57 protein-coding genes, 1 riboswitch and 1 other annotated feature (1 of these 59 running past the window's edge) are annotated in these 57671 nt (G+C 37.2%); of the genes, 14 read left to right on the top strand and 43 right to left on the bottom strand.

Annotated features, from left to right (window positions below; translation table 11 throughout):
* Together ACY9Z2_RS15800 and ACY9Z2_RS15795 are read right to left on the bottom strand one after the other, a co-directional pair.
* Positions 1 to 846: the 5' portion of a HAMP domain-containing sensor histidine kinase gene (locus ACY9Z2_RS15800; protein ID WP_463610625.1), read on the bottom strand. Its footprint begins 504 nt before the window's first position; 846 of the gene's 1350 nt are visible here — the first part of the coding sequence; its start codon is at positions 844 to 846; the stop codon falls past the left edge of the window.
* Positions 843 to 1523 carry a response regulator transcription factor gene (locus tag ACY9Z2_RS15795; RefSeq protein WP_463610624.1) on the bottom strand — a complete coding sequence of 227 codons (681 nt, stop codon included), beginning with the start codon at positions 1521 to 1523 and terminating at the stop codon, positions 843 to 845. The genes ACY9Z2_RS15800 and ACY9Z2_RS15795 overlap by 4 nt, the downstream gene beginning before the upstream one ends.
* Before the next feature lie 712 nt (positions 1524 to 2235).
* Here ACY9Z2_RS15795 and ACY9Z2_RS15790 point away from each other — a divergent pair.
* Positions 2236 to 2883 carry a VOC family protein gene (locus ACY9Z2_RS15790; RefSeq protein WP_463610623.1) on the top strand — a complete coding sequence of 216 codons (648 nt, stop codon included), beginning with the start codon at positions 2236 to 2238 and terminating at the stop codon, positions 2881 to 2883.
* A 304-nt stretch (positions 2884 to 3187) separates the two neighbouring features.
* On the opposite strand, the gene ACY9Z2_RS15785 is transcribed toward ACY9Z2_RS15790, so the two are convergent.
* The 11 genes from ACY9Z2_RS15785 to ACY9Z2_RS15735 all read right to left on the bottom strand — a co-directional run bounded on the left by ACY9Z2_RS15785 (position 3188) and on the right by ACY9Z2_RS15735 (position 14462).
* Entirely contained in the window at positions 3188 to 3508 is a 321-nt protein-coding gene (locus ACY9Z2_RS15785) for a thioredoxin family protein (RefSeq protein WP_463610622.1), read from the bottom strand.
* A 61-nt stretch (positions 3509 to 3569) separates the two neighbouring features.
* The gene (locus ACY9Z2_RS15780) at positions 3570 to 4385 is read right to left on the bottom strand and encodes a DUF368 domain-containing protein (protein WP_463610621.1); all 816 of its coding nucleotides are present in this window, start codon (positions 4383 to 4385) and stop codon (positions 3570 to 3572) included.
* Between the two features lie 28 nt (positions 4386 to 4413).
* A complete protein-coding gene (locus ACY9Z2_RS15775; protein ID WP_463610620.1) occupies positions 4414 to 5577 on the bottom strand; it encodes a CapA family protein in 1164 nt (387 codons plus the stop codon).
* A gap of 67 nt (positions 5578 to 5644) precedes the next feature.
* Positions 5645 to 6934, bottom strand: a complete 1290-nt coding sequence (locus ACY9Z2_RS15770; protein WP_463610619.1) for a DUF2254 domain-containing protein — start codon at positions 6932 to 6934, stop codon at positions 5645 to 5647.
* Between the two features lie 95 nt (positions 6935 to 7029).
* On the bottom strand, positions 7030 to 8178 hold the full coding sequence (locus ACY9Z2_RS15765; protein WP_463610618.1) for an acyl-CoA dehydrogenase family protein: 1149 nt from the start codon (positions 8176 to 8178) through the stop codon (positions 7030 to 7032).
* An 11-nt stretch (positions 8179 to 8189) separates the two neighbouring features.
* Positions 8190 to 8960, bottom strand: a complete 771-nt coding sequence (locus ACY9Z2_RS15760) for an SDR family NAD(P)-dependent oxidoreductase (protein WP_463610617.1) — start codon at positions 8958 to 8960, stop codon at positions 8190 to 8192.
* A gap of 15 nt (positions 8961 to 8975) precedes the next feature.
* Positions 8976 to 10124, bottom strand: a complete 1149-nt coding sequence (locus ACY9Z2_RS15755) for a thiolase family protein (protein ID WP_463610616.1) — start codon at positions 10122 to 10124, stop codon at positions 8976 to 8978.
* 544 nt (positions 10125 to 10668) lie between these two features.
* Positions 10669 to 11340, bottom strand: coding sequence for a class F sortase (locus tag ACY9Z2_RS15750; RefSeq protein ID WP_463610615.1), 672 nt, complete (start codon positions 11338 to 11340; stop codon positions 10669 to 10671).
* 28 nt (positions 11341 to 11368) lie between these two features.
* Positions 11369 to 12724: a copper amine oxidase gene (locus tag ACY9Z2_RS15745; RefSeq protein WP_463610614.1), complete on the bottom strand. Its 1356-nt coding sequence runs from the start codon at positions 12722 to 12724 to the stop codon at positions 11369 to 11371.
* A gap of 396 nt (positions 12725 to 13120) precedes the next feature.
* The gene (locus tag ACY9Z2_RS15740; protein ID WP_463610613.1) at positions 13121 to 13903 is read right to left on the bottom strand and encodes an anti-sigma factor; all 783 of its coding nucleotides are present in this window, start codon (positions 13901 to 13903) and stop codon (positions 13121 to 13123) included.
* Positions 13896 to 14462, bottom strand: coding sequence for an RNA polymerase sigma factor (locus ACY9Z2_RS15735; protein WP_463610612.1), 567 nt, complete (start codon positions 14460 to 14462; stop codon positions 13896 to 13898). Before ACY9Z2_RS15735 ends, ACY9Z2_RS15740 begins: the two co-directional genes overlap by 8 nt.
* A gap of 236 nt (positions 14463 to 14698) precedes the next feature.
* On the opposite strand from ACY9Z2_RS15735, the gene ACY9Z2_RS15730 reads away from it, so the two are divergent.
* The 4 genes from ACY9Z2_RS15730 (at position 14699) to ACY9Z2_RS15715 (ending at position 17256) form a co-directional block, all read left to right on the top strand.
* Positions 14699 to 14842, top strand: coding sequence for a YfhE family protein (locus ACY9Z2_RS15730; RefSeq protein WP_463610611.1), 144 nt, complete (start codon positions 14699 to 14701; stop codon positions 14840 to 14842).
* Positions 14843 to 15061: 219 nt separating this feature from the next.
* Positions 15062 to 15982 (top strand): ABC transporter ATP-binding protein, encoded by a 921-nt coding sequence (locus ACY9Z2_RS15725; RefSeq protein ID WP_463610610.1) that lies wholly within the window; start codon positions 15062 to 15064, stop codon positions 15980 to 15982.
* On the top strand, positions 15975 to 16949 hold the full coding sequence (locus tag ACY9Z2_RS15720) for an ABC transporter permease (protein WP_463610609.1): 975 nt from the start codon (positions 15975 to 15977) through the stop codon (positions 16947 to 16949). The genes ACY9Z2_RS15725 and ACY9Z2_RS15720 overlap by 8 nt, the downstream gene beginning before the upstream one ends.
* Positions 16950 to 17064: 115 nt before the next feature.
* A complete protein-coding gene (locus ACY9Z2_RS15715; RefSeq protein WP_463610608.1) occupies positions 17065 to 17256 on the top strand; it encodes a hypothetical protein in 192 nt (63 codons plus the stop codon).
* A 56-nt stretch (positions 17257 to 17312) separates the two neighbouring features.
* On the opposite strand, the gene treR is transcribed toward ACY9Z2_RS15715, so the two are convergent.
* The 10 genes from treR to ACY9Z2_RS15665 all read right to left on the bottom strand — a co-directional run bounded on the left by treR (position 17313) and on the right by ACY9Z2_RS15665 (position 29549).
* Positions 17313 to 18029, bottom strand: coding sequence for a trehalose operon repressor (gene treR / locus ACY9Z2_RS15710; RefSeq protein WP_463610607.1), 717 nt, complete (start codon positions 18027 to 18029; stop codon positions 17313 to 17315).
* Positions 18030 to 18031: 2 nt separating this feature from the next.
* Positions 18032 to 19690 carry an alpha,alpha-phosphotrehalase gene (gene treC, locus ACY9Z2_RS15705; RefSeq protein WP_463610606.1) on the bottom strand — a complete coding sequence of 553 codons (1659 nt, stop codon included), beginning with the start codon at positions 19688 to 19690 and terminating at the stop codon, positions 18032 to 18034.
* Positions 19691 to 19708: 18 nt separating this feature from the next.
* Positions 19709 to 21616 (bottom strand): PTS system trehalose-specific EIIBC component, encoded by a 1908-nt coding sequence (gene treP, locus ACY9Z2_RS15700; RefSeq protein ID WP_463610605.1) that lies wholly within the window; start codon positions 21614 to 21616, stop codon positions 19709 to 19711.
* 284 nt (positions 21617 to 21900) lie between these two features.
* Positions 21901 to 22980, bottom strand: coding sequence for a PQQ-dependent sugar dehydrogenase (locus tag ACY9Z2_RS15695; RefSeq protein ID WP_463610604.1), 1080 nt, complete (start codon positions 22978 to 22980; stop codon positions 21901 to 21903).
* 90 nt (positions 22981 to 23070) lie between these two features.
* On the bottom strand, positions 23071 to 24900 hold the full coding sequence (typA, locus tag ACY9Z2_RS15690; protein ID WP_463610603.1) for a translational GTPase TypA: 1830 nt from the start codon (positions 24898 to 24900) through the stop codon (positions 23071 to 23073).
* Between the two features lie 96 nt (positions 24901 to 24996).
* Positions 24997 to 25569: a hypothetical protein gene (locus tag ACY9Z2_RS15685; RefSeq protein WP_463610602.1), complete on the bottom strand. Its 573-nt coding sequence runs from the start codon at positions 25567 to 25569 to the stop codon at positions 24997 to 24999.
* Between the two features lie 263 nt (positions 25570 to 25832).
* Positions 25833 to 26393 (bottom strand): hypothetical protein, encoded by a 561-nt coding sequence (locus tag ACY9Z2_RS15680; protein WP_463610601.1) that lies wholly within the window; start codon positions 26391 to 26393, stop codon positions 25833 to 25835.
* 28 nt (positions 26394 to 26421) lie between these two features.
* The gene (locus ACY9Z2_RS15675; RefSeq protein WP_463610600.1) at positions 26422 to 27003 is read right to left on the bottom strand and encodes a matrixin family metalloprotease; all 582 of its coding nucleotides are present in this window, start codon (positions 27001 to 27003) and stop codon (positions 26422 to 26424) included.
* Positions 27004 to 27528: 525 nt separating this feature from the next.
* Positions 27529 to 28860 (bottom strand): sensor histidine kinase, encoded by a 1332-nt coding sequence (locus ACY9Z2_RS15670; protein WP_463610599.1) that lies wholly within the window; start codon positions 28858 to 28860, stop codon positions 27529 to 27531.
* Between the two features lie 2 nt (positions 28861 to 28862).
* Positions 28863 to 29549, bottom strand: coding sequence for a response regulator transcription factor (locus ACY9Z2_RS15665; protein WP_463610598.1), 687 nt, complete (start codon positions 29547 to 29549; stop codon positions 28863 to 28865).
* 183 nt (positions 29550 to 29732) lie between these two features.
* Between ACY9Z2_RS15665 and ACY9Z2_RS15660 the strand changes: the two genes are divergently transcribed.
* Both ACY9Z2_RS15660 and ACY9Z2_RS15655 read left to right on the top strand, forming a co-directional pair.
* Positions 29733 to 31040: a S1C family serine protease gene (locus ACY9Z2_RS15660; RefSeq protein WP_463610597.1), complete on the top strand. Its 1308-nt coding sequence runs from the start codon at positions 29733 to 29735 to the stop codon at positions 31038 to 31040.
* A 119-nt stretch (positions 31041 to 31159) separates the two neighbouring features.
* Positions 31160 to 31933, top strand: a complete 774-nt coding sequence (locus ACY9Z2_RS15655) for a zinc ribbon domain-containing protein (RefSeq protein WP_463610596.1) — start codon at positions 31160 to 31162, stop codon at positions 31931 to 31933.
* 527 nt (positions 31934 to 32460) lie between these two features.
* Here the strand turns inward: ACY9Z2_RS15655 and ACY9Z2_RS15650 are convergent.
* Positions 32461 to 32667, bottom strand: a complete 207-nt coding sequence (locus ACY9Z2_RS15650) for a zinc ribbon domain-containing protein (protein ID WP_463610595.1) — start codon at positions 32665 to 32667, stop codon at positions 32461 to 32463.
* Between the two features lie 41 nt (positions 32668 to 32708).
* On the bottom strand, positions 32709 to 33305 hold the full coding sequence (locus ACY9Z2_RS15645; RefSeq protein ID WP_463610594.1) for a TetR/AcrR family transcriptional regulator: 597 nt from the start codon (positions 33303 to 33305) through the stop codon (positions 32709 to 32711).
* Between the two features lie 148 nt (positions 33306 to 33453).
* Here ACY9Z2_RS15645 and ACY9Z2_RS15640 point away from each other — a divergent pair, with 148 nt between their 5' ends.
* Positions 33454 to 34344 (top strand): ABC transporter ATP-binding protein, encoded by an 891-nt coding sequence (locus ACY9Z2_RS15640; RefSeq protein ID WP_463610593.1) that lies wholly within the window; start codon positions 33454 to 33456, stop codon positions 34342 to 34344.
* Positions 34341 to 35147: an ABC transporter permease subunit gene (locus ACY9Z2_RS15635; RefSeq protein WP_463610592.1), complete on the top strand. Its 807-nt coding sequence runs from the start codon at positions 34341 to 34343 to the stop codon at positions 35145 to 35147. Before ACY9Z2_RS15640 ends, ACY9Z2_RS15635 begins: the two co-directional genes overlap by 4 nt.
* 361 nt (positions 35148 to 35508) lie before the next feature.
* On the opposite strand, the gene ACY9Z2_RS15630 is transcribed toward ACY9Z2_RS15635, so the two are convergent.
* The 4 genes from ACY9Z2_RS15630 to ACY9Z2_RS15615 all read right to left on the bottom strand — a co-directional run bounded on the left by ACY9Z2_RS15630 (position 35509) and on the right by ACY9Z2_RS15615 (position 39949).
* Positions 35509 to 36129, bottom strand: coding sequence for a TraR/DksA C4-type zinc finger protein (locus ACY9Z2_RS15630; RefSeq protein ID WP_463610591.1), 621 nt, complete (start codon positions 36127 to 36129; stop codon positions 35509 to 35511).
* A 71-nt stretch (positions 36130 to 36200) separates the two neighbouring features.
* On the bottom strand, positions 36201 to 36650 hold the full coding sequence (locus tag ACY9Z2_RS15625; RefSeq protein ID WP_463610590.1) for a GNAT family N-acetyltransferase: 450 nt from the start codon (positions 36648 to 36650) through the stop codon (positions 36201 to 36203).
* Positions 36651 to 36731: 81 nt separating this feature from the next.
* A complete protein-coding gene (locus ACY9Z2_RS15620) occupies positions 36732 to 37775 on the bottom strand; it encodes a ribonucleotide-diphosphate reductase subunit beta (protein ID WP_463610589.1) in 1044 nt (347 codons plus the stop codon).
* Between the two features lie 14 nt (positions 37776 to 37789).
* Entirely contained in the window at positions 37790 to 39949 is a 2160-nt protein-coding gene (locus ACY9Z2_RS15615) for a ribonucleoside-diphosphate reductase subunit alpha (protein ID WP_463610664.1), read from the bottom strand.
* Between the two features lie 192 nt (positions 39950 to 40141).
* A riboswitch (cobalamin riboswitch) is annotated at positions 40142 to 40342 on the bottom strand.
* Between the two features lie 176 nt (positions 40343 to 40518).
* Between ACY9Z2_RS15615 and ACY9Z2_RS15610 the strand changes: the two genes are divergently transcribed.
* Positions 40519 to 41391, top strand: a complete 873-nt coding sequence (locus ACY9Z2_RS15610) for an NAD(P)-dependent oxidoreductase (RefSeq protein WP_463610588.1) — start codon at positions 40519 to 40521, stop codon at positions 41389 to 41391.
* A 3-nt stretch (positions 41392 to 41394) separates the two neighbouring features.
* Here the strand turns inward: ACY9Z2_RS15610 and yxiS are convergent, their stop codons facing one another.
* From yxiS to ACY9Z2_RS15595, 3 genes are all read right to left on the bottom strand, one after another.
* On the bottom strand, positions 41395 to 41694 hold the full coding sequence (gene yxiS / locus ACY9Z2_RS15605; RefSeq protein ID WP_463610587.1) for a protein YxiS: 300 nt from the start codon (positions 41692 to 41694) through the stop codon (positions 41395 to 41397).
* Complete coding sequence (locus ACY9Z2_RS15600) at positions 41694 to 42380, bottom strand: class I SAM-dependent methyltransferase (protein WP_463610586.1); 687 nt, start codon at positions 42378 to 42380, stop codon at positions 41694 to 41696. Before ACY9Z2_RS15600 ends, yxiS begins: the two co-directional genes overlap by 1 nt.
* A 157-nt stretch (positions 42381 to 42537) precedes the next feature.
* Complete coding sequence (locus ACY9Z2_RS15595) at positions 42538 to 42735, bottom strand: cold shock domain-containing protein (protein WP_021288643.1); 198 nt, start codon at positions 42733 to 42735, stop codon at positions 42538 to 42540.
* 358 nt (positions 42736 to 43093) lie between these two features.
* On the opposite strand from ACY9Z2_RS15595, the gene trhO reads away from it, so the two are divergent.
* Positions 43094 to 44065 carry an oxygen-dependent tRNA uridine(34) hydroxylase TrhO gene (trhO, locus tag ACY9Z2_RS15590; RefSeq protein WP_463610585.1) on the top strand — a complete coding sequence of 324 codons (972 nt, stop codon included), beginning with the start codon at positions 43094 to 43096 and terminating at the stop codon, positions 44063 to 44065.
* Positions 44066 to 44207: 142 nt separating this feature from the next.
* Here the strand turns inward: trhO and ACY9Z2_RS15585 are convergent, their stop codons facing one another.
* Both ACY9Z2_RS15585 and ACY9Z2_RS15580 read right to left on the bottom strand, forming a co-directional pair.
* Positions 44208 to 46121 carry a TRAP transporter permease gene (locus ACY9Z2_RS15585; RefSeq protein ID WP_463610663.1) on the bottom strand — a complete coding sequence of 638 codons (1914 nt, stop codon included), beginning with the start codon at positions 46119 to 46121 and terminating at the stop codon, positions 44208 to 44210.
* Between the two features lie 116 nt (positions 46122 to 46237).
* The gene (locus ACY9Z2_RS15580; protein ID WP_463610584.1) at positions 46238 to 47239 is read right to left on the bottom strand and encodes a TAXI family TRAP transporter solute-binding subunit; all 1002 of its coding nucleotides are present in this window, start codon (positions 47237 to 47239) and stop codon (positions 46238 to 46240) included.
* Between the two features lie 270 nt (positions 47240 to 47509).
* Here ACY9Z2_RS15580 and ACY9Z2_RS15575 point away from each other — a divergent pair, with 270 nt between their 5' ends.
* A complete protein-coding gene (locus tag ACY9Z2_RS15575) occupies positions 47510 to 47989 on the top strand; it encodes a glutathione peroxidase (RefSeq protein ID WP_463610583.1) in 480 nt (159 codons plus the stop codon).
* Between the two features lie 283 nt (positions 47990 to 48272).
* On the opposite strand, the gene proS is transcribed toward ACY9Z2_RS15575, so the two are convergent.
* From proS to ACY9Z2_RS15545, 6 genes are all read right to left on the bottom strand, one after another.
* Positions 48273 to 49712 carry a proline--tRNA ligase gene (gene proS / locus ACY9Z2_RS15570; RefSeq protein WP_463610582.1) on the bottom strand — a complete coding sequence of 480 codons (1440 nt, stop codon included), beginning with the start codon at positions 49710 to 49712 and terminating at the stop codon, positions 48273 to 48275.
* Between the two features lie 48 nt (positions 49713 to 49760).
* Positions 49761 to 49980, bottom strand: a binding site (T-box leader).
* A 55-nt stretch (positions 49981 to 50035) separates the two neighbouring features.
* Complete coding sequence (locus ACY9Z2_RS15565; RefSeq protein WP_463610581.1) at positions 50036 to 50551, bottom strand: GNAT family N-acetyltransferase; 516 nt, start codon at positions 50549 to 50551, stop codon at positions 50036 to 50038.
* Positions 50552 to 51015: 464 nt separating this feature from the next.
* The gene (locus ACY9Z2_RS15560) at positions 51016 to 51564 is read right to left on the bottom strand and encodes a cysteine hydrolase family protein (RefSeq protein WP_463610580.1); all 549 of its coding nucleotides are present in this window, start codon (positions 51562 to 51564) and stop codon (positions 51016 to 51018) included.
* A gap of 2 nt (positions 51565 to 51566) precedes the next feature.
* On the bottom strand, positions 51567 to 52295 hold the full coding sequence (gene thiD, locus ACY9Z2_RS15555; protein ID WP_463610579.1) for a bifunctional hydroxymethylpyrimidine kinase/phosphomethylpyrimidine kinase: 729 nt from the start codon (positions 52293 to 52295) through the stop codon (positions 51567 to 51569).
* Between the two features lie 127 nt (positions 52296 to 52422).
* Positions 52423 to 52908, bottom strand: coding sequence for a DUF456 domain-containing protein (locus tag ACY9Z2_RS15550; protein WP_463610578.1), 486 nt, complete (start codon positions 52906 to 52908; stop codon positions 52423 to 52425).
* Between the two features lie 12 nt (positions 52909 to 52920).
* Positions 52921 to 53544, bottom strand: coding sequence for a glycerol-3-phosphate acyltransferase (locus ACY9Z2_RS15545; protein WP_463610577.1), 624 nt, complete (start codon positions 53542 to 53544; stop codon positions 52921 to 52923).
* 305 nt (positions 53545 to 53849) lie between these two features.
* On the opposite strand from ACY9Z2_RS15545, the gene ACY9Z2_RS15540 reads away from it, so the two are divergent.
* Complete coding sequence (locus tag ACY9Z2_RS15540) at positions 53850 to 54419, top strand: M15 family metallopeptidase (protein ID WP_463610576.1); 570 nt, start codon at positions 53850 to 53852, stop codon at positions 54417 to 54419.
* A gap of 141 nt (positions 54420 to 54560) precedes the next feature.
* Here the strand turns inward: ACY9Z2_RS15540 and ytzI are convergent, their stop codons facing one another.
* From ytzI to ACY9Z2_RS15525, 3 genes are read right to left on the bottom strand one after another with little or no spacing between them, the layout of a single operon-like run.
* Complete coding sequence (gene ytzI / locus ACY9Z2_RS15535; RefSeq protein ID WP_463610575.1) at positions 54561 to 54722, bottom strand: YtzI protein; 162 nt, start codon at positions 54720 to 54722, stop codon at positions 54561 to 54563.
* A gap of 14 nt (positions 54723 to 54736) precedes the next feature.
* Positions 54737 to 55165 (bottom strand): GNAT family N-acetyltransferase, encoded by a 429-nt coding sequence (locus tag ACY9Z2_RS15530; protein ID WP_463610574.1) that lies wholly within the window; start codon positions 55163 to 55165, stop codon positions 54737 to 54739.
* A 14-nt stretch (positions 55166 to 55179) separates the two neighbouring features.
* Complete coding sequence (locus ACY9Z2_RS15525; RefSeq protein WP_463610573.1) at positions 55180 to 56094, bottom strand: ketopantoate reductase family protein; 915 nt, start codon at positions 56092 to 56094, stop codon at positions 55180 to 55182.
* Positions 56095 to 56501: 407 nt separating this feature from the next.
* Here ACY9Z2_RS15525 and ehuB point away from each other — a divergent pair, with 407 nt between their 5' ends.
* Entirely contained in the window at positions 56502 to 57389 is an 888-nt protein-coding gene (gene ehuB / locus ACY9Z2_RS15520) for an ectoine/hydroxyectoine ABC transporter substrate-binding protein EhuB (protein WP_463610572.1), read from the top strand.
* The last annotated feature ends 282 nt before the right edge of the window (positions 57390 to 57671 follow it).

Here is a 57671-nt window from a genome sequence, read left to right as displayed (position 1 = left end):
TTGCATCCTGTCCGCTTCCGTTTCAATTGCATGAATGGACTCCTGATAAATTTCCGGACGTTCCCTGCCTCGTCTTTCCAATAGTTGTGCATAGCTTTTAACAATTGCAATTGGAGTTTTTAATTCATGCGAAGCATCTGAAACAAATTGTTCTTGTTTCGCAAAACTCACACGCAGATGATCAATCATTTCGTTGAAGGTTCGCTCCATTTGGTACAGTTCATCTTTTGAATGGCTACGCACAGGTATTTTATACCACTCATCATTTTTCTTATTCGTTTCCATCGTTTGAATTAGTGCTTGGATAGGCTTTAAAATAAACCGACTTAAAATCCTTCCAGCCAAAAGCGTTGGTAAAAGCATAATGATGGATGCGGCAATTACCACATAAAGTAACGTTTGCATGGTATTTTCTAAACCAGTTAAATATTTTGCTACCTGCAAAGTGACGACATTTCCGTTACCCCATATCACAGGTTGAGCGACAACTGCTGCATCTGCTTGTTTTTCAATAGATTCGATTGTATGAATTTCCTCATTCGTGAATTCAATCGGAAGCTTTGTGTATTCACTATGTTTTGTTACTGTAATTAGGATATTGTTACTACTATCGATTACTCGAATCATTCCGTCATTCGGTACATATGCCCGCAATAATTTATTCTTTGCAATGTCTGGATTAGCATTTATAGTACTAATAATTGTTTCCATTTGGGAATCTAGTTGTTCTAATTCATTTTCAGCTGATGTTTTATAGAAAAAATAGTAAATAGAGGCATTAATAAGTAATATAAACACCAACATGATTACACTTGAAAACAATTGAATTTTTGTTCGTAACTTCATTTGACTTGGTCCTTTATCATATAGCCTACCCCGCGAACTGTTTGGATGTACTTCGTTTCAAATGGTTTGTCGATCTTTTGACGAAGATAGCGAACATACACATCAATTACATTGGTGTCTCCTAAATAATCGTAGCCCCATACTTTATCAATTAATTGTTCTCGGGTGAGAACAATGTTTTTGTTTTGTAAAAGATAAATTAGTAAATCATATTCTCGTGGAGTCAATTCAATATCCATAGTATCTCGTTTAATCTGTCTTGTATTTAGATCAACTGTTAAATCTCCAACTAGTAATTCATTCCGATCGAGTTGCTGCCTTAAATGAACCCGAATTCGTGCTAGAAGCTCTTCAATTTGGAATGGCTTCGTCACATAGTCATTAGCTCCTAAGTCCAGGCCACTCACTTTATCATGAATTTGATCACGTGCAGTCAATAGAATGATTGGCGTTTCTTGGTCGGTCCGTCTAACTTTACGCAATAATTCTAAACCACTCATTTCAGGTAGCATAATATCCAGCAGTACAAGATCCCAATGTTTGGTTTCTAGTAATCTTAATGCTTCTTTTCCGTTCATTGCGATTTGTGTTTGATAATTTTCATACTCCAATTCCAACTGTAAAACCCGACACAGCTTTTGCTCATCTTCCACAATCAAAATAGCTGGTTGATTCAATCTGTTCACCTACTTTTTCATCTAATTTAATTGTACTATACCACTGAAAACACTGTTAGACGAATAGGACACTGAAAAAGTGGTGGATTTTAAAATTTTTACCTTTCATCTTAACTTAGCATCTTGAATATACGGAGACTCCTTGAAAAAGAAAATCGCTTTTTCTGCGTGCGATGTCTTTTCAGGGAAGCATTCCTTGTCCTGCGGGAAGTAAGAGATCGGTGAGACCCCGCAGGACGACAGTCCGCGGAGGCTCGACACTCGCCCGCGGAAAGCGCAGTATATTCAAGATGCGATGATAGATTCGCATATTTTGTGATATATCTAACTTTTTCAGTGGCCTTAGACGAATAGGACACTCTTTTTAAACTGATAGGGAAGTATACGTTTTAAGGGTATCGGCATACGATAAAGGGAAATTTTTACCATTAAGACCTGGCGATAAACTGGGTTTTCTAATAACGTCAGAAAGCATAAATTAGGCTAGACCTTGCAAGGAATACTTCAGTATTTTCTATTAAGGACGAGGTGAATGCCGAGCAATTCTAAAAACAGATGTGTTGCATATTTTGTGCCAGCAAACGATAATATATAGAAACGTATCTGGATTATAATTTTTCAGGACGGGTATGGTATAAAATTAGTGGATTGATAAACGCCTTACATCCAATGATTTTGGCTAAATGAGTTTACATTTAAGGAGTGATGCGTAATGTTAGCACTTGATCATGTGGTGGTTGCTGCTACTAACGCTGAAGAATTGAGTGCCGTTTATGGAAATCAATTCACAATAAAATCGGTTAAGGGTGGCCAACACAACGATTGGGGTACCTATAATTATTTGTCTTATTTTTCAAATGATAGTTATATAGAATGGCTAGGGAGCTTTGATAACGATAAATCAAATAAAGCAGATAATCTATTAGTCAAACATCTCATGCATGTTTTAAATAAGAAGGATGTCGGTCCATTTCAGTTTGCACTTAGGACCAATCAAATGGACAAATTTATTGCACATTTTGAAGAAAACAACATACCTTTTAATGGTCCAATTTCTGCAAAGCGTGAGAAGCCGGATGGATCTGTGTTGAAGTGGAGAATGCTTTTTCCAACATATAATTACGAAACTGAGGTTCTACCATTTTTGATCGAATGGGAGAATCCTAGAGAGGCATATCCAGACACTAGCTTATTGAATACACAAACAATCAGACAAATAAACGTTGGTGGAATAGATAAAGAGACTTTCACGAAAATCTATCAATTAAAGCCCAGAAAACTAAATAAAAATCAATTTCCATTACAAAATAGTAAAATAACCTTTACGAATGATAATAAACTGGAGTTTGATTTGATTTAAAGAGGCTAGAATAAAAGTAATTTTATCAAAGAGAATCTGAACTATAATTTAAAATGGTGTAAAAAACCGCTCCGGAAATATACTTCGCGCACCTTAGGGTGGCTGGTGAGCCTCCTTGCCCCGGCAAGGGGTATGCCGACGTTGTCCGCAAAGGACGGTTTTAGTCGGCCTTCCTTACTAGACGCACTCCGGGGTCTCACCGATGCCATTCCTCCCGCAGGAGTCTACGTATATTTCCGGAGCTATTATAGATCATTGTTCGTTATTTAAATTGATAGGACTAGTTATGTCCCAATCTCTCGTATTAATCCAACTTTTCATGTAAAAATTCGCTTACTGATTCTGGTGATTTTGTATATGCACTATGTTGATGCGCAATCTTTTCACCGTTTTGGAAAAGTAAAATGCTCGGAATCCCCATAACCTCATATTTCTCTGCTAGACCTTTAACTTCATCACTGTTTAGTTGATACCAATCATGACCCGAAAATTCATCCATCACGTCACCGATAAACATGTCCATACGCTTGCAGTCTGGACACCAGTCAGCAAAAAACTTTACAATAACAGGTTTTTCACTCTGGATAACTTCGTAAAACTTATCTTCTGTATTTAGTTGTTCCATTAAAATCACTCCTTCATTGTATCTGTCCTAATTGTATCGATTTTTGATCAACTTGTCTTATTTACTGCTTATACTCAAATCGACCAAGTACATAAGCAACAAATAATCCTATCGCAAAAGTCACGACACTAAGGATAAGCAGAGAAGAAGTTAAAGGAAATCCCGGATATACAACAAAAATGGAACCGATAACTAATCCAATAATAAGCGCGAAGGTTGCATATCGATAATTGTGTAGAAAAAAGTGAATGATTTTACTCATTACAAGAATACCAATAATGATACCAACTCCAGTCACAGCGATAACATCTAGTTGCAGATTACTAATAGCACTAATAATTGTTGGATATATACCAATGAGTAAAAGCATAAATGAACCGCTAATACCTGGTAAAATCATTGCACTGCTTGCCAACATACCAGAAAAAAATAATACGATATACGTGGTCATTGTATAGTTTTCAATAACACTAGGTTCTCCAGTTCGAATGAATGCCATTGAACCAACGATTATAGCACCGATAATTAGTAATAGATAATGCTTTCCTTCAAAGGTCCGTTTAGCATCCGCTTCATGAAATAGATATGGCAAGATACCAATTATTAATCCTAGAAAGAAAAATTGAGTTGGGCCTGGATAATGCTCAAACAACCACTCAATTAATCGACTCAATAAAAGAATTGCAGCACCAACACCGATTCCTAGTGGTATTAGAAAGCCGAAATGTTTTTTCCAATCCTTACTGAAGATTCCATTAATCGCTTCAATTAATCGGTCATAAATTCCTAATAATACCGCGATTGTGCCACCGCTGACACCGGGGATTACATCGCTTGCCCCCATTAGCATGCCTCGATAAATATTTTTCCACTCCATTTATTGAACTCCCTCGTTATCTATCTTTTTATTTCTCAATAAACTCTAGTTCTGGCACCCATTGAGACAGGTGTGTCTTCATTTCGTTGTAATGTTTGTTTGCATTCGGAAGTTGTTTCGTTGTTAGTTGAAACATTGGTACTACCTCAAAATTCGTTTCATCCGTATAATTTACAAAGGTAGGAAGAAATTTTGGGTTTATCACATCAATCTTTGTTCCTTCATTTTCTACAACCGTTTTTCGAATTGTTATGTTGAGCATCCCACCTATTCGACGGTAAAACTCATCCTGTCCCGATAAAAAATTTCCAAGTGAATACGCAACAAACGTTTTATTTCCATTCTTTCCTTCAACATAGTCTACAGGTTGTAAAACGTGCGGATGATGTCCTATTACAACCTGTACCCCTAGGTCTGCCACAAATTGCACAAGATCCTTTTGCTCTTCAGAAGGCATACGCTCATACTCATTTCCAAAGTGGAGGCTTAAGACAATAACATCAGATTGTTTCTTTGCTTTTTTAATATCAGAGGCTATTTTTTCTCGATCAATCAAATTAACTAGATATTCTTTTCCTTCCGGGACTGGAATTCCATTCGTTCCGTACGTATAGGCAAGGAAAGCAACATCTATATTTTCATCCGTTTTCATAACACGAATATCTTGCTGGTCCTCTTGACTTTTATATGCGCCAGTATACATCATACCGATTTTTTCCCAATAAGAAATAGCGTTCTGGATGGCGACTTCTCCACGATCTAACGTATGATTATTCGCGATTGTGACGAGATCTATCCCAGCCTCCTTCAATGCGTCACCCATTTGCTGTGGCGTGTTGAATGCAGGATAAGTCGATAATCCTAGCGCGACACCACCTATCATTGTTTCTTGATTAGCCATCGAAATGGTAGGTCTTTGCAAAAAAGGTTTTACCTTATCAAGCATCGGATTGAAGTTATATTGTGTACCATTAAATGCATCCTGATAAACTGTTTCATGTATTAATAAATCTCCAATAGCAGAGAGCGAGATTTCGTGTGTTTTGATAGTTAAAAATTTCGTATCAATTTGCTTATCTTGAATAATCGTTTGATCCGTTGGGTTGTCCGTTGCTTCGTATATATCCTCATTACAGGCAACTAGTAATGTAACATGTATATATAAAAGAAATAGAATTATGTAGCGTAACATGATAAGTCACCCCTTTGTTCCTATCATATCACATTCCAAACACGCTTCGACAAAATTCACACACCGATTATTCTGGTGAACATAATGCTTCGAAATCTTTATACATTTTATTCAAATGTATACGGTCCAATTCAGATAAATTATCCCAAACAATAACATCCATGATATAATAGTGAAACTTCCAAACCTTTTTCTTTATAGGGCTCCTGCTCACAACGGCAATCTTATACAATACCTCAATCATCGCATAAAGTATGGAAACATCCTCTTTCCCATAATGACGGATTTGATAGAAAGATTTATACAAATATTCATCAAATACTTTCGGCTCACAAATAACCCGTAATTGTTTATCTTTATCTACTAAATATTTATTCTCGGCATATACTTCCCCAATCTCACTAAGTAGTGCGCCAATCCGATTGAGACAATTGATCGCCGTATGCGGGTCATTAATTGCTGGTGATATGGCACGCAAAGCAATCTCTACAAGTTTTTGCAACATAAACTCTACATCCTGAAGATCTGTACGTTCGTTTCCTATAATAAGAAACTGTTTAAATGCATAATTATCCTCACATTCTTCCGTTTCAATTACACTCATAATTGGCAAATCCTTCGTTACAAAGTCACCAATTTGGACATGGACATGCAGCATACATCCCTGATTTGTTGCCTGCTTGACAAGCTCTTCCCATTCCACTTTTTGAATATATCCAGAAGCATAGGCTTTTATTACTCGTCTGTTATTAGACCTTATTTTCGTAAGTTCTTCTTCGTCCCATTTTTCAAAACCGGAATATTCCTTCTGGCTATACGTGTTTCTGATTACTTGTGTTGCATCATTACGTATTTTGCCAATCAAATTATTCACTTGAATCCATCTTGCTGAGTGATGAATGAAATATACAAAAAAAGCAAGCGTTATCATAGCAACAATCACCATGAAAATCGGTCCAATGACTGAAGACTCTTTTCCAGCAGTTAACAAATGGCCAAGAGCAAAGATAAAACCTAGACAATAGACTCCTAAAACGTGTTGGGTTGTTTGACTTCTCATGAAATCCTGCAAGGTACGCGGTGAAAATTGCGTCGAATATGTAGTCAACACTACCATGATTACAGAAAAGCTGATTGTGGTCATAGTTAATATACCTGTTACAAGTGATGCATATAAATCAATTGCAACTTTGTTTGTTGTGAGCAATATTTTCGGTAGTTCATTTTTATAACTTGAAATTAACCAGCCATCCGTTATCGTAATAAGAATAACCAACAAGATAGATATTACACCGTAAACTGCCGGAATGAACCAAAAGCTTTCCCTAATTTTTATGTCTATTTTCGTTTGATTCATTAGCGTACTCCTTTTTTTGTTATAACGTCAAAAAAATGGTAGACCATAGAGAAATACTTCAGCATTTGCTATAAGCGAATGCATAGTTCCTCTAATTACAGCCCCATATTTTTAGCAATAATTGATTTCATAATCTCATTTGAACCAGCGTAAATGGCTGCAACAGGCGTGTCACGATACCTTCTTGCAATCTTATAATCTTCCATGTAACCGTAGCCTCCATGAAGCTGCATACAAGTCGCTGAAATCTCCTTTGCTGTTTCCGTTAACCAATATTTTGCCATCGAAACCTTTGTTACAATATCTTTTCCAGCTACATGATCTTCTATGAGTGATTCAAGGAATGTTTTGCCTAACTCTACTTTAGTTGACATTTCAGCTAGTTGAAACTGTGTGTTTTGAAAAGCACTAATTGGCTTGCCAAAAGCATGGCGTGTTTTCACGTAATTCACCGTCATGTCGAGCATATCTTCTGAAGCAGTTTGGCCAGCAATTGCAACTACTAGACGCTCTTGCTGTAATTTATCCATTAAATAACGGAAGCCCTTCCCCTCTTCACCAATTAGATTTTCAATGGGTACGATGCAATCATCAAAAAAGAGTTCGGCTGTATCCTGAGCATGCATGCCAACTTTATTTAATTTTTGACCACGGAAAAATCCTTTCATCCCTTCTTCAATGATTACTAAACTGATTCCTTTGTGTTTAGGTTCTGCGTTCGGATCGGTTTTAACCACAGCTAATACTACATCAGCGTGGATTCCATTGGTAATAAATGTTTTTTGGCCGTTTACAATATAGTGATCGCCTTTTCGAATTGCAGTAGTTTGTATATTTGCAAGATCAGAACCAGCCCCTGGCTCGGTCATTGCAACAGCTGTAATATGTTCCCCGGTCACACACCCGGGCAGAAAACGCTCCTTTTGTTTCATCGTGCCATATGATTCAATGTACGGTACCACAATATCATTATGTAATCCAATTCCAGTTAGACTTGTACCTACTTTTTCCAACTCTTCTAATAGAATAACAGAATAAGTGAAATCTAATCCCAATCCTCCAAATTGCTCCTCAACATGTGGACACAGAAATCCCATATCACCCATCTTGTTCCAGAACTCCCGCGGTATTATTCGATCTTGTTCCCATTGCTCGTAGTATGGCGTTACTTCTTTTTCCAAAAATTTCTTAAGTGCATCTCGAAACATTTCATGATCATCCGTCTCGAATCGATATTTTCGCATCATAACACTCCTTATTTTGGTTGCATTCGTATGGAGCCATCAATACGGATTACTTCCCCATTTAACATCGAATTAGTCATAATGCTTTCAACTAGTTTTGCAAATTCAGATGGTTTACCTAATCGATTGGGAAAAGGCACCCTGGCACCTAGACCTTGCTTAGCAGCTTCTGGTAAGGTATCAAACATCGGCGTTTCAAAGAGCCCTGGTGCAATGGCCATAACCCGAATCCCATATCTAGCAAACTCTCTAGCAAGTGGTAATGTCATACTTGCTACTCCACCTTTTGATGCGCTATATGCGGCTTGCCCGATTTGTCCTTCAAATGCAGCAACAGATGCCGTATTAATAATGACGCCCCGTTCCCCTGCTTTATTCGGTTCATTATTCTGCATGAACGACGAAGCAATACGAATAACGTTAAACGTTCCTAAGAGGTTAATCCTGATGACTTTTTCAAAAGCTCCAAGCTCCATTACACCTTTTTTACCTAGTACTTTGCCTGGTGTCGCAACTCCAGCACAGTTAATTAACCCATTTATTTTGCCAAACGTATTTACCACCTCTGCTACGTTTAGTTCTACTTCTTGCTCTGAGGTTACATCAGTCTTTTTAAACAAAATTTGGTTCGATCCAATTTCGTTGATTAGTGATTCGGCACGCTCTCGGTTCAGATCAAAAATCGCAACCTTTCCGCCGGACTCTACGATTCTTCTAACACATGCCTCTCCTAAACCAGACGCGCCACCTGTTACTATCGCACATAGATTTTTACATTCCATCAAACCATCCCCACCTTATAGTCGTTCAATAATGGTTGCATTTGCCATTCCCATACCTTCACAAATTGCTAGGAGACCGTATTTTCCATTAATCCGTTCCAACTCATTTACTAGCGTAACAAGTAATTTGGTTCCAGTGGCACCTAATGGATGCCCAAGTGCAATTGCACCACCATTTACATTTAATTTTTCTGGATTAGCATCTAAGTCGCTTAGCCAGGCTAATGGAACGGACGCAAATGCCTCGTTTACCTCGTAGCGATCCATATCATGAAGTGTAAGTTTTGCTTTTTCTAATACCTTTTTTGTCGCAGCAATTGGTCCGGTCAGCATAAGTGTAGGATCTGATCCAACTACCGTTCTGGCAACAATCCGTGCTTTGGGTGTGAGGCCAAGTTCTTCAGCCTTTTCTCGTGACATCAATATCACTGCAGATGCCCCATCACTCATTTGACTAGCATTTCCAGCTGTTATTTTTCCATTTTCCTGAAAAACAGACTTCAGACCGGCTAAAGTATCAAGTGTTGATCCTTTACGAGGACCTTCATCTTTTTTCATCCAAACCTTGCTACCATCCTCATTCATCACTTCAACAGGAACAATTTCATTTTCAAAATTTCCTTGTTGAATCGCATGTAATGCTTTTCGATGACTTTCTAATGCGAACGTATCTAGTTCTTCTCGTGAAAATCCCCATCTATCAGCAATTTTTTCTGCGGAAATTCCTTGATTTACTATTTCATATGAATCGGTTAGAAGTTTGCTAGGTTTAACATTCTTCATGTTTGACATCATCGGTTCACGTGACATACTTTCTACACCACCTGCAATGACAATGTCCATATCTCCAGATGCAATAGCCTGTGCACCGAAATGAACCGCTTGTTGACTCGAACCGCACTGACGGTCAATGGTTACTCCCGGTACATCTACTGGAAATCCTGCAATTAATGCAGCAGTCCTTGCTATGTTACCGCCTTGCTCACCGACCTGTGTAACACAGCCTAAAATAACGTCCTCTACATCTTCTTTTCGTACACCTGAACGATTTACTAATTCCTGTAATAGATTTGCTGCAAGTTCATCTGGACGAAAATTTGAAAATGCCCCATTACGCTTTCCAATAGCAGTTCTATACCCATCTATTATTAAAACCTCACGCACTTTCTTCACCCCTATTTTTGTATTATGTATATTCAGTATACCTGTTGTATCATGAACGATAAAGATATTTTTGACTATTCAAACAGATGTTTATTGCTTAGGAATCTTCTAAGTTGAGTCCTTTTTTTCATTTTATTGTTTACACGTTTTCGTAGTGTCTTCTTTGCCGCTTGGTAACGCCTCGACTTTTTTAGGCAAGGGCATAATACCGGAAGAATTGTGATTAGCGGACACCAGATCCTTTATTCGTACAAAATTGACCCATATGTGACTGTTCGTGGACACAGGATCCTTTATTTAGTTAAAAACACGTTGAAATTGCTATTTCTCATTAAATAAGGAATCCTCTGTCCTCATAACCCCAAAAACATGTTCGAAAAGTAAAAATAACGGATTCTGTGTCCGCATCAGGCGGTCTGCGCCGCGATTTTCACGTAGGATAAAAGCCTCCAGTATTCCATTTTTATGTCAAAAACATCAATCTCTTAAAAAACAAAGCTGACCTACCACGCTTTTGTGATAGGTCAGCTCTGATTAGATTCTATTATTTTTCCATTTTCAATTCGGTATAAACGACGAGACGTTTGTTATGTGTGCCAAGATCATCTATATAATCACCGGCACAAGTAATTAAATTTAGCATTCTTCTTGGTGTATATCCAAATATTTGTTCAACTGGTGCTTCACCAAGTTCAAAGGCTTTTTTATCTACTACTTCAAACACTAACGTTTTGCCGTTCTTATCAGAAACCTTTACTTCTTCCCCAACCTCTAGATCTTCTAGGTCCCAAAATACGCCGTGGCCTTTTGGATCGTTTACGTGACCAGAGATTACTGCACTACCTTGCTCACCAGGTTTCGGTCCCTTTTCATACCATGCAGCATTACGATAATCTTTTGGATTTCCCATCTTACCATTATCTAATAATCCAACTTTTTCTACATCTGCTTTTACACCAATGCTTTCGATTGTAATGGTGGCAGGAACTATTTCCTCAACTGGATCGCCAAAGGCGTCCTGATAAATTTGCATATCTTCACTTGTACTTTTGGTAGAAGACATATTTTTGGTTTCTGTTTCTTTCTTTTCAACTGGTTGTTCTTCAGTTGTTTTTTCTTCGTTACTATCTTGATTAGATTGGCTGGAGTCAGTGCTTTGCATCTGACCACAGCCAACTAAAATGGATAGTAAGAGAATACTTAGCAATGTCCGCATCGCACTGACCCCCTGCCTTTATAATCTATTATTTTTCTTCAGTTGCCTGGTATTTACGGATTGCTACAAATGCTGCTAGAGCAATTGCACTTGCGCCTAATAACCAAAGCATCATCATGTCATTGTTAGCTGCTGGTTCGAAACCAGTCTTTGGCATATCAGTAGGCATATCAGAAGCAAACTTATCTGGGAATTGTGCTACGATAGCGCCAGAAAGTGCTTTTGAAATATCATTTGCATGCATGTAACCTTCGTGGAACTGGTTATACGCTTCTTCGTAGTTACCTGCTACATAAGCATCGAATGCAGCTACTAATTGATCAACGTGCATTTGTAATGATTGAGATACCGCGTCTGCAGTAATTTCTCCATTAGTTGCAGTTTCCATAAATGCTGAGAAGTCTTGGCGATATTGAGCTAACTCATCAAGAGCTGCTTGCTTCGCTTCTTCATCTCCTGCAGCAGTTGCTTTTACATAATCAACAAAGTATCCAATATGGTTACTCCACATTTCTTTAAATTTAGCTGCTGCTTCTGCACCATAAACCGATTCAATTGCTCCTGCAAGTTTATCCGTGTTTGTTGCTAGCTGTGCCGCATTTGCTTTAAAGATTTCAGCTGATTCTTCACCTTCGCTACCATTTTGCATTGCAGTTACAGCAAATGCAACGTGACCTGAAAGTAGGTTGTTTAACGTTAGACGAAGATCTGCTGCTGGTGTAACAGCCATTTCGTTATTAAATTTCTCAGGGAATTGCGCTACGATTGCACTAGATAGACCCTTCGCTGTCATATACATATGTGCTCTAGCTTCTGCTTGTTGACTAAATGCTTTTGCATAGTCACCAGCTACATATGATTCAAATGCTCCAATTAATTGATTAACGTGAGTTTGTAAACCTTCAGCTAATGCATCAGCTTCTACACGTCCTTCAGTTGCTTTATCAAGAAATGCTGAGAAATCTTGACGGTATTGAGACAACTCTTCTAATGCTGCTTGCTTCGCTTCCTCATCTTCATTTGCAGTTCCTTTTACATAATCAACAAAGTATCCAATATGTGCACTCCACATGTCTTTAAATGCTTTTCCTGCTTCTTCACCGTACACTGAAGCAATTGCGTCTGATAACAATTGTGTGTTTTCGCTCAACTGCGCTGCTGCTGCTTCGAAGTCTTCCGCTCCTTCGATACCTTTACGCATCGTAATAATTGCTAGATTAGCGTGCTCAGATAACAACGATCCGAGTGTCGCTCTTAGATCAACAGCTGCATTACTCACTGTTGGCGCCTCCGTTGTTTCTGCTGCGTTTACTAATCCTCCGTTCGCCGAAAATAATAATGCTGCACTCATTGGTGCTACGACTAATGCTTTTTTCCAATTCATCTTAAAAAACAACTCCTTTTTGTGTTTTATTAATTATTTTGTTTCTACTTAGCTAACGAAGATGAATTGGGTTTGGATCACTTTTATCTAAAAAACTTTTAAAAAATCTAGTTATTTTAGCTGATTTATACTCCTGAACGCCTACATGACACTGTTTTATATCTTTGTTATTTTTTATAAAAAAGTATTATCTAATAACTATTATAATAGGTAGGCGGATCGTAAATTTAAAATTTGGATCGTATTTTATAAATTCGGACCGTATTTTTCAAATCTGGACAGTAATTGTAAATTCTAAATATCAAAAAACAGCACACCAATTACAATGTAGAATTGGAATGCTGTCGTCCGTTATACTGATCATTAAAACGAGTTAATTGATCGCATAGAACTCAATTATGATAAAGGTGAACTTAATATAATCTCACCTTGTGGAGTTTGACTATTAGCAGTTGGTTCTTTTGTAATAGCGATGGTATCGAAATTATGATCACCTTCGTAGTTCATAATATACGATACAGCACCTGCTCCTTCATTATTTGAAACAAAAGTTCCTGCTCGATATGGTTTTCCATCCTCAAGTACCCAGACTTGATATGCTTCTTCGCCTTCTAGAGGTGGTAAATCACTTGCCTGCACTACTAGATTGGTTTTATCATTTTGTTCAATCATCATTGCAGTTGCTTGTGCGCTTACTCCTTCAGAAGGACTTAATGAAAGCATCTTTTGGATGGCATCAAGTGAGTTATCCTCCGTTGTTGGTGGTGATGCTTTTTCTTCAGGTTGATCCGTTATATACACTAATGCTGCTCCATTACCAACTAAGGATAAAGTTAAAACTGCTGCAATCAGTGGCTTATACCATCCTTTTTTCTTAGTTGCTTTTGGTTCATTATAATCTTCAATTGACGTTACATTATCTCTTTCTTTTTGTTGTTCAGGTTCTTCTATTGTTTCATCTGTTCCGTTAATTATAGAAGATAGTACACGTTCCTTCATACCACTAGGTGGGTCAATAGCTTCACTGCTATACGGAAGGTCTTCTGTTAACTGCTGTAGTTCTGCTAGTTCTTCTTGACACTCCGAACATTCTAACAGATGTGATTCAAATTCTTCTTCCTGTTCTTTTGTCAGTTGATTGTTGAAATAATCTAGTAACAAATCACATGTTTTAGACATCATCCTGAACCCCCCTTTCATTCGTAGGTGACAGTAAGCCGCGTAAATGTTTCAATGCGAGCCTCACTCTCCCTTTCACTGTGCCTAGTGGTATATCACATGCTTTCGCTATTTTCGATTGTGACATTCCTTTAAAATAAAACATCTCTATTATCTCTTGTTGTTCATCAGTTAATTGTTTTACTGCCTCACGAATTTCCTCACTTTTTTCCTTCCATTCAATTTGGTCCTCTGTTGAAGGATTCGCATCATGAAGTGCATCTCTCTCGTCCAGTTCGTAGGGCGTTTCCTGCTTCTTTCTTAGCATATCAATTGTAGCATTACGCGTTACAGTTAATAACCAAGATGAAAATTTCCCTTTTGATTCATCAAAGTTTCGTTGTTTTGACCATATTTTCGTAAAAACATCCTGTACAATTTCTTCTGAAAGAAACTTATTCTTGGTCATACGAAACGAGAATGAAAACAATAGTTTTTCATAGCGATCATATAGTAGCTCGAGCGCATGTTCATCTTGTGCTTGTGCTCGATTGAATAGTTCAACATCTTGTTCTCGCATAACATTCTCCTTTTGAAAAGATATATAGGGCTATCATATCATAATTACCCTATTCGGAGAGATGTGAAGCACCTATTAAAAAGGACGCTTCTACATAGTATACGGTTTTAAATCGCGAATGGATCACTTTTCCACGAATAAATAGTCTAATTATCTAGATTTTACGTTTTAAGTTATGTATAGCGGGAAACGTTTTATTCAAGCAAATTTTTTACTTGAAGAAAGGGTCGATAAAGATGCCAAAAGCTCAATATCAACCAACAAAAAACAAACAGCTTTCCGATGCGCAGGAAGTATTGTACACGAAAGATTTCAAGCAAGCAGATGCGGCTGGCGGCTACCGCAAGTCGAAAATAAAAGAAGCAAAACAAAACAACTAATACGTTCAACACAAGCGAACGCCACCTTTCTCGCACAGAAAGGTGGCGTTTTTTTATACTGATAGGAAAGTATACGTTTTATGGGTATCAGTATAAGGGCCACTAAGGCTTTCGCCATTAAAGCTTGGCGATAGGCGTAGTTTTCTATTAAAAACTGAAACATTTTTAATTCGAAGTCCGTAATACAGTCAGACAGAGGGAAAAGGAGGTCATTATATAATGACACAACCAGCAATGCAACTAACAGATGTCAAAAAAACTATAGGAAAAAAAGACATCATAAAAGGCCTTTCATTTACGATTAATAGAGGAGAGGTTTTCGGCTTCATTGGTCCGAATGGTGCCGGTAAAACGACAACAATCCGAATGATGGTGGGCTTAATGAACATTTCGGAAGGCGATATTCGGATCCTTGGAAACAGTATTCGAACAAATCATAAAGCAGCTATTCGTGAGGTCGGAGCAATCGTTGAAAATCCAGAGATGTATCCATTCATGAGTGGATGGCAAAATCTCAAACATTACGCTCGTATGATCCCAGGAATAACAAACGAACGAATTCGTGAAGTAGTTAAATTAGTAGGTTTAGAGAAACCGATTAAAGAAAGAGCTGGAAAGTATTCGCTTGGGATGCGTCAGCGTTTAGGAATTGCCCAAGCGTTATTACATAAACCATCGATACTAATTCTTGATGAACCAACTAATGGACTAGATCCTGCAGGTATACGAGAAATACGTAAATACATTCGTAACCTTGCAGAAACCGAAAATGTAGCAGTAATTATCTCCAGTCACTTACTATCAGAAGTTGAGCAAATGTGCGATCGAATTGGAATAATTAAAAACGGAGAACTTATTTCAACACAACTTCTCCATGATACATCAGCAGAAAACCAAGTCCATCAAATACAAATCGAGGTAGAACCATTAGCCAAAGCACTCGAATTATTACAAACACATCATGAAATCGATGGGAAGATTGTTGGCGATGTCATAACCTTTTCAGGCGATAAAAAGAACATTCCAACATATATTCAAACACTCGTTGATAACCAGCTAGCTATCTACCAAGTTGAAGTATCAAAAACTACACTAGAAGATAAATTCTTTGATTTGATTGGAGAGAACACAATTGAGTAATTTTTTTCAACTCGTTAAAAATGAACAAATAAAAACATATATTAGAAAATCCACTTGGTCCATGTATATTATTTTGGCGGTCATTATCATTGGTCTTGGTATTATGTCTAACTTCTTTGAAGACCATGTTACTAATCAATACGAAGAAGATACGTGGCGTCAAGAACTGCAGAAAGAAAATGAACAGTTTAAAGAAGATATGAAGAATATGCAGGAAGATGCGCCAGGGATGGAAACAGCAAATAGTTTTATAGCAACTGAGATTGAGAAAAATAATTTCTATCTAGAAAACGACATCATGCCAGCAAACTTTGATGGATGGCAGTTTGTTTTAGAAAATCAATACTTGTCATCACTTGTAACATTATTCACCATAATTGTTGCAGCAGGAATTATTGCTAATGAGTTTAAATGGGGCACGATTAAGCTGTTACTCATTCGTCCTATTTCTCGTACAAAAGTTCTATTGGCTAAATATGTCTCTGTATTGTTATTTGCGTTTTGGACATTACTATTTACATTACTATTAACGTTTATCGTCGGTGTTATATTCTTTGGCATAAATAGTTTTAATCCACAAACAGTTGCAAGTCAAGATGGTTCATTCGAACAGGTTTCCGTTATCTCACAGATTGTATCTGCATACGGGTTAAAACTTATAACGTTATTAATGATGGCTACCTTTGCTCTAATGATTTCAGCTATATTCCGTCAAAGCGCTCTAGCTATTGGAACTGCAATATTTCTCATGTTCGCGGGAACATCGATTGCGGGCTTTTTCGCTGATAAGGCGTGGTCAAAATATATTTTATTTGCAAATACTGATCTAACACAATATACAACAGGCACGCCATTCATAGAAGGTATGACATTAACATTCTCGATCATAGTCCTTGTTGTTTATTATGTTATCTTCATGGCAATTACATGGATATTTTTCACCAAAAGGGATGTCGCAGGTCACTAAACGTTGCGTCAATTTTAAATACTGATTAAATTTTTCTCTTTTGCGTTCTCAACCGTTACAAATTATGATATAAATAAAAGGATATTATTTATACCTTTTATCTGAGGTGTTAAGGATGAAGCGCTATTTAACAACCATATTTATTATACTAAGTGTGGTTATCTTATTTGTTGGATTACAAATTAATTTTCGTTGGAACGGTATCGTTTCATGGGGGCTATCCTTTATCAGTTTGATTTTTGCCGTATATTTTACAAAGTATATCCCCAATGAAAAAAAGCAAAAGAAATCCAAATATCAAGGCTAATGATAAGAAGCTGTATGCATTATATCCATGCATACAGCTTCTTTTTAACCTTTTGGTTATTCATTTATACGACGGGCAAAGTCAACGAAACGAAATTTGTCCGGACGATGCCTAGATTCCGTATATTGAAACAACGTAGCATCGTCTAAATAGACCAAGCTTTTGATCACAACTACATTTGAAAATCCTTTTAAATCAAGTAGTTGTTGGTCCTCTTCTGAAGGTTCTTCCACAACAATTTCTTTTCTTGCAAAACTGATGGTTAGATCTAAATCATTTTCTAGATAATGATAAATCGAGTCCTCGCATACTTCTTTTGTAAGCGTAGGAACTACTTTTTCGCTCAAAAAATCTTTATCCAAAATAACCTTTTCTCCATCTATTTCTCTCGAACGAACTATTGACCAAACTTTATCGGATTTCCTAAGCTGTAAAATTGGTAATAGACTTTCCTTTATTGTTGAAAGACTTAATTCGTGTACGATTGTTTTTGTCGTGACGTTCAATTTGTCCGCTAACTCTTTAAAGCTTACAATTCCCGATACAGGAAAATCGAACTTGTTTATATCAATAACTACTGAACCTTTTCCACGTACCTTCTGAATAAACCCATCTTGCGCCAACAAGTTCAATGCCTTTCGAATAGTTTCCCTAGACGTTGCATATTGCTCGGTAAGTTCATTTTCTGACGGCAGCATCGTATTTTTCGGCCAATAATTATCCTGAATTTTATCTACTAAATCCTGGTAGATCGTTAGGTATTTTTTTTGCATGACTATTCCTCACTAATTACCTCAAACACAATCGATTCAAATGGTCTTAGTTCAAGTTTACGCAAATTTGTGTCTGAATCTTGATAGTTCGATAGTAACACATTTCCTTCGTTGAATGGGAGGTTAATCGTTACATTTTTCTCATAAAAATTGTTTACAGTGCAAACTGTTTGACCCTTCCAATTGCGCGTGAAGGCAAATACCTGCGGATGATCTTCAAGTAAATGCTGATAATCTCCGTATGTGATGACGTCCAATTTTTTACGTAGTGCTATTAGTTCTTGGTAATGATAAAAAATAGAATTTTTGTCCTGTAATGCCTGCTCAACATTTATTTGAGGATAATTATTTGCTACAGGAATCCAAGGTTCACCTTTTGTGAATCCTGCCTCGGAAATATTCGACCACTGCATTGGTGTTCGAGCATTATCACGTGACTTTTGCTGCAATATCTCCATGATTTGCTGCTCCGTCTTGCCTTCCTTTTTTAAAGACTCATAAGCATTTAATGATTCTACATCACGGTAATCATTTATGTCATTAAAATTCGGGTTTGTCATTCCAATTTCTTCGCCCTGATAAATATATGGCGTACCTTGCATTAAATGAAGTGTCGTTGCAAGCATTTTAGCAGATTCTACTCTGTAATCTGCATCGTTACCAAATCGAGTAACCGCACGTGGCTGGTCGTGATTACACCAAAATAGGGCATTCCATCCATTCCCTTTATTCATGCCGACCTGCCAATTTGATAAAATTTGTTTCAGCTTTTTAAAGTCAAACGGTGCTTTCGTCCACTTTTCTCCGTTTGGATAATCAACCTTCAAATGATGAAACTGGAATGTCATATCCAATTCCTGTCGTTTAGGGTCGGTATATAACACACAATTTTCAAGTGTGGTTGACGACATTTCACCTACTGTCATCATATTGTGTTTGGAAAAAACTGCTCGGTTCATTTCATGTAAAAAATCATGAATTCGTGGTCCATCTGTATAAAATTTACGACCATCACCTTCATCATCATTCGGAAATTCTTGATTTTTAGAAATGAGATTGATCACGTCTAGGCGAAAACCATCAATACCTTTTTCTCCCCAAAAATGCATCATCTCATAAAGCTTTTCACGAACCGCTTCATTTTCCCAATTTAAATCAGCCTGTGTTTCATCAAATAGATGTAAATAATATTGGTTCATTCTTTCATCATATTTCCATGCTGATCCACCGAACTTAGATTGCCAGTTCGATGGTTCATCACTATTTATCGGGTCTTTCCAAATATAGAAATCACGATATGGATTATCTTTGGATTTCGATGATTCTACAAACCATTTATTTTCAGTAGACGTATGATTAATCACTAGATCCATGATTAACTTCATATTTCGCTTGTGTGCTTGGTGAAGCAGTTCATCAAAATCATCCATTGTTCCATATGACGCATCAATTGAAAAATAATCGCTAATATCATAGCCATTATCCTTCTGTGGTGATTCATAGACAGGTGTTAACCAAATAACGTCAACACCTAGCTTTTGTAGATAATCAAGGCGGGTGATAATGCCTTGAATATCACCCGTGCCATTACCTGTAGTATCCTGAAAACTCTTTGGATATATTTGATAAACAACTGCTTTTTTCCACCACGGTTCCGTCATCGTTAACACCTCGTTGTATTATTTTTCTAGTTTTCGCTGCGCAATTAAATACGTAATGATAAATGGAATAATAATTACGATTGCCATTCCGATGAAGAACGGCTGCCAATTACCATCGATTGATAAGAAAGCAGGCATTCCACCAATACCAATTGAGGTCGCTTCAACATTTCTTAACGTGATAAATGCACCGGCAATTGCCGAACCAGTTATAGCTGCTATAAATGGAAACTTGTAACGTAAATTAACACCGAACATTGCTGGTTCCGTAATACCTAGCCAAGCTGAAATTCCTGAAGTCAGCGAAAGACCTTTCAGTTTTTCGTTTTTTGTAGCAGCCCATATTGCAAATACCGCTGCGCCTTGTGCAATGTTAGAAAGTGCTAGAATAGGCCATAAGAATGTCGTACCAGTTGCACCAATTAATTGAATATCTACAGCCAAGAAAGTGTGATGCATACCTGTAATAACCATCGGTGCATAAATCGCGCCATAAATGAACCCTCCAAGGATTGGGAAAGAGTCAAAGATCGTTACAAGTCCATCAGTAATCAAATTACCGATTGTAAACATAACAGGTCCGATTAAAATAAACGTCAGAAAACCTGTAACAAGTAATACAACTGGAGGTACAATTAGTAACTGTAATGAGTCAATAACTTTTCTACGTAGATAAACTTCCAATTTAGATAACACCCATGAAGCAAATAGTACTGGTAAGACCTGTCCTTGGTAACCAATCTTATCTACTTCAAAACCGAACAAATTCCATGTTGGTATTTCACCAGATTTTAGAGCATCTCCGTACGCCCAAGCGTTTAACAAATCTGGATGAACCATTATTAATCCTAGTACAATACCTAGTATTGGACTACCACCAAACCGTTTTACAGCAGCCCAACCAATAAGTGCAGGTAAGAATGTAAATGCTGTATTGGCGATAATATTAATCATGCTTGCGATGCCAGCCCACTCTGGATAAACCTCAATAAGTGATAAGTCTTTATCCTCGAAAAAGATGCCTTCCCCGACTAAAATATTATTTATACCCATTAGTAAACCAGCAGTTACAATAGCTGGCAGAATCGGAATAAAGATATCAGCTAACGTTTTAATTCCTCGCTGTAATGGATTTTGTTTCTTTCCACTTGCAGCTTTTACATCCTCTTTACTTGCCTCTTCTAAACCAGTTTCTTTCAACATTGCGGCATACACTTTATCAACTGTTCCTTGACCAATTACAACTTGAAATTGACCGCTTGATAAAAATGAGCCCTTTACTATATCTAGATTTTCAAGTTCATCTTTGTTTACTTTATCCTGGTCTACTAATGCAAAACGTAGTCGTGTTACACAATGTGTCACAACTTGTATATTTTCTTCCCCACCGACTGCAGCAACTATATCTTGTGCCTCTTTTTGATAACCACTTGTTTTGCCAGCAGTTTCATTCGTACCTTTCATTTCTGTCTGGAACAATACTGTTTCGCCTGCAGAAACGGTAGAATCTTTTGTTTTATCAAGTAAACCTAGTGCATCACCATTCGTAATTATTACCGGTGTGATACTACTCTTAGCTTTTTCATTTATGAATGCTAAATCAAATGTAACTAACGGATCGCCTGCTTTCACTTGATCTCCTTGTGCTACGTGGGCTTCAAAACCTTCTCCATCTAACGAAACCGTTTCCAATCCAATGTGAATTAAAACCTCGACACCAGACTTACTTTCCAATCCAATTGCGTGTTTCGTAGGAAAAACCTGTACGACTGTACCATCGAAAGGTGCAACAACCTTTCCATCAGTCGGCTCAATCGCTAATCCATCCCCCATCATTTTTTCGGCAAATGTAGGATCTGGTACAGCATGAAGCTGCTTTATTTCACCACTTAACGGTGCGTATATTTTCTCCTTTTGAGTAGCCATAATCCGGCCTCCCTCTTTTCTATTAAATTTACTTGTATATACATGTTTCAAATAATAGTATAACTTGTATATACATGAAGTGCAAGGGCTTACATTTAATGGGTTACTCATAACTTCCCTTTAGGAATAAATTGTATGCAAAAAGCCGCCCACTTTTATGTGCAACGGCTTTATCTTTAGATTTTCTTTTAATTTCACTGATAGGAAAGTATAATTTTTTATGGATATCAGTATAAGTGCAACGAAGGCTTTCGCCATTAAAGCTTGGCGATAAGCCAAGTTTTCTAATGTATCGGCAAAAATAGTAAACGGTCATCATTTTTGGCCGGGTTTCCACGCCCGTCCGTATTGTTTGTAATAAAATATAAACCGTTATCTGCTGCTAATACATCCCGTACTCGTCCGAAACCATCAACGATTAATTCTACTTTTTTAGTAGAAGGATCAAATCTACGTACACCTTCACCACGTAATGAAGCAAAGTAAAAGTTCCCATCTAAGTATGTCATACCTGAAGGTGCCCACGTTGTTTCTCCGGAATGGACAACTGGCTCAACCATACCTTCTTTTGATTCATCACCTCGAATAACCGGCCATCCATAATTGTTACCTTTTTCTATCCGATTAATTTCATCAAAGGCACTTGATCCATGTTCGGTCGCATACAAGTTGCCACTATCATCCCAAGCAAGACCTTGTGGATTTCGATGACCATAGGAGTAAATATACGAATTCTGATATGGGTTGTCAGTTGGAATAGAACCGTCTAGATTCATTCGTAAAATTTTTCCAGCTAAACTTTCAATCTGCTGCGCTTTATTTTCTTCCGTCGCATCACCAGTAGTAATGTAAAGTTTATCGTCTGGTCCAATGGCAATCCGGCCACCTTGATGAAACTCCCCGCCAGGAATTTTATCAAGTAATATTTCTGTTTCCACCCATGCATCTTCCGTCTCTTTCATTTTAATTACACGTTGAAAATATTCCCCGTTTTCCTCGTATGAATAGTAAGCGAAACCTTCTTTCGTTTCAAGAAAGTTATATGGCAAAGCAATTCCAAGAAGCCCTGCTTCTGACTGATGGGAAATTTCTTTTTCAAAATTGACATCTTTTCTCGACTGTTCACCATCTTTTATGGTTACAATCGAACCTGAACGTTCACTTATATAAAACGTATCATCCACACGTTGAATTTCCCACGGTACATTTAGATTTTCAGCTATAACCCTCTGTTGATTTACTGGTGCAGTATCCGTAGTAACTGGTTCCTTATTTTGTTCATCGACAGTCTTTTCAACATCTTGTTTATCTGAACATCCGACTAACATAATAAATATGCTGAAGACGATTAACATTAGACGCATATTTAGTGCACCTCCATCCACGTATTTAATTGTTAGTATATCAAGAAGACAAAAACGGTAGAAGTATTAGCTACTTCTACCGACATGTTGTTACCCTATATTCGCTTTTTTCGCTGCTTTTTCACGTTCATTCTTATTTAATATTTTTTTACGTAAACGAATAGATTCTGGTGTAACCTCACAATATTCGTCATCGTTAAGGTATTCAATTGCTTCTTCTAATGACATCGATCTTGTTTTTCTAATTGTAGAGGTCTGGTCTTTCGTTGCTGAACGAACATTGGTTAAATGCTTCTCTTTTGTAATATTAACAGTTAAGTCATTGTCACGATTATGTTCGCCCACGATCATACCAGCATACAATTCAGTACCTGGTTCGACGAAAATAACACCGCGGTCTTCAAGCTGCATGATACCGTAAGTTGATGCCTTACCATTCTCAAGTCCAACTAGAACACCCTTCGTTCTACCACCAACTTGACCCTTAATAATTGGCTCATATGCATCAAATGTGTGATTAATAATTCCATATCCACGTGTCTGTGACATAAATTCAGTTGCGTAACCAATTAGTCCACGTGATGGAACTTTGAATTCGATACGAACTTGACCATTACCGTGATTTACCATATCAATCATTTCACCTTTACGTGCACCAAGTGATTCCATAACGGCTCCAGTGTATTCTTCCGGAACATCTACTTGAACACGCTCTACAGGTTCACATTTTTGACCGTCGATCTCTTTGATAATTACTTGTGGCTTAGAAAGCTGTAATTCATAGCCTTCTCTACGCATATTTTCAATTAAAATGGATAAATGAAGCTCGCCACGACCTGACACAATCCAAGCATCAGGTGAAGCAGTTGGCTCAACGCGCAAACTTACATCTGTTTCAAGCTGCTTCATTAAACGCTCTTCAATTCTTCTAGAAGTAATATATTTACCTTCCTTGCCTGCAAATGGACTATTGTTTACAAGGAAAGTCATCTGCAAAGTTGGCTCATCAATACGAAGTAAAGGCAATGCTTCTGGATGATTTTGTGGGCAAATGGTTTCGCCAACATTAATATCTTCCATACCAGCAACCGCAACAATATCGCCCGCTTTTGCTTCGTCAATCTCAATACGCTTTAAGCCAATGAAACCGAATAGCTTTGTAATACGGAATGATTTCTGTGATCCATCTTCCTTCATTAACACTACCTGTTGACCTACTTTAATCTTTCCACGAAAAACTCGTCCTACCCCGATTCTTCCTACATAGTCATTGTAATCAAGCAACGTTACCTGAAATTGTAACGGCTCTTCTGAAGAATCAACTGGTGCAGGGATATGCTCTAAAATTGTCTTAAAAACTGGATCCATTGTTTCCTGCTGATCTTCTGGTTCTTCACCTGAAGTACCATTTAATGCTGATGCATAAACAACTGGGAATTCCAACTGATCGTCGTCTGCACCAAGCTCAATGAAAAGATCCAATACTTCATCGATCACTTCATTTGGACGTGCATTCGGACGGTCTATTTTATTTAAAACTACTACTGGAGTAAGTTTTTGTTCTAATGCTTTTTTCAAAACGAATCGAGTTTGCGGCATACATCCTTCATATGCATCAACGACTAATAATACACCGTCAACCATTTTCATAATACGTTCCACTTCACCACCGAAGTCGGCGTGTCCAGGTGTATCTAAAATATTGATTGCAATATCGTTGTAATTAATCGCTGTGTTTTTAGCAAGAATCGTAATTCCGCGCTCACGCTCGATATCGTTTGAATCCATAGCTCGTTCTTCCACTTGTTCATTGTCACGAAAAGTACCCGAGTATTTCAGTAATTGATCCACAAGTGTTGTTTTACCATGGTCAACATGGGCGATAATCGCGATATTCCGAATATCTTCTCTTAATTGCATTGTTGTACGCTCCTCTATCATTTTACATATCACTCAAACTATCCAAGTATAGCATATTTTAGGTTCTATGGAAACTTTTAATTTATTTTTGTAGTATTAAGCCAAATCTAAATTATCTTTTTTCTTTTTAACATAATTAATTAAAATTAGCCCAATGATTATAATGATTATACTAACAATTATATAGAATGGGGGTGAGCCGTTATTTTTCTCCTCCAAGAACTCTTTAAAGAAGTCTCTTCTCTCTTCATCCTCATCCTTTACTTCACCATTTTTTATTTTGACTAGTCCGTTAGATCCACCTACCGGTACAAGAAACCCCAATTTTCCATCATTATCCAAAAACAACAAAACTTTTCCGCCATCTTGTTGAAATTTCTCTATCAAAGTACTGTTATGACAATCTAACCCAGCAGTTATTTGTTCTGTATCTGAAATATTACCTCTATAAATTCTATCGATATTGAACTGAATACCACAATACGGTGCAGTTCTCTCATTATATATTTTCTTAGCTGAAAAGTTATAATTGCCTAATACTATTACATTTGCTCTGTCTACCACTTCTTGAGGCTCAAGGTCTTTTGATATAGTTGCGAGAACATGGTTAAATGAGCCAACAAATAGTATAAAAGTGACAAGAAATAAAGAAATAATTCTTTTCCCCATCGTATGCACCCCTGATCATAAAGGATTAACTTGCTCTTCAAACTTAAAGTTTGTCTCAGTCTCAGTTAATAACTTAATTATATCATTTATTTTTTTTTAGTTCGATAATCACAAAAGTCTTACTTTAAATTACACCACTTTGTGAGGCCGCTGTATTTGCTGGTGTCCCACCAATATGGTACAGTTAATTATCAATTTGTAAATTAAGTAAAAAAAGTGTCTGACCTCCATTAAAATGAAGGAAGCAAACACTTTTTTATTTATTAATGATTTTTAATTTTTTCTATTGCTATTTCTGGAACGCTATTAGTAGAGATATTATTGTACTTTTTATTATTTTCTTTTTTGTAAACGTGATTTATGTTTGAAAAATAGAATTGTCCCTCTAGTTGGTCTAGAAATAACATATAGTCCCCAGTCTCAATTGGTACAATTTCATCTCTAAGTGGAAGAAGATCGTCTTCAAGTTCACCACTTTTCATTTGTTTAAAACCTACGGGATATATTACTTCTATTTTATCACCGTTTTTATATTTAGTACCATCTGAAGTTTTGAAACTATTATTCACTGTTGCAGTATAGACTCTATTAATTTGATAAACATCATATTCTTTGTCCTCTATCACTTTTTCTGTTACATAGTTACCATCAACAGTTGCATGGATAATGAATTCAGCATTTTTCTTTAATGACTTAAAATCCTTTTCTGCAGGGACAGTCATACCTACACCATGTGCTGTTGCTTCATGATTGTTATTAGATAGCATTAATCCAGAAGTAGTTCCTATAATTAATGCTAATGATAATGTTATTACTAATCTCAATTTGATCACTTCTCCTTTCTAATAGTTTTCAATATTTATTAGCTAATTCGGATTTATCGTAAGACGTAGGATAATCAATATCCAAAGTATACGATTCATTCATTATCGAATACCGACTAGTATGTTTTAGGCCTAATATATGGCCAGCTTCATGCAATAATACAGAAGTTTTGTTACTAGTAGACAATTCGTCAGTATTAAATGAATATAGTCTAATTTTCCCACTATATACAGTATTATAATCATATTCACCTATCATATCGCCATCAGAATCAAATACTAAGGCATAGCCATAATAACTATTTTTTGTGCTTGGAGCATAGCTCACATGAACCTCATTAGAGGAAGACCAAGAATAATCAAAAAACGGATATATTGAAGCTCCGTAAACATTTCCCCACCTTTCTGTTGCTCTATCAATTGGTGTGTTATAGGCTGGATTACTTGTTACATTGTCAAATACTACAGTATGACCATTTGGCCATTCATATGGAAAAGTATCTGCGCTAACTTTGTAAGCCGTAAGTCCTGATGCTAATAAAAACACTAAAAATAATAATGAGAGTTTTAATCCACTCAATTTGTTGCCCCTTCTTAAAACTGTTTTCATCCTTATTCCTCCTTTTTTTGAATATAATAATATTATAGGAATAAATGATAGATAAACGTATTGGGAAAATGGAAGCAAAAACTACCTAAAATTTGGAATAATTGTGGTGTTTTTTGATTAATATTGGAAATTTATATTGTAATTTAGGAAAGTGTTCAAGTTTTTGACATATTACGACAGAAAACGACATAAGATTTTGTTTACTATACTTATATATATTTTATTTGGTCGACCTTCGGATTAAAAAGGAGTAGGCAATATCATTTTCTTGTAGTTTTTCTTTCTAAATCTAGCGGCAAAAATTACTTGATTCATGGTATAATCTTAAGGATCCCTTCAATAACTATTACTTTATTTGTACCAGAGGATATCCTTTTTAACTTGTTTATATTTCAAAATATAAAAGAGTGCTCACCACCAACAAGTTGCCGATGGTGAACACTCTTTTATTCATTTGCTGGATTTGGTCCTTAGTATGTTTATCATTCATAAACATCTATAGCATTTATATCAATTTAAAAAAGCTTACTTCATAGGAAAAGCAATAATAAACTTGGCTCCACCAAGATCCGACTTACCTACCGTTATGTTGCCACCTGATTGCTCTACTATTGCTCGTGCAATCGCAAGTCCAAGTCCGGTTTCTCCTTGTTTCCCTTTAATAAAACGGTGGAAAATTTGCGGCATTATCTCTTCATCGATACCAGGGCCATCATCTTCAATACTAACTGTGATCATTTGGTTAATTTGCCTTACGTTAATATGAACTTTACTCTTTGCATGCCTAATACCATTAACAGTTATGTTCAACAACGCTCGCAACAATTTTTCTGGATCTGCATACACGGATAACGTAGCATCCACTTCATGATCCATAACAATTTCTCTTTCATTTGAAATAGGTAACGCTCGATCTAAAACCTGATCCACTATTTCGTTAAAATGAACCGTTTCAGGATCGTAGGATGATTGTTCACTATCCAATTTTGCCAACAAAATCATTTCATTAATTATTTTCTTTAATCTATTCACTTCATTAACCATAACTTCTAAGCCTTTTTCGCGCTCATCCTGATCGAATATTCCATCTCTGATACCTTCTGCATAACCTTGAATAGTCATCAAAGGCGTTTTAAGTTCATGGCTTGCGTTTTGAAAAAATAATTGCTGTGATTTCATATAACGATGTAATTCGTTTGCCATTTCGAAAACACTTTTTTCAACCTCTTTTATTTCACCAGTTGCCTTAATTGATTCAATCGAATCAAATTGGCGCTTTTCAATTTTTTTTAATTGCCATTTCAACCGTGTTAAAGGAGTAACCAGTTTGTTTGTGAAGAAATAGCTTAACAGCACTGCAGCTATTGCTCCTACAACAAAGACAATGAAAAGTTTACTGATAAAATCTTGTTGAACTGCCTGTAAGTCATCGAGCGGCGTTAACAAAATTAATTCAATTCCTGTACGTTCTGGATAAAATACGATTCTAGAGGTCACATACTTATCATTCCCAAGACTCCACAATTCTTCATCTTTATTTGCAAAATTGTTATCTGCAACTAACTCTTCGACGATTTGTCTTGGCATGGTTGAATCCAAGACCTGATCTTGAATAGAATCATATAAAACCAATTGAAGGTTTTGATCCTGTAAAAAACTACCAAATTGATCTACACTTGGTTGTGTTGGATTTTGATTTAATATTTGTACTAATATCTCACCTTTTTGTTCCAATTCTGCTTTTTCATCTTGAATTAATAAGTCCAAAAGAAGTGAATAGATGACAAAGCCAGTAACAGACATAATAACGAGAAGTAATGCCGTAAAAGCAATATTAAGTTGGTATTGAAGTTTCATAGTTATTCCTCTTCAGTGTGCAGGCGATATCCATATCCCCAAACCGTTTCTAATTGAATAGTATCTAATTTTTTCCGAATGCGTTTCACTAAATCATCAACTGCTCGGTCACTACCAAAATAATCTTCGCCCCAAATTTTCACAAGGAGCTCTTCTCTCGAAAATGCCCGGTTGTTATTTTCGGCGAATAATAACAACATATCATATTCCTTGGTGGTCACATCTACTTCCTGTCCTTGCCAAAATATCCGACGATCATTTTTGCGTATGAGTAGTTCGTCAATTTTCAATTTGTCTTGTTCTTGTTCAGATTCTTGCAATATTGGTTTCGCGCGTTTAAACAACCGCTTCACCCTAGCTACCAATTCCCTGGGACTAAATGGTTTGGTCAAATAATCATCTCCACCTAGTTCGATTCCCAGTATTTTATCGATTTCTTCATCTTTGGCAGAAATAATGATAATTGGGACATCACTTTCCTCACGAATTTTTTTACAAAAATCATACCCGTCCATCCCCGGCAACATAATATCCAAAATCCACATATCTGGCGGCTGTGTTTCCCACAACTCCCAAGCATCTTCAGCCGAACCTGTTACAGTGAGTGCAAACCCTTCTTTTTTCAAATAGGCCGAAACAATATTTTGGATATTCGGATCATCCTCAACAACCCCTATATGATAACGCATCATTATCCCTCCTAACGCTCTACTTATATAATTACATTTTTACATAAGAAGTGATTTGTGCATAATGATATGTATATTACATACTTTTTACACATTCTATCCAAAAACTTGCCAAATAGCGCGGGTATTATAATAGTAAGAAACAAAGACAAAACAAATAATCTTTAAAAGGGTGATGAATAAATGGAACAAAACGATAAGTACAATGAGGAAAATCGGATTGACGAGATAAGCATTCAAGACGATGACACCTCTTCACATTACACAGAAAAAGATAATGACCCTGGTTTGACAAGGTCAACAAGACAGCCGAATGAGAACAGGAAAGAGCCAAAAACCAAAAAGTCTGGAGTAGGCGCTGTATTTGGTGGAATTATTGGTGGTGTTATTGCTGCCGTTGTAGTCGTATTATTATTTACGAACAACATTATACCGATAAACAATAATGGAAATGATGCAGAATCTACATCTCCACAAGAAAGTGGGGCACCTGAAATAGCACAAACCTTGGCGTCAGGTGATACAAACGTCGCCTCCAATATCGAAGAAGTATCACAAGCAGTAGTTGGTATTATAAATCTTCAACAACAAAATGTTTGGGCACCAAGCCAACAAATTGGTTCAGGTTCAGGAATCATCTATAAAGAAGAAGATGGTAAAGCTTACGTTGTAACAAATCATCACGTAGTAGAAGGCGCAGAAGAAGTGGAAGTTGTATTAAACGATGACACACGTATTAAGGCAAAAGTTCTTGGATCAGATCCATTAACTGATTTAGCTGTACTGCAAATTGATGGAAGTAAAATCGATACTGTAGCAAAATTAGGATCTTCAGAGGAAGTGAAGGTTGGAGAAACGGTAGTGGCAATTGGAAATCCACTTGGAATGAACTTTGCAAACTCGGTTACAAAAGGAATTATTAGTGGTAAAAACCGTTCGGTAAGTATCGATGTAAATGGTGATAACCAACCAGATTGGGTAACTGAAGTGCTTCAAACAGACGCAGCAATTAACCCTGGTAACAGTGGTGGAGCACTCGTTAATTCAGAAGGTGAAGTAATTGGAATTAACTCGATGAAAATTGCTCGTGAAGAAGTAGAAGGTATCGGATTTGCAATACCAATTGATACGGCAATTCCGATTATGAAACAGTTAGAAAATGAAGGTGAAGTAGCACGTCCTTATATCGGAATTGTAACAGCATCACTTCAACAAGTTCCAGTTCAATATCGTGGCCAAATTGAATTACCAAAAGATCTTGAAGGTGGAATGGTTGTGGCACAGGTAGAGCCTGGCTCACCTGCAGCAGATGCTGGACTTCAACAGTTTGACATCATTACAAAAATTAATGGTGAACAAATCACATCTATTCTAGATTTACGTAAATATTTGTATACAGAAACTAAAATTGGCGAAACCGTTGAAATTGAAGTATACCGTAATGGTGAAGCACAAACTCTTGAATTGACATTGGTAGAGCGAGAGCAATAAGTTAACATTTAGGGGTGATCCAAATACTGGATCATCCTTTTTGTATTATAAAGAGGAATTTTGTATAAAATGTCGAACTTAATTATGTACTTATACATAATATTAAGGAAGTGATTTCTATGCAATGTTCGAATTGTTATCAAGAAACGGAGGAAGGCAAATTTTGTACAAACTGTGGTGCTTCGTTAACACAAAATGACTCTCATGCTACACCAGAAGTTGCAGCATCATCTGAAGAAGATGCAAGTAACGAAACAAACAACCAAGAGTCGTCAAACGAATTTGTTGATAAGCTATTGGAAATAACGGATAACTTCGGTAATTTTATTCTTACGCTAATTAAAAGACCGAGTGAGGCAAAAAAGGCTAATGAAAAAGATCTAATTTCCGGAATTATTTCCATATCTCTTTATGCACTACTTTTTGTAATCGGATATTTCATCATGATAAATAGTATTGACCATTTTTTCGCTACCCCACCTACATTTACAGCTGGGTTCTTATGGCCATTTCTAAAGTTTTTAGTACTATTTACTATTATTATTTCGATAACCTTTGCTGGTCTTAAATTAGCTGGATCTGAAGTTACCTTTGCAAAAACTGCAGCAAAATTCGGAGCTTACTTAATTCCTTTTCTATTGCTACTTGTTGTAGGATATTTTTTAAGTCTGATTAGCTTAGTGTCCTTCGGGGTCATTGCCATTTTTATTAGTTTATTGGGGGTAATCCTCATTGTTCCGACATTAATATTATCGGAAATTCGTACGTCAACAATGGATCATATCTATTTGTTGATTATCATGTATGTAATTAACATATTCGCATTTAGCTTTATTTTACGGTCGATCTTAATGTCATTAATGAGTTCGTTTAATCCTTTTAGTGGTTTTTAAGAATGGCTTTTTCGTAAGCTTTGATGCTGTTTAATCTTCGTAATTAATGTAAAATGCGAACTACTCAGATAGAAAATAACCTACCGCTACGGAAAAACATTTCGCTTTCCGTGGGCAACGCTTCAGCCTCCTCGGAAGAAAACCACTTCCTGTGGGGTCTTCAGCTGTTGCTTTTCCCACAGGAGTCTTCATGTTTTTCCTTCGCTGGAATTGCGCCCTATTATTCTTATTTCATTTGTATGATAAAAAACATTAATTATCTTCTATTTTGGCAGTTGATTGGAGCGGAGGGCAGTCGACTCCTGCGGGATTAAAAGGCATAGGTGAGACCCCGCAGTGCGTAGCACGAGGAGGCTCACCAGCCGCCCGCGGAAAGCGACTGCCCGCAGCGGAAATCAACGTTGCTATTACCAAAGGCATGAATTTTCTTTAGTTCGCAGTTTGCGTCTTTTGTGTCAAAAACAACAATTATTTAGAAAAAGAAATCTCAAAAAAGTGTCAGCTCGTATTAACGGGCTGACACTTTTTTAACCGAAAAACAAATCAAATATATTGCTTCCTGCTGAACTTCTTTTGTTATAAAACTCCGAATACCCACAGTCCTTACAAAAGACTACAATGAATTGATTATGTTGCACATCGAACATTTTTGATAAGCCCGTACCTGACATTGCAACCTCTTTTTGATCGGCATCTGTGCTCCCACATTTTAAACAACCTTTTCCATTATTCATTTTGTATTCACTCCTTCTTTTGTAATACGAAATAACAGTGCTTATGTTTCACTATTTTTATGGTTACCTAGCAGACCATAGAAAAATAATTTCGTTATATCTTCCGTTATAGGAAGAATTTGAGAATATATATCCTCCCTTTGCATTTGCTCTCTAAAAATTTGAATGTACAACATGAGGGATTCGTTCGATATACTTGAATCAATATAACCTTCTCTTTTACCTTCTTCAAGAAGTTCCATCATTCTGGGCATCGCTTTTTTTGCATAGAAATCATCGATATAACTGTTTCCGTCAGCATAATCTTTCATAAGTTCCTGATAAAAACGTTCACTCATCTCATTCGCAGACTGTTTTTTTGAGAAAATAATCTGTTCAATTTTTTCTGGAAAAGTCATATCACTAGCTAATACCTTTTCTGTTTCGTCCCACAATTTTTCAATATAATATTGGATAACTGCTTGATTTAAGTCTTCTTTACTACCAAAGTAATTATAAATGGTCACCTGGGATACGTTTGCAGCTTTTGCAATTTCCGCAATTGAGACCTTTTGAAAACCCTCTTTCATAAAAAGCACGAGAGAACCTTCTAAAATAGCATTCTTTTTTTGTTGCTTTCGTCGTTCAAAACCGTTCATTTTGTTCACCTCGTCTTAATTTTATTAAAAAATATGAAATAAAACAAATAAAATATTTCAAAATTATATTGTATTTCGATGAATATAGGTATATTATGAAATATATAGAAGTAAATATTTCATATCTTTTACGAAAGAGGTGTATTTTATGCCAATTTCCATTAAAGGCTTAACAAAACAATTTCCAAACGGAAAAGGAATTTTTGACGTGTCATTTGATGTAGCTGACGGAGAGGTCTTTGGTTTCCTAGGACCAAATGGTGCTGGAAAATCAACAACTATTCGCCATTTAATGGGCTTTATGAAACCAAACAAAGGTTCAGCGACAATTAATCAGTTAGATTGTTGGAAGGAAAGTGCAAAAGTTCAACAATCTACTGGTTACTTACCTGGTGAAACAGCATTTTTAGACGGAATGAATGGTCGAGATTTTCTAAAGTTATTAGCAGGCATGCGTAATATGAAGCACACAAAAAGACAGGAAGAACTCATTGAGCGGTTGCAATTTGATGCCGCTACACCAATACGAAAAATGTCTAAAGGAATGAAACAAAAAATAGGTATCGTAGCGGCGTTTATGCACGACCCTACTGTTTTAATACTTGATGAACCGACAAGCGGTCTTGATCCATTAATGCAAAATACTTTTGTGGATCTCGTTAAGGAAGAAAAGGAACGCGGAAAAACAATTCTAATGTCATCACACAGTTTTTCAGAAATAGATCGTACTAGCGACAGGGTTGGAATTATTAAGGACGGAAAATTAGTTGCCATCGAAGACATTCGTAAGCTACAAGAAATACAGCGCAAAATTTTCCAAGTTACTGTAAAAACGCAGGATGATGTATCAAAAATAAAAAATAGTTCCCTAGAAATTAAGCAGGTAGACGGAAATCAGGTAAGAATTGCGGTGCAGGGCGACTATGAACAGTTTGTGCGAACAATAAGTGATTGCGGAATTACAAGTATTGATATTCACCGTCAAAACTTAGAGGATGTTTTCATGCATTTCTATAATAGAGAAGGTGTTCAATTATGAGTGGATCTCTTTTTAGAACGATGTTAAAAAACAACGCTAAATCAATTAGCAGTTATGCCATCGGGTCAATCTTTTATTTAGTACTCGTAATTTGGATATACCCATATATTGCTGATTCGAAAGTGTTTGATACTATGTTTGAGACATTACCTGAGGGCTATTTAAAAGCGTTCGGAATGCATGCAGGAATAACAAGTTTGAGTGGATTTGTTGCTGGAGAATATTATGGATTGTTGTTTATCATTATCTTGTTAATTTTTTGCGTAACTGTTGCAACGCAGCTGATTGCTCGTCTTGTAGACAGGGGTTCTATGGCTTACTTGCTTTCAAGCGGGCTTTCACGAACAAAGGTTGTCTTCACTCAAGCTTCTGTAATTATTTTAGGTCTAGCTATTATTATTAGTGTAACGACCATAACAGGTATTATCGGGGCAAATTTATTTATTGAAGAAAGTAATTTTAATACAGGTTCATTTATTGAATTAAACATTGTAGCATTTTTACTTTTTTTCGTCATTAGTGGATACTGTTTTCTGTTTTCCTGTCTATTTAATGATGAAAAACAAGCTTTGGCAATTTCAGGCGGTCTATCATTCATCTTTTTTGCAGTTGATATGCTTGCAAAAATTAGTGATAAACTTGATTGGCTGCAGTATTTTACCGTATTTACACTATTTGATGCGACAGGCATCGCAGAAGGAAATGTTAACATTTTGCCAATAAGTATTGGACTTGGTATCGCAGGTGTCATTTTATATGGTGTGGCATTTGTTATATTTAAGAAAAGGGATTTACCATTATAAAGGTTCAGTCGCAGAAATGGGATTCTTTATTAGTGCTAGTTTAAAGCGAGTTCTGTGTCCGCGAACAGAGGAAAATCAGCATTTTTCAGCACAATAAGGTATCCTCTGCCGCTTGCTCCTGGTCCACGCTTTTTCGCGGACAGAGATGACCTTATTCACTTAAAAATTAGCTTTTTGATAAGGGTACCGGACACCAGGTACCTTATTTGCTTAAATTTCAGGTGAAGGCTGTTCTTTTCGTTGAATAAGGGCTTCTGTGTCCGCGAACAGATGGAAATCAGTGTTTTTAGCACAATAAGGTATCCTCTGTCCGCTTGCTCGCTACTTAAGACACAGATGACCTTGTAACAGCTGGAACAGTCTATTGCAAGAAGTCAGTATTAGAATGTCCATCAAATGTTGCGGTACCAATTCCTTCTACATCGTGCACAATGCCAATATTTTCATCACTATTTATATACATATCATCATAGTCGTCGTGGTCCCCACCTATATCGGATGGTGTTTCAGATGTCCCATACCTACCAACATCTTGCCACGCATCTTCTCGATCATAGCCAGTCTGTGTATGATTAGTATGCTGATGCAAGTTTGTCGATAAAATATCTTCTTCTACAGGGCGATACGCCACAAAAGCATGGTTATTAGCATGTTCAAAGCATTGATCTGCCGTCGGAATAGCTTCTAGTCGTTCAAAAGGGATATCTTGACCGCACGTTTTACAAATCCCATACGTCCCCTCATTAATTGACGACAATGCTTCATTTATTTCTTTTAACTCAACCTCAGAATGCTGGGACAGCGCTAAGTCTCTCTCTCGATCAAACATTTCAGTCCCCATATCCCCTGGATGATTATCATAATTTGATAACTCTTGCTCACGGCGTGAAAACTCCCCATCCGTTTCCCTTAGCTCAATTAATTCATTTTGACGCTGTAACAAACGCTGTTTAAATTGTGAAAGTTGTTCATTTGTAAGCACGGTCTTTCGCCTCCATTAATAAAAGTCTTACTAATACTTTGTGCAAAAACCGGCTAAAATACAGGTTAGATTTACTGGTTAGGCTGGTATTTCATGTCAATGTGAGGAATACCATCATCCAAATAAACATCTGATATTTGCATAAAGCCTAAATCACCGTAGAATTTATGTAAATACTCTTGTGCTTGAATTTTAATTTCATTTTCTTTCCATTCTTCTGTTATAAACTGTATTGCTTTTTTCATAATCAGTTTGGCATAACCTTTTTGGCGATAATCTTTGGAGACCAATACACGTCCAATTGATACTTCCTTATATTTGGTGTTACTAGGCAATATTCGGACGTAGGCTGCAACTTGATTATCCATTGTTAGAAAATAATGCATCGACGCTTGATCGTAATTATCAATCTCCTCGTATGCACAGTTCTGTTCGACAACAAACACATCGACTCTTGATTTTAAAATACTGTATAATTCATTATTTGTTAGCGACTGAAACGTTTTTAACGACCACTTCATAGTTGACCAAACCCTTTTTTCTTTTCATCATAGCAAAAAAGCAGCCTCTCTACACGAGAAGCTGCTTAGATTATTTCACTACTATAGGTCATCAAATCCATTATCAGCATAATTAACTTTTGTATACTGTCTTGATTTTTGTTCAAAGAAGTCTGATTTTCCTAAGTCCACTTCTTCATAAGCCTTGATCCAACGCAAAGGATTTTTTCGATATTCCGGGTACGGTCGCTCGTAACCAAGTTGTTTACATCGTGTATTGGCATAAAATTTAATGTAGGCTTCAACATCTTGTATATTAATACCCGTAATTTTGTCTCCAATAATATAATTAGCCCACTCGATTTCTAATTCAGCAGCTTCTTTAAATGTTTTTTCCACAAATTGTGCCATTTCATCTCTATTATACTCAGGATATTCAACTAATACTTCCTTATAAATCCTTACAAACAAATCGACATGCAGTTGTTCGTCACGATTGATGTAATTAATCATTGTTGATGTTGCGACCATCTTTTGATTCCGAGCCAAATGATAAAAAAATGCAAATCCTGAATAGAAGAATAGCCCTTCTAAGATGACATCATATACAATTGATTTTAACAGGTTTTCGACAGAAGGGTTCTCAACAAAGTCCCTATACCCATTTGTAATAAAATCATTACGCTTTTCCAAAACCGGTTCACTTCGCCAGAAATCAAATACTTCGTCCTGCTTCGATTTAGATACTAAACTTGATAGTACGTAAGAATAGGAATGGTTGTGAATAACTTCCTGCTGTGCCAGTATGATCATCAATGCATTCAAACTAGAGTCAGTAAGATAATCGGCAACTTTTCCAGCATAATCCGTTTGAATACTATCAAGTAAAGCGAGCAAACCAATGATTTTTAAAAACGCTTCTTGTTCATGATCTGTTAACGTTTCGATTTGTTTTCGGTCTTGCGCCATATTAATTTCAAATGGCGTCCAAAAGTTACCTAACATCTTTTTATATTTTGGATACGCCCACGCAAAGCGAACATCATCCCAATTTAAAATATTTGAGCTTTTACCATTTATGATTTTCGTTGAACGATTGGGTGCTTCTTTATCCATAATTACACGTGATTGAATCGAAGTTTCCATGATTATCCTCCTTCTTAACTAGAGCATGATTCACATTCATCAATCTCAGATGATGTGGACCGTAAGTAATAGGTTGTTTTGAAACCTGATTGCCAAGCAAGCAGGTGGATTTCCAATAACTCACGAGCCTGAACATCATTTGGCACATAGATGTTAAACGATATACCTTGGTCTACATGCCGTTGTCTAGCGGCATTTTGTGCAACACTCCACTTTTGGTCAATGAAATAAGCTGACTTATAGAACCAAGTTGTATCTGGACTTAAATCAGGTGCCGTTACTGGAATTTTAAAATCCTTTTTTTCTTCCGAATAAAACTTCCGAAAAATAGGGTCAATACTTGCTGAGCTTCCAGCAATTAAAGAGGTTGATGAATTGGGAGCGACCGCCATCAGATAGCTATTTCGTATACCATAACGTTGAACATTTTCCTTCAAATCACTCCACGGAAATTTGTTATCCTCATATCCTTTTCGTTCAAAATATTGCCCAGTATGCCATTCAGATCCGCTGAACAACGGATATGTTTCCTTTTCTTTTGCAAGATTCATGCTCGCTTGAATGGTCAAAAACGCGATTTTTTCATATAAGGAGTCGGCATATTCAACGGCCTCATCACTTTCCCATTTGATTCGTTTTAACGCTAAAAGATGATGCCAACCAAATGTGCCAAGACCAATTGCTCGATAGCGTTTATTTGTGTACGTAGCTTGCAGAACGGGTATTTCGTTCAAGTCGATCACATTGTCTAGCATACGAACCTGAATAGGAATAAGATTTTCCAAAGCATTATCAACGACAGCTCGTCCCAAATTAATGGATGAAAGATTACATACAACAAAATCACCTGGCTTTTTCGTAATCATTATCGTACCGTCTTTTGTCTGCTGATCGATAAACATGGTTGGACTTTGGTTTTGCATAATTTCTGTACATAGATTGCTACAGTAGATCATACCAGTATGTTTATTTACATTTTGTCGATTGACTTCATCTCGATAAAACAGGAATGGGCCGCCTGTTTCCAATTGACTTTTCATGATTCCCTTCATGATTTCAATTGCTGGGACCACCTTTTTTGAAAGCTCTGGATTTGCTACACATTCCCAATATTTTCTACGGAAAGAGCCATTTTCTTTCTCCTCATCGTAATAATCCTCCAAGGAATATCCCATCACTGTTCGAACCTCATGTGGGTCAAATAAATACCAATCCTCACGTGCTTCGACCATTTCCATGAACAAATCAGGTAGTGTTACACCAGTAAATAAATCATGAGTGCGGAAGCGTTCATCACCATTATTTAATTTTGCATCCAAAAAGGAATGAATATCTTTGTGCCAAACATCAAGGTAAACACAAATGGCACCTTTTCGTTGGCCAAGCTGGTCGACGCTTACTGCTGTGTTATTCAATTGTTTCATCCATGGTAGTACACCTGAGGAAGCGCCTTTAAAGCCCTTAATCATACTTCCACTTGAGCGAATTTTTCCAAGATAGACACCAATACCTCCACCATTTTTGGATAGATTTGCGATATCTGTGTTACTGTCATAAATACTTTGTAGGCTATCATCTAATGTGTCGATAAAACAGCTAGATAATTGACCATAACTTTTTCCAGCATTTGCAAGTGTTGGAGTCGCAACGGTCATATATAAATTACTCATTGCCCAATAAGCTTGCTCCACTAATTCCAACCGCACTTCCGATGATTCATTTTGCATTAATGTCATCGCAATAATCATGAATCGTTCCTGTGGCAATTCAAAAATTTGCTTCGTGTAGTCCTTTGCTAAATAGCGATCTGCCAGCGTTTTTAAACCGATAAAAGTAAAAAGTTGATCACGTTCTGGCTTGATTCTTTTTTCTAGCTGCTCTATTTCAGATTTTGAATATGTTTGTAGTAGTGCTTGGTCATATATCCCGATATCCGTTATTTTTTCAATCAATTGATAAAGTGAGCCATATTTTTGCTCATAATCATAGATTCGATTTTTTGCTGCTTGATAGTAGAGCCATTCAGCATAAATCATCGATGCAACATACGTCCAATCCGGGTTCTGTTCATCAATATTTGCTAATGCCTCAAGCGTTAAATGGTTTACCCATTCTTCTGTAGATAAACTTTCTTTTGCTTTTTCTTGTTTATGTAAAAATGTTTCAACCGGCATAGTAGTGAAGGATTTTATTAATTTATCTTCTAAAAAATCCTTCCAGCTTGTCGCTAGTACTGTCGTCACGATTCAACCTCTCCTTTTTGAATGAATGTACGAAAAAACCGCTCATGCTACGAGGCCATGAGCGGTTAAAATGACAGAAGGATATTTTCCCTATCATTTCATATTCTTTGGCCCCGAAGAATGGAAATTTCACAAGCTTTGGCAGGTCTCCTGACTTATGTGTTCATCTACTTGAGAACCTTCCCGTATCTATGCCGCTAAGCAAATAATACAGTGGTTATTAACTCGTTCGTCCACATTTACAGTTGCGGGGACAGTTCTGGTTTCTCACCAGATTCCCTATTAAGGCCAAACGCTTCGGCCACCAACACTTGTAGGATAAAACTATATATAGTATGTAATTTTTAGTTCAAAACAATATATTGTGTTTACAGGCTACCATAGGATAAGGGTGTTTGCAATACTTTTTTTAGAAAAACTCGGCATTCGCCTCGTCCTTAATAGCTAAAAAAGGAATATCGTTACTCATGGCGAATTAATTAATTTAGGAGGCTAAAACGATGATGAACACAAACAAAACAATTGGTTTTATTGGATTAGGTGTTATGGGGAAAAGTATGGCAAAACATCTAATGGATGCTGGATATACTCTTCATGTATACACCAGAACAAAAGAAAAGGCGCAGTCCTTACTTGAACAAGGAGCTGTTTGGAAAAATAACGTGGCAGAACTCGCATCAGAGGTAGATGTAGTCATTACTATTGTTGGCTATCCAGCTGATGTGGAGGAAGTATATTTTGGCGAACAAGGAATTCTAAAGAATGCGAGGAAGCATACATATATAGTCGATATGACTACATCGAAACCTTCCTTGGCAGAAAAAATATGGCACGAGGCAAGAAAACAAAATTTATTTGCCTTAGATGCACCAGTTTCTGGCGGAGACACTGGCGCACAAAATGGTACACTTTCGATAATGGTCGGTGGGGACGTTAAGGCGTTTCAAACGATGAAACCGATTTTCGAAGTAATGGGCAGTAATATTATCCATCAAGGTGAGGCCGGAGCGGGTCAGCATACAAAGCTTAGTAACCAAATCACAATAGCCTCAACGATGATTGGAGTCTGTGAGACAATTGTTTACGCTAAAAAAGCCGGATTAGATCCGGAACGCGTATTAGACAGTATTACAAAAGGTGCGGCAAGTAGCTTTTCACTTAGTAATCTTGCTCCTCGAATGATTAAAGGTGATTATGCCCCCGGTTTTTATGTTAAGCATTTTATCAAAGACATGCGTATCGCACTTGAATCAGCGAAAGAAATGGACATGATGACACCTGGGCTCGAGCTCTCATTAGAATTATATACAAAACTAGCCGAGCAAGGTGAAAATGATAGCGGCACACAAGCATTGATTAAGCTATTTGAATGATAATCATTGCTTGCGGTTATCGATTTGGTCTTGTACAATAAACGCCAAATCGTCATTACCAAATAACTGCAAAACGTTTATAACAGTTGAGTCAGGAATTTCTTCTGACTCTTTTTTTGGTACCGTTAAATCAAGCGCCTCCTGTAAAGCATTGTTCTTCATCTGATTAGGATAGGCTTTCCCGTATAATTCTTTCGGGTCAATGTCATGATTAATGCACCACTGTGCATAAATTAATATCATCATTTTTTCATCGTTTTGGTAGCTTTCTACTACCCTTTTTTCCATTTCACGTTGATCCATTATTCCTCAACCTTTCGCAGCATAAATACCCACATGAACGTTAGTGCTTGTTTTAATTCCATTGGTAGCCCTTTGTGATGTTGTATTTTTACAGCATCACGGTAAACACCAAAACCATCAAGGTATGTAAAATTGTTTTCCTCTGCTAGCTTCTGGAATTCCCATGGCATCATGGTGTTTGCAATTGCCTTTTCACCATATACGCGTGGATAGCTATGCGTTCTCGGTTTAGCTGTTGGCCCCAATATACCAACACAAAGTAAACCATCCTTTTTTAGCACCCGACGTAATTGCTTCAACGCAGTTGCTGGTACCTCGGTCCATTCTAATACGTTAATCGTCATGATACCATCACAACTATTATCGCTAAAAGGTAGATTGGTCACATCCCCTTGAACAAAAGAAATTTCCTCATTTGGTACCCGTTCTTTAGCACGGGCAATCATTTCACTTGAAAGATCCATACCAACTACTTCATAGCCAGCCTTAAGTAACTTAAATGAGCCATATCCATCCCCACAACCAATATCGTAAACGGTCGAGCCAGGATTCATATATTTTTCAACAAATGGAATAATATCCTTTCTGCTACCGTTGTCCCACATATTTACACTACGCTCATTCCAAAACTGAGCTCTACTATCCCACTGTGACTCCGCTTCTTTATTCCAGTTAAATGATGACATGAAAAGCCTCCTTCTTTCTACCTTCATTATATGACAATTAGAGGGGGATATGAAGCAGTGCATTTGCCAATAGATTAGAAAACTTGGCTTATTAATACTTTCTTACTGACAAAAAAAGGTTTATCTCAAATGAGATAAACCTTTCATTTATTATGAATTATAAGCGAGTTACGTTAGCTGCTTGAGGTCCGCGGTTACCTTCAACGATTTCAAATTCAACGTCTTGACCTTCTTCAAGCGTTTTGAAACCTTCAGCTTGGATTGCTGAGAAGTGTACGAAAACATCGTCTCCGTCTTCGCGTTCGATAAAACCGAAACCTTTTTCTGCGTTAAACCATTTTACTTTACCAGTCATTGAAATGACCTCCTTATACAAATATCGTGCAAAGTAATTGAATCATAAATACTTTTACACCCACTTTGACAAAGAGATCGTAAAGTATTATTCAAACTCCAATTTCCTTTTGCACTTTTAAGTTTACCCCCATCCAAAAAATAATGCAAGTAAATCAATAATTTTTAAGGCAGAAAATAAAGCGCTTAAAATGCCAACGGTATAAAGGTGTCAAAACACTTGTAAACAAAGGATCGCCACTTTTTCAAGTTGAAAAAAGTATGTAACACTGATAAAATAATTCCTTGCAAGAGTAAAAATGAATAAGTCAACGCCAAACATTTGTATCTTGCAAATATAAATGATAGGTGGTAAAACAATGTCAACTACTAAGGAATATCAGGTTTTGTTGTACTATAATTACGTACACATAGATGATCCTGAACAATTTGCGAAGGATCATTTGAAATTTTGTAAGGAGCTCGAATTAAAGGGACGAATCCTAGTAGCTCAAGAAGGAATTAATGGAACAGTATCTGGAACTGTAGAAAACACGCAAAGGTATATGGACGCAATGCGAAATGATGAACGCTTTGCTGATATGGCTTTTAAAGTAGACGAACATGATGGTCATGCGTTTAAAAAAATGCATGTACGTCCACGTACAGAACTTGTTACACTTCGTCTTGAAGATGACATAAACCCGAAGAAAACCACAGGTAAACATTTGGAACCAAAAGAATTCTTCGAGGCAATGCAGGACGAGAATACTGTTGTATTAGATGCCCGTAATGATTATGAATTTGATTTAGGACATTTTCGTGGTGCGATTCGACCAGACATCGAAACTTTCCGAGACCTTCCTGAATGGGTAAAGAATAACCGACATTTAATCGAAGGTAAAAAGATTCTAACCTACTGTACAGGCGGAATTCGTTGTGAAAAATTTTCAGGATGGTTGGTAAAAGAAGGATTCGAAGACGTAGCTCAATTACATGGCGGTATTGTGACTTACGGTAAAGACCCTGACGTACAAGGTGACTTATGGGATGGTCAATGCTATGTTTTTGATGAACGAATTTCCGTACCGATTAATCGTAAAGAACATGTTGTTGTTGGAGTCGATTATTTTGATGACCAACCGTGTGAACGATATGTAAATTGCGCACATCCACCATGCAATAGACAAATTATTTGCTCGGAGGAAAATGAACATAAATATTTACGTGGATGCTCACACGAGTGCCGTACAAGTCCTCGTAACCTCTATGTTCAAGAGCATGGATTAACTGACGAAGAAGTTCAAGAACGACTAAATAAAATCGAAGAAGAAAAGAAACAGACTGTATAAAAATATATATAGGTACCTAGTATTTTTCGTTAATAATACTAGGTACCTTTGATTTTCATTTGATTTGTACGTATACTGAAATCCTTAAACTTATACTTTCCTATCGGTAAATAAAAGATCAGCGCCATTGCGCTGATCTTTTTTATGATACGGATGATTGTTGTCCAGTTTTATCGGATTTATTTTTCATAAATTGGATGGTAGCAATAATCCCAAAGATTACAAGTCCTACAAGAGAGAACTTTAAATCTGGATAAACTAGCAACAATCCACCTATAAATAGAAATATTCTTTCTAACCAATTCACAGAGCTAACGAAATATCCTATCATCCCGGAACTAATACTCGCCATACCGAGTAACGCAGTAATCACTGCTATCGAAACGTTCATCACGTTCGCATCGCCTTGCAGAAGTAGTATCGGCTGCGAAACAAACATATACGGAATAATAAACGCTGCGATGGCTAGTTTAACCGCCGTTACACCAGCCTTCATCGGATTCGCACCTGCTATTCCCGCTCCAGCATATGCCGCTAAACAAACTGGTGGGGTAATATCTGCTACGATTCCAAAGTAGAACACAAACATATGCACAGCAATTACTGGGACATCAAACGCCAATAATGCTGGTGCTGCCATTGTAGCTGTAACTACATAGTTTGCGGTTGTTGGTAAACCCATTCCTAAAATGATACATGCAATCATCGTAAAGAACATTACCAAGAAAAACTGTCCTTGTGCTAGGTCAATAATTCCACCGGCAATTTTTGGTCCAAGACCAGTTGTTGTAACTGTACCAGCGATAATACCTGCAGTAGCACAGGCTGCAATTACTGGTAAAGCAGTTCTTGCACCCTCTTCTAGTAGCTTAATAATTCCCTTAAAGGATAATCGTGTATCTTTGCGGAAAAAGCTTATTACAAATGCTGTTCCTATCGCAAACAGAGCTGCATAGGTAGGTGTGAAACCAGCTAATAGAAAACCGATAATAATGACAAGCGGAAGAAATAAGTCTAGCCGCTTTACCAGGTTTTTTACTTTAGGAAGCTGATCTTTAGCTAACCCTAAGATACCTTGTTTACGTGCTTCAAAGTGCGTACCTAAAAATACGCCAGAGAAATATAAAACCGCTGGAATGATAGCAATCACAATGATTTCATTATATGGAACCCCTGTATAAGAAGCCATAATAAATGCAGCAGCACCCATGATTGGAGGCATTATTTGACCACCAGTCGATGCTGACGCTTCTGTAGCAGCTGCAAAATGCGGCTTAAAACCAGCATTTTTCATCATTGGGATAGTAAATGAACCTGATCCAACTGTATTTGCCACTGAACTACCACTTACCATACCCTGAAGTCCACTAGCCGCAACAGCTGCTTTTGCAGTACCGCCAGTATATTTACCAGTTAAGCGTAGTGCAAGATCGTTAAAGAACTGCCCAATGTTCGTTTTTACTAAAATTACTCCAAAGAATAAAAACAGATAAATATATGTGGATGAAATCTGAATTGGAATACCAAAGATGGAGCTAGAGCTAAAGAACATTTCCGTAGCAAGTGATGGCCAATCATATCCAGCATGTCCGACAACAGGAATATACTGACCGAGTAATCCGTAAAGGAGAGCTACAATAGCGATGATAACAATAGGCAATCCTACAACTCGTCTTGTTGCTTCTAAAAGTAATATAATCCCAGCTGTTGCAACAATCTGATCCATATAGGTGAATCCAAAAATAATTGCATCGTTTATTAAACGATCATAATTGTTAATAATATAGAAATTTGTATATAAAGAAGCTAATGCTAATAAAGCATCATACCAAGGAATTCCTCTACGTTTAGTCATCGAGGATTTTATAGGATATAACAGGTAAACTAAACTTAATCCGGCCCCTAAATGGATTGCACCCTGTATTAAAGAAACCTTTGCTCCAAAAAATGCAGTCCACAGCTGAAAAATCGTCAATGCTCCACCAAGAATTAGTGTTACCCAGCCCCATGGCCCTAAGTTGGTTCGAAAAGCGCTTTCTTTATCGTATTTTGCCATTAATTCATCTTTATCAATTTGTTGTGTATCTTGTATAGCCAATGCTTATACCTCCATTCCCCTTACAATATTGAGGAGAAAGAACCGGACGCATATGTCCGGTTCTTTCAGTTCAATTATTCAATAATACCTACTTCTTTAAAGTACTTTTCAGCACCAGGGTGAAGAGGTAAATCGCCAACACCAGTTAAGGCGCTGTCTTTTGTAATTAGCTTCGCCTGAGCGATTGTCATATCACCAGATTTTTCATATAACGTTTTTGTTAACTTATAAGCAAGATCTTCACTTACTTGTTCAGTTGAAGCAAGTAACAATGCCATTGCAGTTACTGTTTGTACTGGCTCTTTTTGCCATTCGTATGTGCCAGGCTCAACCGTATATGCTTCGTATTGGCTGTTTTCAGTTACTTCTTTTAATGCATCTCCTTCAATATCAAGGAATTTAACTTCACCAGTCGCTGCTGCTAATTCATCTGTGGTTGATGATGGAACACCAACTACAGCGAAAGATGCATCAATTGTACCATTTTGAAGTTTACTTTTTGCATCGCCAAATCCTTCTTCGTATGCTTCAAAGTCACCTTCTTCAATTCCGTAAGCTGCTAAAACCAATTCAGCTGCTTCACGAGTCGCTCCACCTGGAGGTCCAATTGCAACTTTTTTACCCTTTAAATCTGCAATAGATTCAATACCAGTTGATTCTAGCGTAACTACTTGTAACGCTTCTGGATAAAGAGAACCAATAACTCCAACGTTATCAATTGTTTTCCCTTCAAATTCACCAGTTTGATTTACAGCGTTAATCATTGTTGTATTCTGTGCGATACCTAGTTGGAAATCGCCCGATTGGATCTTAGCAATGTTCTCAACAGATGCACCTGATTCAACAGAACTAACGTCAAATCCTTCTACATCAATGTTATCCGACCAAAGGTTTGCCATTTCTCCACCAAGTGGATAATAAACACCGCCAACACTTCCAGTTCCCATAGTCAGATTCGTTACTGGTTCTCCACCACCGTCACTGCTTCCGCCACCGTTACCGCTGTCTCCACATGCGCTTAGGATCATGCCGATAGCAAGAACAAGTACTACTAATAATAGACTTTTTTTCTTCAAGGTAATGCCCCCTCTATATAATTTTTTTCATCTAAAACATACAGCATTTAGACTATTATGTATTTAGACAAAAATGAACACGTTTTCATATAATGACAACGTTTTAATATGTATTTTACCTTGATTTTATTAATTCTACAAGTTTTTATAAAGTTTGATTATTTAGTATATGCAAGGTGATTGATAGTTTAGTATTTTTTATGTAAATAATCAGACGTTTTGACTTGGCGTTTTGCTATTGCTATATTTTTGACAAGGAGGTCGATTTAGATGACCATTTATGATTATTCTGCAGAAACGCTGATGGGTAAAGAAAAATCATTACAAGAATATGAAGGTAAAGTCGTTTTAATTGTTAATACCGCGAGTGAGTGTGGATTTACGCCACAATTTGAAGGGCTGCAAGAACTGTATGATGAATATAAAGAACAGGGGTTTGAGATACTTGGGTTCCCTTGTAATCAATTTCGTAACCAAGATCCAGGATCAGATCAAGAGATTTCGGATTTTTGCCAACGTAACTATGGTGTTACATTTCAAATGTTTAGTAAAGTTGATGTAAAGGGTGATCATGCCCATCCCCTATTTACGTTTCTTACGAATGAAGCACCTGGAATGCTTACCGATCAAATAAAGTGGAATTTTACCAAATTCCTGATTAACAAAAAAGGAGAAGTTATTGATCGATTCGCGCCGCAGACAAAACCGGAAAGTATAAAGGACGATATTGAAAAGGCGTTGAAAAACTAACACTAAAAAATAATACTGCTCAAAGTATGCTTTGAGCAGTAGACAAAATAATAAACGGACACAGAATCCGCTATTTGTAGGAAAATGCCATTAGATCATTGCATTTTTACAAATAGCGGTACCTATGTCCCTAACCCTAATGATTTGAACCTTTTTCATAAATAACGTAACTGAAGTCCACCAAACTAATTGGGAAGCATGTTAGTGACAAGAACCGCATTGGTTCTGCGACCAAACAGGATACGATTTGGCCATCCAGCTTTCTCTGCAATAACAATCTTGCTTAGTAGGCTTTTGCCCAATAAACTAATTCTTTTGCTTCTTTCCCGCAGCATACGCATGTATCGGATACTTTTTCTTGTTCAAACGGGATACAGCGTGAAGTCGCGGAAGTTTCTTCTTTAATTTTCTCTTCACAAGCTTGGTCACCACACCACATTGCTTTAATGAATCCCATTTTTTCATCAAGCGTTTGTTTGAATTCATCAAATGTCTTGGCAACGTTTGTTTTTTCATTGCGGTGAGCCAGTGCTTTATCATATAGATTTTGCTGAATTTCCTCTAACAGAGCTACAACTCGCTCTTCTAGTTCATTTAAAGCAACAAATTCCTTTTCACCTGTATCACGACGTACGAGTACAGCTTGTTCTTTCTCAATATCCTTTGGTCCGATTTCAATACGAACTGGGATACCTTTCATCTCATACTCGTTAAACTTCCAGCCTGGTGACTTATCACTCGCATCGATTCCAACACGGATTACGTTCTTTAGCTGATCGCGAAGGTCATATGCTTTATCTAAAACACCTTCCTTGTGCTGTGCAACAGGTACAATCATTGCTTGTGTAGGGGCTATGCGTGGTGGCACAACTAGCCCTCGGTTATCTCCATGTACCATAATTAACCCACCCATAATACGGGTAGAAAGTCCCCACGATGTTTGATGAACAAACTGGCTTTCACCATTTTCATCTAAATAGGTAATATCAAAAGCCTCCGCAAAACCTGAACCAAAGTGATGCGATGTACCGGATTGCAATGCTCGTCCATCATGCATTAGACTTTCGATCGTCAATGTATAATTTGCACCTGCAAATTTTTCTTTGTTTGTTTTACGTCCCTTTAGAACTGGAATTGCTAAGTAATGCTCAACTAAATCTGCATATACACCAAGCATTTTTTCCGTTTCGATAGTAGCATCTTCATCTGTCGCATGTGCTGTATGCCCCTCTTGCCAATGGAATTCAGATGACCGCAAGAATGGACGTGTAGTTTTTTCCCAACGAACAACATTTCCCCACTGATTATAGAGCATTGGCAAATCGCGGTATGAATGAATATTTTTAGAATAGTAATCACAGAATAACGCCTCAGATGTTGGTCGGACAGCAATTCGCTCTGTTAATTCCTCATCACCACCGTGTGTTACCCAAGCTACTTCTGGAGCAAATCCCTCAACATGGTCCGCTTCTTTTTGCAAAAGACTTTCTGGAATAAATAGCGGGAATGCTACATTGGAATGTCCTGTATCTTTAATCATTTTGTCTAGCTCATTACGGATGTTTTCCCATATGGCAAAACCGTATGGCTTAATAATCATCGTTCCACGAACTTGTCCATAATCTACAAGATCCGCTTGCTTTACGACATCGGTATACCACTTGGCAAAATCGTCTTCCATTGCTGTAATTTTTTCCACAAATTGCTTATTCTTTTTACCCATTAAAAACCCTCCTATAATAATTTTAAACACAAAAAATCCTCCATCCGCATAAGGGACCGAGGTTTGGTGGTACCACCCTTGTTCACAGGACAACACCCTGCACACTTAGCTTGATAACGGTATAATACCGCGCACATCTTACAGCATTACTGCTTTTCTGATGGCGAACTCTTGAGGCAGGTTCTAATCTGGGTTTTGGGAATTCGCACCAACCATTCCCTCTCTTAAAAAACGATCAAATTATACTAATCCTCGTCAACGTTTCGTCTATTGTATTTTTAAATATATAGCTATGTGCATATAAAGTCAAGCCGAGGCTATATCTAGCTTCTTTCATATTTGGAAAATAATTCGCCACCCATATCGTGTGAACCTACATAGTTGAAACCCACATCTTGATAAAATGTATTCAACACTTGATTATGCGCGACACAATCTAAACGAATGATGGCCGGTGTACTCTCCGTCATCCAATTCATTAGTTTTGTTCCAATCCCTTTATTATGCTGGTCACGAGCCACAGCTAGGCGATGTAAATAAAGGAATTCGTTACTATTATCTCCCCATAATTCCTTGTCCCAATCATTTTGCTCTGAAGCAAGGTTAAAAGTGGCTAGTAAGTTACCGTTTCGATCTTCAACAATAAACGTGTTTCCCATTGTAATTGCTGCTTCGATTTCTTTATTTTCATTCCCCTCTCGCAAATAGCTCCACTGATTTACCCCTTTTTCACGAAGCCAGATTGCGGCTTCAGTCAATATTTTTACTATGTTTACAGAATCTTCATTTGTTGCCTGCCGAACGATATAATCCGCAAAACAATTCGTTGTAAAAATCATTTCTATCCCCTTTACATTATCTCTATGTACTATTATTTTACTAGAACTTGATCAAAAATCCACTTGCCTGATATCGGTCTGGAGGCGGAGCAAAAAACATGCTTTAGGTCGTTATCATCCATTCTCCCATTCGATAAAAACTGGACTTGGAGTTGGTTTTGTTTCGCTAGTATGGGTTCTTCATCCCAGGTTGCGTAGTATACCAAAAGCTGATGAGTTATCCTCGGAATCATTCGGATTGGATTTTGCTGAGGAGGCTTTGGAGGAAACAGTATAGAAATATCGCGCGGTAGACCATGATAATCGCGCACAAATTTGGAAAATCGCGCATTGGTCACAGGTAATCGCGCAACAGAATTCGTATTGCGCGAACCTTGATTGCTATTGCGCGATATTATTTATTGACGCACGATTCGCTCATACTGTTGCGCGGTTTTTCCACATTGCTGTGTATTTAGCTGACGTTATATAACCGTTGCTCCTAACGATGAAACAAAATGTCCAAGTGCCCATTCATGGCCAACTTCATTGAAGCTTGCGACGGCATCTTTATGAACAACAATTTGAAATCCCTTGTTGTAAGCGTCAACCGCCGTGTGCAGCACACATATGTCGGTACAAACGCCAATTAAATGAAGTTCTTCAATTCCTCGTTCACGAAGCTTCATTTCTAAATCAGTTCCAGCGAACGCACTATATCTTGTCTTGTCAAAAAAATACACGTGATCTTTTTCCTGATTTACCTCATATACAGTAGAAAGTTTTCCGTATAGTTCTCTACCTGATGTTCCTTTAATATTATGTGGGGGAAAAAGGTTAGTCTCTGGATGATGCGTATCTAATTCATCATGTGCATCTATCGCAAAAACGGTATAATCTCCGTTATGGATAAACTCTTCCGTTAATCTAACAATTTCACCTTCAATAGATTGCCCAGCTTTTCCACACGTTAAAGCCCCATCTTCCGCTACAAAATCGTACGTATAATCGATGTTGATAAGCGCTTTCTTCATACTTACATGCTCCTCTCAACTTTTACGGCGTGTGCCTCTCCATGGATTCGTTGGGCTGCATGATACGTTGGGCCAACCAACTCCGTATAGGAAAATCCATATGCTATCGCAGTTGTCACAAAGCTTTTAGCAATTTCGACCGCTTCGTGTACGGTGTTCCCTTTTGCTAGTTCAGCGGTAATTGCTGCAGAATACGTACATCCTGCTCCACTCGTATGTACCGTATTAATACGCGGCACTTCATATGTGGTAAAGTCTGTTCCATCATACAGCACATCTGTTGCCGGCCCATTCAGACGACCACCTTTTAATAATACATATTTAGGGCCTAAATCATGCAATTCCCTGGCAGCCATTTTTAAATCTGCCACTGATTCCAATTTACGACCACCTAATAAAACGGAAGCTTCAGGCATATTTGGTGTGATTATTGTAGCTAGCGGTAATAAATGCTCTCGCATTGCGTCTATCGCATCATCCTCTAGCAACTTTGAATCTAGTTTCCCAACCATAACTGGATCCACTACGATATTCTTAAAGCCTGACTCAGCAATAATTTCCGCTGTTTTTTCAATAACTTCTTTTGAAAAAAGCATCCCTGTTTTTAGTGCATCAAGACCGACCTGTTCAACTGCTGTTGCATATTGAGCTTCAATTGCTTCGATTGACTGAGGGTGAACATTTTTCTGTGTTTCCGGATGCCTTGCAACAATCGCGGTTATCACACTCATTCCATACACAATCTAATTCTTGGAAGGTTTTTAGGTCTGCCTGAATTCCAGCGCTCCCACCGGCAGCAGATCCAGCAATTGTCAAAACGCGTGATGGTTTTTTCATCGTCCAAAATCCTTTCATCTATTAAAAAATAACAACAATTAGGAACCAAGCAATCATAATAGCTTGAATGACAACCTTCGCCACCGCACCACTAAGAAATCCAATAAGGGACCCAATTGAAGCACGGAAAGCTTCCTTTATTGTACGCTTTTGAACCATCTCCACAACGAGTACAGTCACAAAAGGTAAAATCAATATCCCAAACGGAGGAATAATGAACGATCCAATAATTACGGCCACCCCTGCAGCACGTTCGCCCCATTTACTTCCACCGAATTTTTTTACAAAGTAACTGTTTGCGATAATATCTGAAACAATAAGAATCGCAGTTAAAATTACCATGCTAGTCCAGAATATCCAACCTAGTTCATTTGAATTGATGACAAAGTGGTATAACAAATACCCAACCCAAATAACGAGTGGTGACGGGATGATCGGATAAATAATCCCGACAAAACTTAAGACAAATAATGCGGCAATAACAACCCAAATAAGAATATCTACCATATGTACCTCCGATTAAACTGTTTTTTTGCTAAATAGACTAGATAGCTTTGTTTCCGTTTTGCTAAAAATGCGCTTGTAATTATCGATATGCATAATCAAACTTAAAACGAATAGAACAAATGCAATGAATGCTGGAATCGTCCAGATAAAATAGAACGTTGTAACAACAAATGAAAGATACATAAGCAATACACCAACCACTAAATAATCCGTTACTAAGGTAAAGGCAATCAGCGCACCAATGCAAATAATGGCGATCTTCCAATCAATAGCTAATATTGCTCCTACCATTGATGCAGTACCTTTGCCACCCCGAAAGTTCATTGTAATCGGATAGTTGTGCCCGATAACAATGAAAAATACATTAATGTAAATAAGTAAAAACTTCATATCTCCAGTTATAGCATTTTCCTTTAAAATATATAACAATAATAATACCGAAAAAGTAGCCTTAAAGATATCAATTAACGCTACAATAATACCAGCTTTCCACCCTAATAGGATGGTAGTATTGGAAGCACCTGAATTTTTAACCCCTGATTTCTTAATATCTACCTTCTTATATTTACCAACTATTTGTGAACCATGAAGACATCCAAATAAATATCCCATTAAAACACTCAACAGATAAAGCATATGCTTCCCCCTTTCTATCTTTCTATTTATTATCGTAGCATCAAGTCGTTCTGGTTACATCAATTTTTTAGTAGAAAATTTGATTTTTCACCTTAAGTTAAGGAAATTCATTATCGGCATTTTTCTAGTGAACAAATATTTCGTTCTAAACTCAGAAAAAATAAATTATAGTTGACCTTAGCTTCACCATTCGCTATTAAAGAGAAGGCGGACGAGGTTTTCTAAGGTCGACCAATCTCTAAATTGTTATGCCAATCTCAATTTTGATATGATACAGTTACACATTGAATTAAGGGGAATTTCGATTGAAAAAAATAAATAAAGATATAATTACTTGGATTATCGTAGTTCTATTCTTTGGGGTAATTATCTTTCTATATAACAAGCAAAATGACGATTATGTTGACTTGGGAAATGATGCAAAGCTACCTGGGAAACTGCATCCAGTAGTTGAGGAAAAGATGGAAAAGCTTATAAAAAAATCGTCTCAAATCGGTATTGATGTTGTTATTACGGAAAAATGGCGCTCGATTAAGGAGCAAAATCAATTATATTCGCAAGGACGATCAAGTAGCGGAAACATCGTTACACACGCTGAAGGCGGAGAATCCTACCATAATTATGGGTTAGCAATTGACTATGCACTCAGGAACAAAAATGGAACAATCATTTGGGATATTTCGTATGATGGCAATAATAATGGCAAAAAGGATTGGTTTGAAGTTGCAGAAATCGCCAAAAACCTTGGATTTGAGTGGGGTGGGGACTGGATGAATTTTAAAGACTATCCACATCTACAGATAGATTTTGGATTAAGTATTAATCAACTACAAAAGGGCTTACGACCAAATGTAAACAATGAAAAGAAGGAATAATGGACATGTATTTTGTGCGTAAAGAGTTTCGGGTAACAACAGCAGTAAAAAATTTATATAAACAACAAAAATAACGCTCAAGTTGAGCGTTATTTTTGTGAGAAGATACTAGCGGAGGAAGGAAGCTACCTTCTTCCTCGGTTAGTTTATCTCTTCCCTATCATTTCTCACTTCGCTATTCGTGCTAACTTCTGGTAATTCATCTATCGTATGCTTATAGGCATAGCCTTTGTTGATTGTGATCATCGATAACAGTAATACAAATAAGATAATTCCTATCCCAAGAATGATATATCCAGTCATATGTTCTATTCACCCTAGTTCAGATATTTAGTATAGAAAGAACTCTCTTTAACCCAACCTTTTCTCTCAAAAAAGTCTATAACATCATCTCTATTATCGGCAATTTTAATCTGCATAACGTGCATTTGCTGTCTTTCTGAGAACTGCTCAATCTTTTTATACAGATGTTCATTTAATCCTTTTTTTGTATAATCAGCTTCAATAACAAATCGTTTAATTTGTACAATTTGGCGTGATCGCTCTACCGTGAAGTACATAAACGCCTTCACTACACCTGACTGTTCAACGAGAAACCATTTTGCAACGGTACTTTGAAGTGAATCTAGGAAAAAGTTCTTATCTAGTATACTATCATTCACCCCTAATTGCATGTTATTTTCCCCTTGAATTAGCTGTAAAATGAACGAATAATCCTCATCTCTTGCTTCTCTAATTTTATACATAAAAACGTAACTCCTTAAGCTTTTTCAAACGGCTTGATTAAGCCATATATTGCCTCTGTATATGGAACTTCTATGTCCGCTGCCTTCGCAAGCCTGATTGCTCCACCATGAAGATGATCGACCTCAAGCGTTAGCCCCTTTCGCAGATCTTGATGCATGGACGAAGTAGTATCGTATGGTAATCCAAGTAATTTCGTTTTTGCGGCTTCTACTTCACTTTCGGCAATTTCCACATTATACGAACTTGCAAGTAGTTTCATTTCATGAAGAATCATTTCTGCAATACGAAATGTTTCTTTTTCATCACGGATTGGACCAATGGATAGATTGGTAGCCGTCGTAACACCTGAAAAAGCATTAATAAACATATATTTTTTCCATAGCTCGGTCAAGATAGCTTCATTATTGTGACCATCAGCCTTCGTTTGTTTGAACACATCTTCTAATTGCTGACAGATGGTTGTTTGCGTCGGTTGTAGTGGACCAAAAATAAAGTCATCAAAGTCACTTGAATGAATCACATGTCCATCTTCGTCCAAAGTGGAAATGATAAACGAGAGTCCTCCAAGAACAAAATCTTTACCAAGATGATCCTGCAACATACTAATATGCTCGATTCCGTTTAAGATCGGTAACACGTACGCCCCGTTTTCTGTAAGCTTTTTTAATGTTTCCATCGTTCCTTGTATGTGATACCCCTTTACACTTAATAGAACGACATCAGCATGACTAATTTCAGATACATCTGTAACGATAGTTGGGTTAGAAATCTCATAATTCCCCTTAGGGCTTGTAATATGAATTCCTTCCTCTCTTAATTGCTTCGCCCGCCCTTCTCGAACTAAAAAGGTAACATTTTCTCCCACTTCATGAAACCTTGCCCCAAAGTATGCTCCAAGCGCACCTGCACCAATGATTATAATATCCACTATAATCCCCTCCACCAATATGATTTGTTGTTATGTTACCTTGTTTCCGCTCTATTTGTCTATTATCTACTATATTTATGAAACCATTTAGCAAAATATACCTATATATGCAAATATTGAGTATATACAAGTATATGATACTTATCAAAAGTAATTTACGGAATAGAATAGCTTAATAGTATTAAAGAGAAGATTTGCTGGTTTATTTAAAATTATCTAAATATATAGAGTTTGAGAAACAAATCATTAATCGATAATATTAAAGAGCGTCTGTTTAAACATATTTTTTCGCAAAAAATTAGGTTGTTTAACCTAGTTTAATAGTCATGACACATAGTACGAAACGTAGCATTGATTATACACTGTAATTCAATGCTTTTTAAACCAAAGGGGAGGTCTATAATTACATGAAAAAATTAATAGGAGTATCCGTTCTTTTTATCACATTATTGCTGTTAGCAGCATGTGGTTCCGAAGAATCTAGTGGTTCAGGCGGAGAAGGTGACGGAAGTTTATTAGATCAATTGAAAGAAAAAGGTACAGTAACTGTTGGTTTTGCTAATGAAGAACCATATGCCTATCAAGAAGACGGTGAGTTAAAAGGTGCAGCGGTAGATATCGCAGAGGCTGTCTTCAAAGAAATGGGTATTGACACGGTTGAAGGAAAGCTAGCAGAATTTAGTCAGCTTATTCCTGGTTTAAACGCTGGGAAATTCGACGTAATTACTGCTGGTATGGCAATTAATCCAGATCGCTGTGAGAATGTGGACTTTGCTCAACCTAGTATGATGTATGGGGAAGGATTAGTCGTACAAAAAGGAAATCCACTAGATCTGCATAGCTATGCAGACATCGCAGAAACTGGTGCTACAGTTTCAATCATGCAAGGTGCAACAGAGAATGAATATGTTGTTTCAGAGGGCGTTAGTGAAGATCAAATTCAAAGCGCACCAGATATACCAGCAACATTTTCTGCTGTATCGTCTGGCCGTGCAGACGCAACAACTGGAACTGAAATGACGCTTAAAATGGCGTTAAAATCTTCTAATTCTGATAACCTTATGTTTGTAAAAGACTTTGAACAACCAGACATTAAAGGTATTCCAAGCTATGGCGCAGCAGCTTTTCATGTAGATAGTGATGAGCTACGCAAGGCATATAATGAACAGTTAGCAAAATTAAAAGAAGATGGAACTGTTAAAGAACTTTTAGAGGCAAATGGTTTTAGTGCCGAGAATAATTCCGTACCAGCAGAAATTGAAACGAAAAAAGTCTGCAGCGGTGAACAGTACTAAACACTTATTTAACTAATAAACATTAATGACTCCATAGGGTCCGGCTCCCTCACCCAGGGGGTCGGCCCTATGCTTTTTATTGAGAAAAGCGAAGGCGACTGTTCAGAAGCGGACGCATAAGCAAGGAACCGTAAAACGCGTGGTCTTTCGCGTTTGAAGTGTTCATTGCTTATGACGGCAGCTTCTAGGAGCCAGAGCTAGACATAGAAAAGCGAAGGCGACTGCTTAACGGCGTACAAATAGATAGGCAGGTGAACGTAGGGTGTTCTTTCCCTACTTCAT

The sequence above is a fragment of the Virgibacillus sp. GM2-2 genome, from assembly GCF_055329585.1.
The sequence above is the reverse complement of the archived record's forward strand: the minus strand, read 5'-3'. Positions and strand labels throughout refer to the sequence as shown.

Bases quoted from the DNA above. Each gene is read 5' to 3' on its own strand.
- ACY9Z2_RS15635 (WP_463610592.1), top strand. From the start codon at position 34,341: ATGAGTGGATCTCTTTTTAGAACGATGTTAAAAAACAACGCTAAATCA.
- ACY9Z2_RS15575 (WP_463610583.1), top strand. From the start codon at position 47,510: ATGACCATTTATGATTATTCTGCAGAAACGCTGATGGGTAAAGAAAAA.
- ACY9Z2_RS15750 (WP_463610615.1), bottom strand. From the start codon at position 11,340: ATGCGGACATTGCTAAGTATTCTCTTACTATCCATTTTAGTTGGCTGT.
- treR (WP_463610607.1), bottom strand. From the start codon at position 18,029: ATGCAAAAAAAATACCTAACGATCTACCAGGATTTAGTAGATAAAATT.
- ACY9Z2_RS15615 (WP_463610664.1), bottom strand. From the start codon at position 39,949: ATGCCGGTTGAAACATTTTTACATAAACAAGAAAAAGCAAAAGAAAGT.
- treP (WP_463610605.1), bottom strand. From the start codon at position 21,616: ATGGCTACTCAAAAGGAGAAAATATACGCACCGTTAAGTGGTGAAATA.
- ACY9Z2_RS15660 (WP_463610597.1), top strand. From the start codon at position 29,733: ATGGAACAAAACGATAAGTACAATGAGGAAAATCGGATTGACGAGATA.
- ACY9Z2_RS15650 (WP_463610595.1), bottom strand. From the start codon at position 32,667: ATGAATAATGGAAAAGGTTGTTTAAAATGTGGGAGCACAGATGCCGAT.
- ACY9Z2_RS15640 (WP_463610593.1), top strand. From the start codon at position 33,454: ATGCCAATTTCCATTAAAGGCTTAACAAAACAATTTCCAAACGGAAAA.
- ACY9Z2_RS15675 (WP_463610600.1), bottom strand. From the start codon at position 27,003: ATGAAAACAGTTTTAAGAAGGGGCAACAAATTGAGTGGATTAAAACTC.
- ACY9Z2_RS15740 (WP_463610613.1), bottom strand. From the start codon at position 13,903: ATGTCTAAAACATGTGATTTGTTACTAGATTATTTCAACAATCAACTG.
- ACY9Z2_RS15770 (WP_463610619.1), bottom strand. From the start codon at position 6,934: ATGAATCAAACGAAAATAGACATAAAAATTAGGGAAAGCTTTTGGTTC.
- ACY9Z2_RS15550 (WP_463610578.1), bottom strand. From the start codon at position 52,908: ATGGTAGATATTCTTATTTGGGTTGTTATTGCCGCATTATTTGTCTTA.
- ACY9Z2_RS15645 (WP_463610594.1), bottom strand. From the start codon at position 33,305: ATGAACGGTTTTGAACGACGAAAGCAACAAAAAAAGAATGCTATTTTA.
- yxiS (WP_463610587.1), bottom strand. From the start codon at position 41,694: ATGGATCAACGTGAAATGGAAAAAAGGGTAGTAGAAAGCTACCAAAAC.
- ACY9Z2_RS15790 (WP_463610623.1), top strand. From the start codon at position 2,236: ATGTTAGCACTTGATCATGTGGTGGTTGCTGCTACTAACGCTGAAGAA.
- ACY9Z2_RS15685 (WP_463610602.1), bottom strand. From the start codon at position 25,569: ATGGGGAAAAGAATTATTTCTTTATTTCTTGTCACTTTTATACTATTT.
- ACY9Z2_RS15725 (WP_463610610.1), top strand. From the start codon at position 15,062: ATGACACAACCAGCAATGCAACTAACAGATGTCAAAAAAACTATAGGA.
- ACY9Z2_RS15595 (WP_021288643.1), bottom strand. From the start codon at position 42,735: ATGACTGGTAAAGTAAAATGGTTTAACGCAGAAAAAGGTTTCGGTTTT.
- ACY9Z2_RS15765 (WP_463610618.1), bottom strand. From the start codon at position 8,178: ATGCGAAAATATCGATTCGAGACGGATGATCATGAAATGTTTCGAGAT.
- ACY9Z2_RS15545 (WP_463610577.1), bottom strand. From the start codon at position 53,544: ATGCTTTATCTGTTGAGTGTTTTAATGGGATATTTATTTGGATGTCTT.
- ACY9Z2_RS15610 (WP_463610588.1), top strand. From the start codon at position 40,519: ATGATGAACACAAACAAAACAATTGGTTTTATTGGATTAGGTGTTATG.
- ACY9Z2_RS15715 (WP_463610608.1), top strand. From the start codon at position 17,065: ATGAAGCGCTATTTAACAACCATATTTATTATACTAAGTGTGGTTATC.
- proS (WP_463610582.1), bottom strand. From the start codon at position 49,712: ATGGGTAAAAAGAATAAGCAATTTGTGGAAAAAATTACAGCAATGGAA.
- ACY9Z2_RS15625 (WP_463610590.1), bottom strand. From the start codon at position 36,650: ATGAAGTGGTCGTTAAAAACGTTTCAGTCGCTAACAAATAATGAATTA.
- thiD (WP_463610579.1), bottom strand. From the start codon at position 52,295: ATGAGTGTGATAACCGCGATTGTTGCAAGGCATCCGGAAACACAGAAA.
- trhO (WP_463610585.1), top strand. From the start codon at position 43,094: ATGTCAACTACTAAGGAATATCAGGTTTTGTTGTACTATAATTACGTA.
- ACY9Z2_RS15530 (WP_463610574.1), bottom strand. From the start codon at position 55,165: ATGTATAAAATTAGAGAAGCAAGAGATGAGGATTATTCGTTCATTTTA.
- ACY9Z2_RS15655 (WP_463610596.1), top strand. From the start codon at position 31,160: ATGCAATGTTCGAATTGTTATCAAGAAACGGAGGAAGGCAAATTTTGT.
- ACY9Z2_RS15670 (WP_463610599.1), bottom strand. From the start codon at position 28,860: ATGAAACTTCAATACCAACTTAATATTGCTTTTACGGCATTACTTCTC.
- ACY9Z2_RS15665 (WP_463610598.1), bottom strand. From the start codon at position 29,549: ATGCGTTATCATATAGGGGTTGTTGAGGATGATCCGAATATCCAAAAT.
- ACY9Z2_RS15585 (WP_463610663.1), bottom strand. From the start codon at position 46,121: ATGGCAAAATACGATAAAGAAAGCGCTTTTCGAACCAACTTAGGGCCA.
- ACY9Z2_RS15600 (WP_463610586.1), bottom strand. From the start codon at position 42,380: ATGTCATCATTTAACTGGAATAAAGAAGCGGAGTCACAGTGGGATAGT.
- ACY9Z2_RS15745 (WP_463610614.1), bottom strand. From the start codon at position 12,724: ATGAATTGGAAAAAAGCATTAGTCGTAGCACCAATGAGTGCAGCATTA.
- ACY9Z2_RS15780 (WP_463610621.1), bottom strand. From the start codon at position 4,385: ATGGAGTGGAAAAATATTTATCGAGGCATGCTAATGGGGGCAAGCGAT.
- ehuB (WP_463610572.1), top strand. From the start codon at position 56,502: ATGAAAAAATTAATAGGAGTATCCGTTCTTTTTATCACATTATTGCTG.
- ACY9Z2_RS15785 (WP_463610622.1), bottom strand. From the start codon at position 3,508: ATGGAACAACTAAATACAGAAGATAAGTTTTACGAAGTTATCCAGAGT.
- ACY9Z2_RS15565 (WP_463610581.1), bottom strand. From the start codon at position 50,551: ATGATTTTTACAACGAATTGTTTTGCGGATTATATCGTTCGGCAGGCA.
- ACY9Z2_RS15735 (WP_463610612.1), bottom strand. From the start codon at position 14,462: ATGCGAGAACAAGATGTTGAACTATTCAATCGAGCACAAGCACAAGAT.
- treC (WP_463610606.1), bottom strand. From the start codon at position 19,690: ATGACGGAACCGTGGTGGAAAAAAGCAGTTGTTTATCAAATATATCCA.
- ACY9Z2_RS15560 (WP_463610580.1), bottom strand. From the start codon at position 51,564: ATGAAGAAAGCGCTTATCAACATCGATTATACGTACGATTTTGTAGCG.
- ACY9Z2_RS15730 (WP_463610611.1), top strand. From the start codon at position 14,699: ATGCCAAAAGCTCAATATCAACCAACAAAAAACAAACAGCTTTCCGAT.
- typA (WP_463610603.1), bottom strand. From the start codon at position 24,900: ATGCAATTAAGAGAAGATATTCGGAATATCGCGATTATCGCCCATGTT.
- ACY9Z2_RS15760 (WP_463610617.1), bottom strand. From the start codon at position 8,960: ATGGAATGTAAAAATCTATGTGCGATAGTAACAGGTGGCGCGTCTGGT.
- ACY9Z2_RS15775 (WP_463610620.1), bottom strand. From the start codon at position 5,577: ATGTTACGCTACATAATTCTATTTCTTTTATATATACATGTTACATTA.
- ytzI (WP_463610575.1), bottom strand. From the start codon at position 54,722: ATGACTGGATATATCATTCTTGGGATAGGAATTATCTTATTTGTATTA.
- ACY9Z2_RS15695 (WP_463610604.1), bottom strand. From the start codon at position 22,980: ATGCGTCTAATGTTAATCGTCTTCAGCATATTTATTATGTTAGTCGGA.
- ACY9Z2_RS15620 (WP_463610589.1), bottom strand. From the start codon at position 37,775: ATGGAAACTTCGATTCAATCACGTGTAATTATGGATAAAGAAGCACCC.